This is a genomic window from Nitrosospira briensis, from assembly GCF_900115125.1.
Lineage (GTDB): Bacteria > Pseudomonadota > Gammaproteobacteria > Burkholderiales > Nitrosomonadaceae > Nitrosospira > Nitrosospira briensis_A.
In genome coordinates this window covers 57,672-115,342 of the sequence record NZ_FOVJ01000002.1, presented here as the reverse complement: position 1 = coordinate 115,342, position 57,671 = coordinate 57,672, and the positions used below count along the sequence as shown (strand labels likewise).

The window sequence follows — 57,671 nt, the reverse complement described above, 5'->3', positions numbered from 1 at the left end:
GCTGCGGCGCCCCGTTCGTTGATCAACGCTGGCTCGGCGGTATGCTCACCAATTTCAAGACGATAAAGTTGTCCGTTAAACGCCTCCACGATATGGAAACGATGACCGAGGACGGGACGCTCGACAAGCTTTCCAAGAAGGAAGCGCTGGATATCCAGCGCGAACTGGAAAAACTCAACCGCAGCCTGGGTGGTATCAAGGATATGAAAGGCCTTCCCGACGCCATGTTCGTGATTGATGTCGGTTACCAGAAAGGCGCAATTACCGAGGCAAAGAAACTTGGCATTCCGATAGTAGGGGTGGTAGATACCAACCACAGCCCTGAAGGTCTGGACTATGTCATCCCCGGCAATGACGATTCCAGTCAGGCGATACGCTTATATGCGCGCGGCGTCGCCGATGCGATCCTGGAGGGGCGTAACCAGGCTGTCCAGGATATCGTCAAGAACGAGTTTGCGGAGATGGATGAGGCAGTAGCCGCGGAATAAGGTCAGGTTGGCCATGGGGAACCATGGCGGGGTGCTTCCGCAGAGCAGCGTCAGCCGCGTGATATGATCACGCGGCTTTTTAACAAAATATATGGAGTGAATATGGCGGATATCACCGCACAAAGGGTTAAGGAATTGCGCGACATGACCGGACTGGGCATGATGGAATGCAAGAAAGCGTTGACCGAAACCGGCGGGGACATCAAGGCAGCGGAGGACCTGCTGCGTATCAAGAGTGGCGCCAAGGCGAGCAAGGCGGCGGGGCGTGTCGCGTCGGAAGGGATGGTGGCTGCGTATATTGCGCGTGATGGAAAGAGTGGCGCGCTGGTGGAAGTCAATTGCGAAACCGATTTTGTCGCAAGGAACGAAGACTTCATCAAATTTAGCCGGGATCTCGCGCAGTTGGTGGCGACACAGGGCGTGACGGATATCGAAGCATTGGCGAGCGCCGAACTGCCGGGTGGAGAAAGCGTGGAGGAGTTCCGGAAGGCGCTGGTCATGAAGCTGGGTGAGAATATCAGCGTGCGCCGTTTCGCCCGTCATACGACGGAGGGGCGCCTGGCGTCATATCTTCATGGCGCCAAAATCGGCGTAATGGTCGATTACACAGGCGGCGACGATATGCTGGGCAAGGACTTGGCCATGCATATTGCGGCCAGCAAACCGCTTTGCGTGTCAAGCGAGCAGGTGTCGCCCGAGTTGCTCGCGCGTGAACGGCAGATATATACGGCCCAGGCGACAGAAAGCGGCAAGCCCGCCGATATCGTTGCAAGAATGGTTGATGGACGGATTGCCAAATACCTTGCAGAAGTGACGCTCCTCGGTCAACCATTCGTCAAGAATCCGGACGAGACCGTGGAAAAGCTGCTTGTGTCAAAGTCTGCCAAGGTCAATGCGTTTACCTTGTTCGTTGTTGGAGAGGGGATCGAAAAGAAAACTGGCGATTTTGCTGCTGAAGTAATGGCGCAGGTGAACCAGGCGAAAGAAGACAAAACACCGCAGGCAAATTAGAATCATTCATGACGACCGCCGCTTATAAGCGTATTCTCCTGAAGCTCTCCGGCGAGGCTCTCATGGGTGATGACAGCTACGGCATAAATCGCGTGGTAATGGAGAGAATCGTTGCTGAAATCGCCGAGGTGAGCCGGTTGGGGGTTCAAGTGGCGGTAGTGATAGGCGGCGGCAACATTTTTCGGGGCATGACGTCCGCTGAAGATGGGATGGACCGCGCAACCGCGGATTATATGGGAATGCTGGCGACCGTCATGAATGCCCTGGCGCTGCAGGACGCCATGCGCCGCGGGGGATTGGTGAGCCGGGTGCAGTCGGCGTTGCGCGTTGATCAGGTAGTGGAACCTTACATTCGCGGTAAGGCAATACGTTATCTGGAGGAGGGTAAGGTAGTGATTTTCGCCGCCGGCACCGGCAATCCCTTTTTCACTACCGATACGGCCGCTGCATTGCGTGGAAGGGAGATGAACGTGGATATCGTACTCAAGGCCACCAAGGTGGATGGGGTATATTCGACGGATCCCAAGAAGAACCCCGGTGCCATACGCTACGAGAAGCTGTCATTCGACGCGGCCATTGCCCAGAATCTCAAGGTTATGGATGCTACGGCCCTGACACTTTGCCGCGACCACAAGCTACTGCTCAACGTGTTCAGTATCTTCAAGCCCGGCGCACTAAGACGGGTAGTGCTGGGCGAGAATGAAGGTACGCTGGTACAAGTTTGAATTGTTCGCCATTCTGAAGAAAATATCATGATCGCCGACATAAAAAAATCCGCTGAACAAAAGATGCAGAAAAGCCTGGAGGCACTGAAGCTGGATCTGGGCAAGGTACGGACCGGCCGCGCTCACACGGGTTTGCTGGATCACATTACAGTCGACTATTATGGTGCGCCCACACTCATCAGTCAGGTGGCAAGCGTCAACCTGGCGGATGCGCGTACCATTACCGTTGCGCCCTGGGAAAAAAAGATGCTGAGCGCGATCGAGAAAGCTATCCGTAGTTCCGACCTGGGCCTGAACCCTGTCACTGTAGGTGAGTTGATTCGCATACCGATGCCGGCCCTTACCGAGGAGCGTCGCCGTGACCTTACCAAGATCGTAAAGCATGAGGGTGAAAACGCACGGGTGGCGATGCGAAATATCCGCCGTGATGCAAATACCCAGCTGAAGGATTTGCTCAAGGAAAAAAAGATCGCCGAGGATGAGGAACGCCGCGGACAGGATGAGATCCAGAAACTTACCGACCGCCATATCGCGGAAATCGACAAGCTCCTGCAAATCAAGGAAGCCGAGCTGATGGCGATCTGAGGCGGCAAACCATAAGGCCACGCCATGACATTGCGGGGCAGGCAATTGATTTAAACATTGCCGGATTTTTAGAAGTCACCTTAACTCAATAGTTCTCCATGTCTGTCATCTCCAGTTCAACACGGGAAATACCTGAAACGGGCATGATCCCGCAGCATATTGCGATCATCATGGATGGCAATGGGCGCTGGGCGAAAAACCGCTTCATGCCGCGGATGGCCGGGCATAAACGTGGTGTGGAGACAGTACGTACCGCAATCAAGGCTTGCATCGAGCGCGGCGTGGAATACCTCACCTTGTTTGCTTTCAGCAGCGAGAATTGGCGCCGGCCAACGGATGAAGTCGCATTCCTGATGCAGCTTTTCATCAACGTGCTGGAGCAGGAGGTTACCAAGCTGCATGAGAACGGCATTTGCTTCAAGGTAATTGGGGATCTATCGAAATTCGATTCGAAAATAGTCGAGTTCATTCGCAATGGCGAGGCGCTTACAGCGGCAAATACCCGCTTCACGCTTACCATCGCAGCCAATTACGGAGGACGCTGGGATATCATGCAGGCGGTTCGCAAAATGCTGGAGCAACATCCGCAATTAGCGAACTGTTTTGACGAGAGCGACCTGATGCCGCATTTTGCCTTGAACTACGCGCCGGAACCCGATCTGTTTATCCGTACCGGCGGTGAAAAGCGCATCAGCAACTTTTTATTGTGGCAACTGGCATACACCGAACTGTATTTCACCGATACGCTCTGGCCGGATTTCGATGCTCGTGCACTGGATCTTGCCATTCAGTCCTATCAACAACGCGAGCGCCGGTTTGGGCGCACCAGCGAGCAGATTCAAGCGAGATCATCTGCTCATGGAGGAAGAGAGGTTGCCGTAAAAAAAACGGCGTAGCCTCTGCGCCTCTCCAATCTGGGTTGCTTCTTTCCTACGTTACCAGTCATGCTCAGGGCCCGGATTTTTACCGCCGTCATCATGCTATTCGTATTTTTGGCGGCATTATTTTACCTGTCATCCATTTTCTGGATGGTGTTGCTGCTTGCCTTGACCGCCACAGGCATATGGGAATGGAGCAGGCTTGCAAAATTTTCTCTGACTGGCTCCATCGCTTATCTTTTATTCACGGTGATTCTGACCGGAGAACTGTTGTTCGTGCTGAACGATATGGTTCTGGCTGATCCGCATACCATGTCTTTTTTCTGGTTTTACATGGCGTCGGCAGCGTTCTGGGCTCTATTCGTTCCATTCTTTCTGACGTCCAAACGTCGGATCAAGAACCCCCCCGCACTGGCGCTGGCTGGCTGGCTGCTGCTGTTGCCTACCTGTTTGGCTTTATACCAGTTACGCGCCATCGATCCATTCCTCCTGCTCGGGTTCATGTCCGCCGTCTGGATATCCGATACCGCTGCCTATTTTAGCGGCCGTGCTTGGGGAAAACATAAGCTCGCGCCGGGAATCAGCCCGGGAAAAACGTGGGAAGGCGTCGTGGGAGCGCTGGCGGCGGTTTTTATTTATGCACTCATTTGGAATTACAGCACCGAAGATGAATCTCGCATCAAGTTGCTGATACCACTATTGGTGCTTCTTGCCGGCATGGGGATTATCGGGGATTTGTTCGAGTCGCTGATGAAGCGACATGCGGGAGTCAAGGATAGCGGGAATATTTTGCCCGGCCACGGTGGTATACTTGACCGTATTGATGCACTGACTTCAACCCTGCCCATCGCCATTTTGTCACTCCTACTGTTACAGACTTGATTATGATAGCTGTTCGTCATCTCACCATACTGGGCTCTACCGGCAGTATCGGTGTAAGTACGCTGGATGTGGTTGCTCGTCATCCTGACCGGTTTCGCGTCGTCGCGCTGACGGCCAATAAGGGCGTCAAAAAAATTCTGGAGCAATGCCGCCGCTTCGAGCCGCGTTATGCGGTGTTACTTGACGAAGCAAGCGCTGAATGGCTGCGGGTGGAAGTTCGCGCAGCGGGGCTCGCAACCGAAGTGCTGTCAGGTGTCGAGTCGCTGGAAAAAGTGGCGTCGCTAGAAGATGTCGATACGGTAATGGCGGCTATCGTTGGCGCCGCCGGCATACGCCCTACCTTTGCGGCCGCTCGTGCGGGCAAGCAGGTGCTGCTCGCCAATAAGGAAACCATGGTCATGGCCGGGCGTATTTTCATGGATGTCGTCAAGGAAAATCATGCCACTCTGCTCCCGATCGACAGCGAACATAACGCGATCTTTCAATCACTGCCGCACCATTTCAACGGCGACCTCGGCGCGGTGGGAGTGCGGCGCATCCTGTTGACCGCGTCAGGCGGGCCATTCCGCCAATTACCCCTGAGTTCGCTGGAACACGTGACGCCGGGACAGGCTTGCGCACATCCCAACTGGGTAATGGGGCAAAAAATCTCCGTCGATTCCGCCACCATGATGAACAAGGGTTTGGAAGTCATTGAAGCGCACTGGCTGTTTGAAGCTCCACCGGAGCAAATCCAGGTGGTGATCCATCCACAAAGCATAATACATTCAATGGTCGAGTATGTGGATGGCTCGGTGCTGGCGCAACTTGGCAATCCCGACATGCGTACCCCCATTGCGCATGCCCTGGGTTTCCCGGAGCGCATTGAAACGGGCGTTGCGCCTCTGGATATGTTCAAAGTGGCAAGGCTGGATTTCGAGGCGCCTGACTTCAGGCGCTTTCCATGTTTGAGGCTTGCCTATCAGGCGCTGGCAACGGGGGGAAGCGCTCCCGCAATACTCAATGCCGCCAACGAAGTCGCTGTAGAGTCTTTCCTCAAGTGCCAAATGCCTTTTACCGCAATCCCGGCCATGATTGAAGAAGTCATGCAGACGGTCGGCCGCAAGGATATCGCAACACTTAATGATGTGCTGGCCGCAGACAGCTTGGCGCGTGAAGCCGCTCGGGAGTGGCTGACGTGCCTGGCATGAAACGCCGGGAATATTGGCCTTCGGAATGGGCCACGCAACACGGGGTTATCCATTCTTACGGACGAAAATTCCTCGTTACGCGTATCGAGCAGGACATAAGCCCACGCCCGAACTTGAAAACCTGATAGCTGGAGTTCCCATCCCAATATGTCACTGGGGCGCCGCGATAGTATGGAACTTCGCCATGGTTCGCCTCCTGCACAACACCCTTAACAAAACCAGGGGCGAAAGGTGAGCCAGCAGCGTGTATCCGGCATTTCCGCCCACTCCAGTCAGTCTGGCCGATTCGCCAAAAGGAAAGCCATTTCAGGTATAAGTGGGCTTACTCGTGCAGCATTCGGCGCCGGCAGGATCATTCATTCCCGGTATGGCGGCTTCCATCCCGTTTTTCTGAGGACGGAAAACTATTTCTTCCAGCTATTGCCTCCGCTTGAGGCGCTTCCCTTCGTAGTTTCTCCCTTTACCTTTTCTCTGCGCTGCAGAGGCGGGCGCCCGATCGTATGACATTTTTATCTACCATTATTGCTTTCGTTGCCGCCTTGGGGTTGCTGATCGTATTTCATGAATTCGGCCATTTTCTGGTGGCGCGCTGGTGTGGGGTAAAGGTGCTGCGCTTTTCGATCGGCTTCGGCCAGCCTTTGTTGCGAAAGCGCTGGGGAAAGGATCAAACGGAATGGGTGATCGCTGCCTTTCCTCTCGGCGGCTACGTAAAGATGCTCGACGAGCGCGAGGGCAGTGTAGCACCCGAGGAGCTATCGCGTTCATTCAACCGCAAACCCGTTGCACGCCGGTTCGCCATCGTCGCTGCAGGCCCGATCGCCAATTTTCTGCTGGCAATCGTGCTTTACTGGCTGCTATTCATACTTGGCGTTACTACGATGAAACCGGTCGTGGGGACCGCAGTTCCTGCAACGGCGGCTGCGTTCGCGGGTTTCGAGAGGGGCGATACCATCACAAGAATTGATAACGAACCCGTCGCCACCTGGCAGGATGCCCGCTGGCTGCTGTTGTCGCACGCGGTGGAAAGATCACCCGCGGTGGCGGTGGAAACCGTGGATGCGAGCGGACTAACCACTCTGCGGAAAATGGATTTAAGTGGCGTCAGCGCAGATGATCTGGACGGAGATTTCCTGAAGAAGATCGGCTTGACCACTTTTCAGCCGGCAGTGAAACCCGTCATTTCGAGCGTGGCGCCCGACAGCTCGGGTAGTCGCGCCGGCTTGCTGACGGGTGATGAAATTCTGACAGTAAACGGTAGCAAAATCGCACTTTGGGAAGATCTTGTAGAAAAGATAAGAACCAGTCCGGGAACGCGGCTCATGCTGGAAGTCCGCCGTGCCGGCCAGGTCATGGGCGTAGAAGTGATTCCCGATACCGTTTCCGAAGGCGGAAAAAAAATCGGCAAAATCGGAATTGGACCGCAAATCGATCATGATGAACTGGAAAAACTTTTGGTGGAAGTCAGTTACCCGGCTGGCACAGCCATAGTCAAGGCAATAGGCAAGACCTGGGAAACATCAGTATTCACATTGAAAATGCTGGGGAAAATGGTAGTGGGGGAAGTGTCGTGGAAGAATGTGAGCGGACCTATTACAATCGCCGATTACGCGGGAAAGTCGGCTCAAATGGGCCTTTCACCTTACCTTGGCTTTCTCGCGCTCATCAGCATCAGTTTGGGCGTCCTCAACCTGTTACCTATTCCCGTACTGGATGGAGGGCATTTAATGTATTATGTAATCGAGATCCTCAGGGGCAGGCCGCTATCCCCCGAAGCCATCGAAACGGGGCAACGGGTGGGGATGATGCTCTTGTTTGCCCTGATGGCTTTTGCCATATACAACGATATCAGCCGGTTTATCCCCAGTTAAAGTATGAAAGTCAAGCATCTCGTCGCGCTTGTTTCTGTCTTTTGCGCTTCGGTTTCATGGGCGCGCGAGCCATTCGTAGTCAAGGACATTCGGGTTGAAGGCATACAACGGACCGAGGCGGGGACAGTATTCAGTTATTTGCCCGTGAAGGTCGGCGACACGCTCGACGATGAAAAGGCCGCAGCCGCCATCAAGGTGCTTTATGCCACCGGTTTTTTCAAGGACGTGCGGCTGGAGTCGGAAGACGGAGTGCTGATCGTAGTGGTGGAGGAACGTCCCGCCATTGCGCAAATCAACATTATTGGCGCCAAGGAATTCGAGAAGGATAAATTGAAAGAAGGCCTGAAACAGGCGGGTTTGGCGGAGTCGCGCATCTTTGATCGCTCCACGCTGGAAAAAGCCGAACAGGAGTTGAAGCAGCAGTACATCAGCCGTGGCAAATACGCGGTAAAAATCACCACTACCACCACGCCACTCGACCGTAATCGCGTGGGAATCACTTTTCACGTGGATGAAGGCAAGACCGCCAAGATTCGCAAGATCAACATCGTCGGTAATAAGGCGTTCAAGGAAAAGGAACTGCTGAGCACTTTCTCACTGAGAACACCTGGCTTGCTTACCTGGTTCACGAAAGAGGATCAGTATTCAAAGCAGAAGCTTTCCGGCGATCTTGAGTCACTGCGGTCGTATTATCTCAATCGTGGTTACCTCGAATTCAGCATTGAATCCACTCAGGTGTCCATTACCCCGGACATGCAGGATATTTATATCACCGTAAATATCGCCGAGGGACCGGAGTACAAGGTTTCCGAAATAAAACTTGCCGGCGAAATGCTGGTGCCGGAAGATGAATTGCGCTCACTTATAAAGCTTGCCCCCGGCGAAGTGTTTTCCCGCGAGCGCCTGACCGAATCAGTCAAGCTCATTACCGACCGCCTGGGCGATGACGGCTATGCGTTTGCCAACGTCAATGCCTCCCCGCAACTGGACAAGGAGAAGCAGCAGGTAGCATTTACCTTTTTTGTAGACCCGGGACGGCGGGTATATGTAAGACGTATCAACATAACAGGCAACAGCCGAACCCGGGACGAAGTAATACGCAGGGAAATGCGTCAATTCGAAGGGAGCTGGTATTCGACCAGCAAAATCAATCGCTCCAAGGTGCGGGTGGACAGATTGAATTACTTTACCGCTGTCAATCTTGAAACGCCGGCGGTCCCGGGGACTACCGATCAGGTTGACGTAAACGTAGAGGTTAAGGAAAAGCCCACCGGCGCGGTGATGTTCGGAGCCGGGTATTCCAACATGGAAGGGCTGATACTCAGCGGCTCCATTGCCCAGGACAACATATTCGGTACCGGCAAGCTGGTCAATCTCATGATAAACACCGGTCGCGTCAACAAGACATACTCGCTATCCTATACCGATCCTTATTTTACCCGCGACGGTGTAACCGCCGGTTTCGATCTTTATAAGCGCGTTCTCAACACAAGCACGCTGTCTTCAGTCATGAACTTCAATACCGATACCACAGGCGCTGGAATCCGGGCAGGCATTCCGCTCAACGAGAATGACAGTATCATGACCGGCCTGGGGATAGAAAATACGGTGATCGATCTAGGCCCCAACAGTCCGCAGCGCAACATTGATTTTGTGGAAAAGTTCGGCCGAAGCACCATAAACATACCGGTAACCGTCAGCTGGCGGCGTGATGGACGCGATAGCGCTATATGGACGACATCAGGCACCACGCAACGGGTATTTGCCGAGGCAGGCCTGCCGGGCGGAGACCTCACTTATTACAAAGTGAATTACGATCTCAAATGGTATTATCCCATCTCTGAGCTATTTACCCTTCTGCTGCATGGGGACGTAGGTTACGGCGACGGTTACGCCGGGAAAGATCTCCCCTTCTTCAAGAATTTCTTTGCGGGTGGCAATACTTCGGTTCGCGGCTACAATATCAGTTCCCTGGGTCCACGCGACGCGAACAATAGAGCGCTGGGGGGTAACACCCGAGTAGTAGGAAATGCGGAGATAATGTTTCCAATGCCGGGCATGAGAAATGACCGCACAGTACGCCTGAGTGCTTTTATCGATGGCGGCACGGTCTATGGTAGCGGCGGGGTCAGACCGGAGCAGGAAGGCCTGCGCTATTCCGCGGGTATTGCGGTTATGTGGATTTCACCGATGGGCCCCCTTAAAGTCAGCGTCGCGCAGCCGATTAACAATCAACCGGGTGATAACTTGCAGCGATTCCAGTTTCAATTTGGACAACAGTTCTAAATTAAATAAAATTTGGAGATAAAAATTGAAGCACAAGGTTCTATTGCGAGCTTTGATGGTAGCGGCCTCAGTGATTTTCGTATCTGCTTGGGGAGCTGCCGAGGCCGTGGCGGATGATATTAAAGTGGGGGTCGTTGATACGGAAAGAATTCTCGCTGAATCCGCACCCGCGGTGAGAGCGCTCAAAAAGATAGAAAAGGAATTCTTGCCGCGGGACCAGGAAATAAAAAGGATGGCCCTGGAGGCAAAGGAGCTTCAGGATCTTCTGGAAAAAGAAGGGAAGAGCATGCCGGAAGCGGATCGACGCAGCAAGGAGCGCGATCTTGCCGCGCTCAATCGGGAGTTTCAGCGTGCTCAACGTCAGATGCGCGAAGACCTGAGTCTGCGTCAGAATGACGAAGTTGCTACACTCCAGTTGACGGCCAGCAAGGCTATTCAAATCATCGCGGAAGCAGAGAAGTATGATCTTGTTTTGCCCTTGCGCGATCTCGTTTACCGTAGTCCGCGCATCGACATTACGGAAAAGGTAATCAAGGCGCTGGCCGACAAATAGCAGCGGGAACGCCGTGCCGCCCATATGGAAGCGGCAATCCTGTCTATCATCGTTATCGAGAATTTGGGAAAGATTGCACCATGGATATCCATGAAGTTCTGAAATACCTTCCTCATCGTTACCCTTTTTTGCTGGTGGACCGGGTTCTGAGTTGTGAACCGGGAAAGACCATTTCCGCACTCAAGAACGTGACCATCAACGAGCCCTTCTTTTCCGGCCACTTCCCGCATCATCCAGTCATGCCGGGAGTGCTGATAATCGAAGCGCTGGCACAAGCTGCCGCACTTCTTACGCTCAAGACCGCGAATCTTCAAACCGACGAAAATTCCGTTTACTACTTCGTTGGTATAGATCGCGCCCGCTTCAAGAAGCCCGTTCTGCCAGGTGACCAACTGATACTCAGGGCAACAATCCTTAGGGAGCGCATCGGAATCTGGAAATATTCCGTCAAGGCAGAAGTGGATGGGCGTGTCGTTACCGAGGCCGAGTTGATGTGCACCATACGGTCTAAAGAGTAGCGCGGAAGATTTCCGCTATGGATACCGAAAAGTGGAACCGTAGAAGTGCCAGGGATTGAGTCTCACTGGGTCTGCGGTGTCGACGAGTCCGGCAGGGGGCCGTTGGCGGGGCCGGTGTTTGCAGCTTGCGTGATACTCGATCCAGCCTATCAGATCGAGGGTCTTGCAGACTCGAAAACGCTCAGCGAACAAAAACGCGACAGTCTCACCCTTGCCATTAAAGCGCATTCCATAGCCTGGGCTGTTGGTTTCGCATCGGTCAAGGAGATTGACCGGCTGAATATTCTACAGGCGAGCTTGCTCGCGATGAAGCGCGCTGTACAGAGCCTGTCGTTCATTCCAGGGAGGGTGCTGGTGGACGGAAATCATGGTCCCCGCCTGAGTTGCCCCGTGACCACCATCGTCAGGGGAGATAGCCTGGTGCCGGAAATCTCGGCTGCTTCCATCCTGGCAAAGACTGCGCGTGATGCCCAGATGGTGGCGTTGCACCGGCGGTTTCCGCATTATGGCTTCGACCGGCATAAAGGGTATTCCACCGAGCAGCACATTGCAGCATTACGGATTCATGGGGTTTCGGCGGTGCATCGCCGCAGTTTTGCGCCAGTCAGGGAATTGATGGCAGGCTGTAAAATTTACGAAACCGCTGAATAAGCCTGGTGCACGCGACGCCCCGTATTCGCTCCGGAGTTTCTCAAAAAGGAACTTTATTTCATTTCGTTACTACTAATGCAATAATGATTCGTCTCCCGTTGCTGATAGAATTTAAATGGCGGGTTGGGGGGTTTAGCGGTTTCCCTGAACGAGAGGGTTCGTGATGCTCATCTATTGCGGAAGCTTAACTTACAGTTTGAATTATTATTATGCGAATTGAAAAGGATACAGTCGTTTCACTGAACTATGAGCTGTCTGACCTGACCGGGAAAGTGATGGAAAAACCCAGCGAACCGGTCAGTTACCTGCACGGCGGTTACGATGGGATCTTCCCCATGGTGGAAGAAAAATTGCATAGCCAGGAGGTGGGTTATAGTTGCTCGGTCCTGATGGAACCAGAAAATACTTTTGGTGAATACGACAGCCAATTGGTGAGGGTAGAGCCTCGCGCTCTTTTTCCAGACGATGTGACGGTCGGAATGCAGTTTGAAGGAGGCGAAGAAGGTTCCGATGACGCCATGATCTATACGGTAACAGATATTGCCGAAGACAAGGTGGTGGTGGACGGCAACCATCCGTTGGCCGGGGTGACCTTGCGTTTCGATTGCACGGTTACCGAGGTCCGCCCGGCGACCGCCGAGGAACTGTCGCACGGTCATGTCCATGGCGCTCATGGACATGAGCACTGACAGAAGACCGTTTTTGGCTGGGGGTCTGCCTGAAAAAACGGGTGTGCAATCAATCAAGGGATAAGCCAATTTCGCTCCTGGCCGTGGCTATTCTTTCTCTGCTGCCTTTTTCAGCGCATAGAGTTCCTCCAGTGCCTGCCTGGGGCTCAACTCGTCTGGCACGATAGCGCGTAGGGACACAAGGACGGGATGTTCCTCCGGCGGAGAGGCGTCCACAGTAGGGAGAGGATCGGAGAATAGATCCCGTTGCGATCGGGCACCAGCCGTTTCCTGTTCGAGTTTCACCAGATATTTTCTCGCGGTCTTGATAACGGGCTCCGGAACGCCCGCCAGCGCAGCGACTTGCAGGCCGTAGCTTTGACTCGCCGGTCCGTCATTGACGGCATGCAGGAATACGATATGGTGCCTGTGTTCCACCGCCCGCAGATGCACATTGGCGGCTTGCGCGAATTCCTCGGCAAGTCTCGTCAGTTCGAAATAATGAGTCGCGAATAAGGTATAGCTGCGGTTCTTTTCCAGGAGATACCGGGAAATCGCGAACGCCAGTGCCAGTCCGTCGAAGGTGGAAGTTCCCCGTCCTACTTCATCCATCAATACCAGGCTTTGCGGCGTGGCATTATGCAGGATATTGGCAGCCTCGGTCATTTCCATCATGAAAGTCGACCGTCCGCCAGCCAGGTCATCGGATGCGCCGATGCGAGTAAAAATCTGATCGAGTGGTCCGAAGCGAGCGCTTTTTGCGGGTACGAAGCTGCCGCAATGAGCGAGCAATGCAATCAGCGCGGCTTGCCGCATATAGGTGGATTTCCCCCCCATATTGGGGCCGGTTATGATCAGCATCTGGCGTCTGGCAGAGCTGTTGCCGCCGAGCCGTAGATCATTGGCCATGAAGTTCTCCACCTGCTTTTCCACAACCGGGTGACGGCCGGCCTCAATATCGATAGTGGCCTCATCGCTAAAGGCCGGCATAACGTAATCGAGTGCAAGTGCGCGTTCGGCAAAGGTTGCCAATACATCCAGTTCGGCGACACTCTGAGCGATTTCCTGCAAATGTCCAATGTAGGGCAAAAGCATGTCCAGCAGTTCATCGTATAGCCACTTCTCCCTGGCAAGCGCGCGATCCTGCGCTGAAAGCGCTTTCTCTTCGAACGCTTTGAGTTCCGGCGTGATGTAGCGCTCGGCATTCTTCAGTGTCTGTCGCCTGCGGTAATCCTCGGGTATCTTCTCGCTGTGCGTATGCGTCACTTCAATATAAAAACCGTGGAGCCGGTTATATTCCACTTTGAGGTTTGCGATGCCGGTGCGCGCTTTTTCTCTTGCTTCCAGTTGCAGCAGAAATTCGCCACAATTGTTCTGTATGGCGCGCAGTTCATCCAGATCGGCATCATAGCCGTCAGCTATCACGCCCCCCGTCCGCAGCGCCGCTTCCGGTTCTTCCCGGAGCGATTCTTCCAGAAGCGCGACAAGGGCCGCATCGGGCGTCATGGATTGCGTCAGCGCGACAATAAGCCTGCTGGTGTACCCGTCAGGCGTCGCAATTGCAGCAGCGGCAGCGGCGGCAGTGATAGCTTGAATAGCTTGGGGAAGCCGTTTCAGGCTATCGCGTAGTCCCGATAAATCCCGCGGACGCGCCGTTTTCAGCGCGATACGAGTAGTAATGCGCTCGATGTCCACCACACGCTTGAGACAGTCGCGCACTGAAAGATAAGGTCCTGTTCCGGCATCTCCAATCAGGTACGACACCCCTTCAAGCCGGTCCTGGACCAGGGCGGTGTTTCTCAGCGGATGGTGCAACCAGTGCCGCAACAGGCGGCTGCCCATGTTGGTCGAGCACGAATCGAGCAGAGACAGCAGTGTCGGCGATGTATCGCCAAGTATGGTTTCGGAAATCTCCAGGTTGCGGCGGGTGGCGGCATCCATTCGCAGATAGCTCCCCTCCCGCTCCACCCGCAGCACCTTGACATGGGCGATACCTGTACCTTGCGTCAGGCGGGCGTAATCCAGGAGTGCGCTCGCTGCACCAAGTGACGAATACAGGCCGTCGCAACCGAAACCGGAGAGATCATGGGTTCCAAATTGGCGGGAAAGATTGGAAACAGCGGCTTCGGCATCAAACTGCCAGGCCGGTAGACGTTTTAGACATAATTTTCTTTGCGCAACCATGTTGTTGAGCGCAGCGGAATCCAGCGAATCCGGCAAAAGAATTTCCGCGGGCTTCAGGCGTTCGAGTTCGGCTGCCAGATTGGGGAGTGAAGTCTCCATCACGTTGAATTGCCCGGCTGCCAGGTTGAGCCACGCCAATCCCAGCGTCGATTCGTGCACGAACACGGCAAGCAAAACACTTTCGCGTTTTTCTTCCAGCAGCGCTGCATCGGTCAGCGTGCCCGGCGTGATAATGCGTGTGACCTCGCGCTCTACCGGCCCCTTCGCCGTGGCGGGATCCCCGGTCTGCTCACAGATCACCACCGATTCACCCAGCCGGACGAGTTTCGAAAGATACTGTTCGGCGGAATGATAAGGCACGCCTGCCATCCTGATCGGCTCTCCCGCTGAAGTGCCGCGCCGGGTCAGCGTGATATCAAGAAGCCTTGCCGCTTTTTCCGCATCTTCGAAGAACAGCTCGTAAAAGTCACCCATGCGGTAGAACATCAGCATGCCGGGATGCTGCGCCTTGATGCGGAGATATTGCTGCATCATGGGGGTGTGCTTAGTCAACTCTTCAACCTCGGTAGTTGGACGGGGTGGAGTGTGCGTTTTTTGGGGTGCAGGGCAAGGCGCACCGACGCGGAAGGGCGCGACCGCGCAGGGCGGAGCAGTGCCTTCCGGAGGAAGGTGCGACCCCGCAGCGGGATGCAAGGCGCCACAAAAGAACTTGGGAGCTTGTTCGCGGCATCCCCGGCGCTGCCCGATCCCCGCTTCACGGGGCCCCTCGTGCAACGCTTTGGGGCGCCACCGCGCAGGGCGGAGCAGTGCCTTCCGGAGGAAGGTGCGACCCCGCAGCGGGAGGCAGGCGCCACAAACGAACTTGGGAGCTCGTTCGCGGCATCCCCGGCGCTGCCCGATCCCTGCTTCGCAGGGCCCCGCGTGCAACGCTTCGAGGTGCCCCATTCCAAGGAGTTGCAACGCAGCCATGTGCCGCAGAAACTGCATAATCCGCCCCGTGGCGAACTCACCAAAAAGGTGAATGCCATGTGATACAACAAGTATTTGCAGATCATAACGCTAGACTGAAAAATAAGTGGGCAACTACCGGATTTAGGTTCAAGTCGCATAGCTGCAATTTGCTGCGATGATGCTCTTGTCAGTCGCGCCCAGGTTATTCATGCTCCGGATCACGCTTACACCTTCAGCTTCTCGGGATCGAACAGCAGTGAACAGATGCAATGGCCGGCGGAGAAGATATGGCGGGACAGTTCCTTGACAGCCGAGGCTACTCATCCTTGAGTGAGATCGGCTTGCCAGGGGCCTGTTCCAGATCATGCAATTTTTTGGCCGTCAATAATATACTCGCCTATCAATTGGAATTCGGTTCAGGCTGGATTCAACCTTTAGGGTATTGTTGCCTCCAAAAATCCGGAATATCCGCCCGGTACCGCCGCATCACCAGGTTTGCCGCAAGTCCGGTCCATCCGGTTTGGTGGGCGGCGCCCAGTCCCTGACCGGTCTCGCCATGAAAAAACTCGTGGAATAGCAGCAGGTCGCGCCAGTGAGGATCGGCCTGATGTGGGCTGTTTTCAGGGAAGGCCGGGATCAGGCCCGATTCATCGGGGCGGAAAATATCCGCAAGCCGGTCCGCCAGCATGTTAGCGGCATACTTTAGGTTAATTTCGTAGCCGTTCAGGCACGGCGCAGGAAAAGTAAAAGCGTCGCCCAGGTAACGGTGCATTTTTTCGACTGCCTGAACCAGCAGATAATTGGTCGGCATCCATACCGGTCCCCGCCAGTTGGAATTGCCGCCGAAAAGTCCGGACTCGGATTCGCCTGGGACATAGCGAATGACGGCCTCGCCGAGGCCAGGGATATGGCCCAGATGCCGTTCGATCGCGTGGCGCTTTGAAACGCTCCGCACGCCGTACGGTGAGAAGAATTCTTCTTCATCAAAAATGCGCGGCAACATTTTCACGAACATGGAAGGGGTTACCAGCGATAACAAGTGCTCGCCGCGCTCATTAGTATCTACCGGGCATGCGCAAATGGCGCTTCCGTCGAACATGCCACCCTTGTGTTCCCACAGCAAGGCGTTAAAGCGCTTCCGGTTTGCGAGCAAGCGCGCATCCACGACCTCGCACGCAAATAGCGGAATGATGCCCACCCAGGAAAAAACGTCGATACGGTGCACACGGCCATCCGGTTCAACCACCAGATCCTTGAAGAAGCCATCGACGTTGTCCCAGAGGGATACCCCCGCGCCGGTATGCCCGGCAATAGTATTCGCAATGGCCAGGAACTGGCTGTAGGACTGGATAGCGATGTTTTCATAGGCGGGATCGTCAACGGCGATTTCCAGTGCGATCACTGTCAGTTGCAGGGAAAACATTGCCATCCAGCCGGTCGCATCGGCCTGCTTTAGCGTATAGCCTGGGTCAAGCGGCTCGGAGCGATCGTACACGGATATATTGTCCATTCCAAGAAAGCCACCTTCGAATACATTCATGCCGGTGGCGTCCTTGAGGTTGATCCACCAAGTGTGATTCAGCAGCAATTTGTGCAGCACCCGTTTGAGAAAACCGATATCGCCCCGGCCGCGTTGGACGCGCTCGGCTCGAAACACCTTGAGGGCGCCCATGGCGTGTACCGGTGGATTCACGTCGCTGAACGCCCATTCATAGGCAGGAATCTGTCCGTTGGGGTGCAGATAGTTTTCATTCAATAGCAGCTCGACCTGCTCCTTGGCGAAATCCACGTCGATGAGCGCTAGCGGTACGCAATGGAAAGCGAGGTCCCAAGCCGCAAACCAGGGATACTCCCAGGCATCCGGCATGGAGATGACATGGTTCGCCTTGAGGTGGCGCCAGTTGTGGTTGCGTCCATGCCTCCTCGAAGGGGGCGGCGTTGCCTGGTCGCCTTTCAGCCAGTCGGAAACATCATAGTGAAAGAACTGCTTGTTCCATATCATGCCTGCCAATGCTTGGCGCAGGATACGTTTATCCTGAACGGCGGCTTCGGGGAGCAAGGTCCTGAAAAAAGCATCAGCTTCTGCGCGACGCTGGGCAAAAACTTGATCTTGACAGGCAAATGGCTGAGGCAGGGGTGCGGCCGATAGCACCAGTTCGATCATTTGGGACTCGCCTGCCTCAATAGTGAGTTTGTGAGCCGCTCCAAATTTGGTTCCCTGCCGGGCGGGATTTACTGCCTCATGTTCGCTGTCCACCAGGTAGCGATGAAATGCATCTTTGACATAAGGCCCGGCATTGGGCACGCCCCATAAGCGGGAGTTGTTGGTCTCATTTTCGGTATAGAGGAGGACGGCCTGCTGCCGCCCGTAGAGATTATAATTTCCCAGCGCTGGATGCTCTGCCATTAACGCCCATGCAGCGCCCTCAGGCGCCGCCGTGGCGTGCAATACCGGTTTCACTTCACCTTTTTCCAGCCACGACCAATAGTTTCGGAACCAGAGCTGCGGCAGCAACCATAGGGTGGCTTCGGCTTGTCCGCGATTGCTGGCGAGTATGCGGATGTGCAATTCGTCAGGTGACGCCTTCGCGTAGAATACTTCCACATCCCAATAGCACCTATCGGTGAAAGCGCCGCTATCAATGAGTTCAAAAGGAGGGTCCTTGCGGGAACGGCGTGCGTTTTCCTCTGTTAATCGAGTATAAGGGAACGGAGACTGGGGATATTTGTAGAGGTAGTGGAGCCAGGAATGCGAAGGCGTCGCGTCAACGTAGAAGTAGCATTCTTTTACATCTTCCCCCCTGTTGCCCTGGTTTCCGGTAAGGCCGAAAGCGCGCTCCTTGAGAATGGCATCCTTGCCGTTCCAGAGCGCCAGCCCGAAACAGAGGTGCTGTGCCTCGTCCGAAATCCCGCCGAGGCCATCCTCATTCCAGCGATAGGCACGGGAACGGGACTGCTCGTGATCAAAGTATTCCCAGGCAGTGCCGTCCGGACTATAGTCTTCGCGAACCGTGCCCCAGGCACGCTCGGACAGATAGGGTCCCCACAAGCGCCAGGGTTCTCTGCCTTGCCGCTGGTTTTCCAGCCGCTGCCGTTCGGCGTCCGGTTGAATGGCCATTGACGTTACTCCTCTTGTTTATCGGTGCTTTCTGTCGCCACAGCTCGGGCTCGCTCCAGTTTGACCCAGGCTTCCAGTACACAGGCGACGCTCCACGCCTGTGATGGTGCGCCCCGTGGTGCATGAGGCGGTTCGCCGTCGAAAATTTCCGATATTGTTCCGAGCCCCGCATCCAGCAGGTGATCACGAATAGGGGCGAGACGGGATTGCGCCAGCTCGGCATTACCGGTAACCCGGTATTCCGCCAATGCATATTGGGGCAACAGCCAACTCCATACCGGTCCCTGATGATACGCGGAATCTCGCTCCCATACGCCGCCTTGATAATGGCCCCGGTAAGCAAAATGTTCCGGCGCCAGTGAGCGTAAGCCGTAAGAAGTAAGGAGGTGCCGCTTCACTTCGGCAACCACCTGTGCCTGAGCCTCGGGTGAGAGCGGAGAATAGCGCAGGGTCACAGCGAGGATTTGATTCGGACGCACGCTCTCGTCGTTGCCTTCCGGCCCATCCAGCACATCATATAGACCGCCAGCGGCTTTCAGGAAACGGGTAAATCCGGCATGGGTCCGTTTGGCAAGCGTTTCAAATATTTCAGGGTCTTTTTCCAGCAAACGGCTGAACTTCGCCATGCATTCGAGCGCGTTGAACCATAGCGCATTGATCTCGACTGGTTTGCCTTGCCGGGGAGTAACTACCCAGCCGCCCAGCTTGGCGTCCATCCAGGTCAGTTGCACGCCGGGCTCCCCCGCACGTAACAAGCCGTCATTGGGATCAGCGCACATACCATGACGTGTACCGCGCACATGCCAGTCTATCATTTCGCAGAGCAAGGGGTAAATTTCCCGAAGTGCTGCCGTATCATGGCTGGCTGCGATGTAGGCCATCCAGGCCTCGAAATACCAGAGGGCGCCATCGGCGGTATTGTATTGCGGCTGCCCGCCATCATCCGGGAACATATTGGGCAGCATGCCGCGATCAACAAAACCCGCAAAGGCGGCGAGGATATTACGGGCCGAGGCGTAACGCCCTGTGGTCAGCGTCAGCCCGGGCAGCGCAATCATCGTATCGCGTCCCCAGTCGCCAAACCATGGATACCCCGCAATAATCGATTCCCCTCGCTCTGCGTGCCGATCAGGTTCTTCCGTTCCTTCCTTTCTTTCCTTTGCCGGTACAGGCCGAACTATTGGAAAGCTATCTGCGGCTATCACCAATTGGTGAACCCAGCCTGGGGCATCACAAAGCTCCTGCGTCCATTGTGTGGCCATCATCAGCCCTGCAGTGTCATGGGCGCGACGTCGATCCAGCATTTCAGTGCAACTTGGCCGAAAACCATCCTCGGAGCCAGCCTTCGTTGTAGCGATCACGCCGTTCCATTCAGCTCCCAACGGTAAGCGCATGTGCGCCGCGCAGAGATGGGAGTCGCGATCCGGCAGCCCTCGCTCGCGTTCCCTGGGCAAGTCAAAATCAACAATCCATTGGCGTTTACGGAAGAGTTGTCCGTCATGAGTATGAAAATGCAGTGCGCGGCCACCGCCGTGCGTAATGCTTATATGATTTTCGCCGCCTTCGATCTCCGGGGCGAATTCCCATTGATGGGTTTCTCCATGATGGCTGCGGCAATTCACCAGGAGATCGACGCCGAGGTGAACGGGGCGTTCCACGGCGTGCGCTAGACGCCAGGCGACACAGACCGTCTCTTGCTTTGGTTCCAGGCAGATGCATTGCTCCACAACCAGGTCGCCGATTGCAAACCGCCAGACCGGCATGCTGCCATCCAGCCGGAACGATTCAATGTGTATGAGCCCCTGGGGTTCGATTGCGCCGCTGCCCCAGCAATTGGTGAATAGCGGCCACTTGCGCCCTTGATCGTGCAGGGTGGCGTCCGCCTTGGCAAAGACGAGAAGGCGCCCCAGCGGGGGGTGCGCCGGGGTAATGAGAAGACCGTGGTAACGGCGTGTCAGACATTGAGCAATCGTACCGCCAGCATATCCACCGAGACCGTTTCCCATCCACCACTCGCGTCGCCTGGCTTGCTCCAGATCACAGCAGATTGCACGGCCGAAGCGGACAAAATCCGGCGGCTTCATTTGCTATCTCAAATGCGCGGCTGGCCGGGCCTTTTTCATCAATGCCATTAGCCCGTCTTTAATTCCGGCGTCAGATGCGGCGCGATAACCTGCAACAGTTGGCCGAAGATCCTCGGGTTGCCCGCAACTACGTTACCGCTCTGCAGATACGTGGCGTTGCCTTCGATGTCGCCTACCAGTCCGCCTGCTTCGGTGATGAGGAGGCAACCCGCGGCCATATCCCAAGGGGACAGCCCGAACTCCCAGAATCCGTCGTAACGTCCAGCCGCCACAAAGGCCAGGTCCAGTGCGGCGGAACCGGGGCGGCGGATGCCGGCGGTTCTGGGCATGAGGTCCTTGAACATGGCCAGATAGGCTTCGGCATGCGTGAATTCACGAAACGGAAAGCCGGTCCCGATCAGGCAATCGGCGAGCTTGGCACGCTTGCTTACCCGTAGGCGATGATCATTCAGATAAGCGCCCCGGCCGCGGCTGGCGGTGAATAATTCATTGGCGGAGGGGTCGTATACCACAGCCTGGGACAGGATGCCCTTATGCATCAGTCCGATGGATACCGAGTAATGCGGAAAGCCATGCAGGAAATTGGTTGTGCCGTCGAGCGGGTCGATTATCCATTGATACTCGGACTTGGCCGGATCACCTTGAGCGCCGCTTTCTTCTGCTAGAATGGAATGGCTGGGGTAGGCATCCAGCAGCGTCTCGATGATGGCTTCTTCCGCCGCGCCATCCACTTCACTGACAAAGTCACTGTGCGCCTTGCGCGAAACGTGCAGCAAGTCGAGGTTCTGCGCAGCACGATTGATGATACCGCCGGCGCGGCGCGCGGCTTTTACCGCAATGGTAAGCATGGGTTGCATTGTTTGGGATTCGGAAGTGAGAGGACTGTGAATTTTAATATGAATCCTGCCCATCCGCTTGATAATGTCCGCGTGGTGCTAAGCCACACCAGCCACCCCGGTAATATAGGCGCCGCGGCGCGGGCTATGAAAACGATGGGGCTGAAATCACTTTGCCTCGTGAATCCCAAATCTTTTCCCGACAAGGAAGCGGAGAGGCGTGCTGCCGGGGCTTGGGACATCCTGACCGGGGCCATGGTTTGCGCAGACCTTGGCGAGGCGTTGAGCGGTACGATTCTGGCAGCCGCTATCACTGCCCGCCCACGCGATCTTTCGCATCAGGTTTTTGATGCGCGACGGGGAGCAATTGAGTTGCTCGGCTATGCGCGGCAAAACCCGGTTGCGCTGGTTTTCGGCACGGAAATGTCCGGGCTCACTACGTTGGAAGTGAGCAAGTGCCAGATGGTCGTGCATATTCCCGCAAATCCGGAGTATTCCTCTTTGAATCTTGCCAGCGCTGTGCAATTGCTGGCCTATGAATTACGCATGGCGGCGGAACCCGGGTCTTTTTCATCAGCGATCGGCATGACCAGCGTGGCGGCACGTTTCGAGGAAATCGAATTACTCTTCCATCATCTCGAACGTGTGGCGATCAGTAGCGGCTTCCTTGATCCGCAGGAGCCGAAACGGCTGATGCAGCGGATTCGGCGGCTGTTTGCACGTGCTCGCCTGGAAAAGGAAGAAGTAAATATATTACGCGGGATTCTCGGCGCTTGTGAAAAACGGATGAATACGCGCGGCGTCATTTCTACAGACGATCCGGCCATGCCTGACAAATAGCGAATAAACCAGGGAAGCACTGACAATAGTCAATCCAGGGCGATTGGCACCCCAAGACCTGAACAAAATAGTTGACCTCGGTAAGGGGGCTTCATATACTTGACCAACGTTGTCGGGTATTAACAAGCCTCTGGATAAGTCCACCGGTTTTGGCGGAAAAGAAGCATGCCGGTTTTAGGGGATGGGATGCCAGGAGGGCCTATTGAAAGTTCCTTGCACCGGCAATTTAGCAGACATTAATCCTGGTTATGAATTTTATTGGAGCAAAAAATGCGATTAACGACTAAGGGACGTTTCGCGGTTACCGCGATGATTGATCTTGCATTGCATAGCGGAGAAGGGCCGGTTACGCTGGCCGGAATCAGTGAACGGCAGAAAATTTCACTATCCTATCTCGAACAATTGTTCGGAAAATTACGGCGTAATAAATTGGTCGGCAGCGTGCGCGGTCCGGGTGGCGGTTACCATCTGACAAAACCAATGAGCGAAGTGTCGGTGGTCGATATCATTTTCGCCGTGGATGAGCCAATTGATGCCACACAATGCGGGGGCAAGGAGAATTGCTACAATGATCAGCGGTGCATGACCCATAACTTGTGGGCCAATCTTAATGTCAAGATACGGGATTATCTGGCGCTGGTTACGCTGGAGCAACTGGTATCGAACCCGAAAGTCAAAGATATTTCCGTATTGCAGGATATGAGGGCGTGCAAGCCGTCGCGGGAAAGCATTCTGGCTTGAGTGCGGAGCGCCATCGAACCGAATGAGTGCATTCAAACCCAAGGCGCCGGGTAGTGGCGTCAGCCGGGAGGGAATTGTGTCTTACGCTTATTTCGACCACAACGCCACCACCGCGGTTGACAATGCGGTGCTGGACGCCATGTTGCCGTATTTTCAAAAAGATTATGGCAATCCTTCCAGCCGCCACGGCCCGGGCCTGGCTGCCCGGCGTGCGGTGAACCAGGCCCGTGAGCAGGTGGCCGCCTCGGTCGGAGTGCAACCGGGGCAAGTAATTTTTACCAGTGGAGGGTCGGAAGCCAATAATCTGTTTATCCAGGGCGCAGCAGGCTATCTGAAGCCGACGCAAATAGTCGTAAGCTCGGTTGAGCATCCCTGCGTGATGCGGGCTGCTCAGGCATTGACGAGGAATTCGCGTGGGAGCTGGAATTTGCGGCAATTGGCGGTCGATAAATTGGGGCGCGTCGACGTCGCCGACGTAGACGAAGCGATGTTGGAACACCACTCGGGCTTGGTATCGGTAATGCTCGCCAATAATGAGACCGGCGTCATTCAGGATGTGGCCGGGATAGCAGCGAAAGCCCGGGCATACGGCGCGTGGGTGCATACTGATGCGGTGCAGGCATTCGGCAAAATTCCAGTGGATTTTGCGTCCCTCAATGTACATGCGTTGACGTTGTCGGGCCACAAGGTTCATGGTCCCAAGGGCGCAGCCGCGCTCATTATGGATAAGCGGCTATTGCTCAAGCCGCTTATTTACGGGGGCGGGCATGAGAACGGATTACGCTCCGGCACGGAAAACGTTCCCGCCATCGTGGGGCTGGGGGTGGCTTGTGGCCTGGTCAAAATACGGATAGCGGAAAGGACTGCTCGCATTTCCGCCATGCGTGCTCAGTTGGAGCAAGGGTTGATGGGGATGGGCGCGGTCATTTTCGGCTTGGGCGCCTCCCGATTGCCCAATACCTGCTACTTCGCTTTGCCCGGCATTGAGGGAGACACGCTCGTGGTTCGTCTCGACAAGGCAGGCTTCGCGGTTGCCAGCGGCGCCGCATGCTCCAGTGTGAACCCTGGGCGAAGCCACGTACTGGAAGCGATGGGAGTAGACGCAGCGCTGACGCGCTGCGCCGTTCGGGTAAGCCTGGGTGACGAGAACTCGCCGTTACAGGTTGAGAATTTTCTTGGTGCCTTGAGCCGGATTGCGGAGGAATTGACGCGAATGAACACGGTCCTGATCTGAGCGCTGGATCAATTATGCATCCGCCGGCGGATGATAAAACGCCATAGCGCAATCGTTATCAGGGAAGGATGTGCTGCCAGTACTGGATAAGGGTCAAATCCTGAAATACCATGGTTGCCGAATGTTGAATAATCTTATTCGTTACCTTGACAATTATGGTTATACTTCTGATTTTATCCGGAGGGAATCGGTGTCACCCCGATTCTCGTAAACACTAATTAACCGTGTCATTTCGCTTATTACCTCGATCGTGAGACATAATTATTCTACAGCGTTGCTGTTATTGATCTGCGTAGCGCTTCTCCCCGCTTGCGCCACCACCCGTTCGCAAGACAAGAGCACGGAATCGTTCGATCCCATCGATCCCTACGAAAACATTAACCGGAAGTTTTATGTATTTACCGATGTGGTTGACCGGAAAATCATGGAGCCGATTGCTGATGCCTATATCGACTATATACCGGGCCGCATGCAGCGTTCCATCGGGCATTTCTTTGACAATCTCCAGTATCCGAACGTCATTCTGAATGATTTTCTGCAAGGTAAGGTACGTCAGGGGTTTCGGGACAGCCTTCGTTTTGTCATCAACTCGACCATAGGAGGAGCGGGACTCTTCGATATGGCTTCACCCATGGGTTTACCGCAGCACGACGAGGATTTCGGGCAAACGCTGGGCGTTTGGGGGGTTGATGCCAAGACCTATCTGTTTGTACCGCTGCTCGGACCCAGCAGTAACCGCGATATATCTGGCATACCTGTCACTGCCGTCACCAACGTCCTTTTCTGGACCGGCATTTTTGTGATTGGCGCACCTGTCACCGTGCCTCTTAGTGCTCTTGGCGCCGTTGACAAACGAGCGAGGTTATCAGGTCCTATGCGCATTCGCGACCAGGCTGCGCTGGAGCCATACCTGTTTGTCCGCGATGCCTACCTCCAGCAGCGCAAGCACGTGATCTATGACGGAGATCCGCCACCGGAAGTTTACGATCAACTCATAGAGGATGAACCCATCGAGAACGAGTCTCCGACTAAGTCCACGAATTGATGGTATTCGTTCGGTGAAGTTTCCATCAGTAGCTACCTGAAACGGGTTGCGTTCGGTACCGCGGATACCCCGGCTTCCCAGACTGGGGCTTTCGCGTCTCTTATCATCCGGATGGGAATATAAATAACATGAGCGAATTCGACTCACGGGTTGTGCTCACCGTTCCTCCGGCAGGCCTCGTCCGCCTTACTCATATTATCTATTTATTGCATGGTTTCAGTATCCTGATGGGGGTCCTGGGGCCGGCGCTCATCATTACAACATTTCTCACTGGTTGGCCTTCGATCATCGCCGTGATCATCAACTACGTGAAACGGAACGATGTGCGGGGCACGTATCTCGACTCCCATTTCAGCTGGCAAATACGCACATTCTGGTACACGCTGCTTTGGCTGGTGATTGCAGCAATGCTCTTCGCGACCGTCATCGGTATTATATTCGCGTATATCCTTGCTGTAGGTACGGGCATTTGGGTGATCTATCGAATCATGCGCGGCTGGATGGCGCTCAACGAGCATAACCCTATGCCTGTCTGAGTCCGCATTCGCCCAGATCACGATCTTATGCTCCGGTAATATACCTCTTCCTGCTAGCCAGGCTGCGTTCCAGTCTCGGTTCCTGCTGAAATCCTCGTGGACGGCTTGTTCCCACGCCGTCTACCCCCTCTTCATTGACCTGCGCCGTTGCGGGGGTTTTGCCCTATGTGGGCCGCCGCACAGAGCAAGACCTCCTTATGGACTAGCATTCTTCATCCTTGAGCAGGAGTGCAAGGAAAGCTTGAGCCCGCCCAAGGCATCCTGTCCGGGGTCTGAACAAGAGCGGCGGCAAGTATATGAGTTTGCCTTGCGCTCGGTGCCATTGATGCTTCGAGTACATCTTTTTTCAAGCTACAAACCGATTGAGAGTCGACATGCCTCCACCTCATAGTCCTAAGCAAAACAGGATATTGGCAGCATTGCCTCTCGCGGATTACACGCGGTTATTACCTCTTCTTGAATTTGTAGAGATGCCCGCTGGCCATGTAATTTACGAACCGGGCCGGCCCATGAGGCATTTGTATTTCCCCACGACCTCTATTATCGCGCGCTTGTACGAGACGGAAAGCGGGGCTTGCACACAGACGGGGATCGTAGGCAATGAGGGGGTGGCCTCCATTTCTGTTATTTTCGGCGAGGAGAACAGTATCGCCCGCGTAATAGTACAGAGCACAGGCGATGCCTATCGTATTAAAGCGGATTTATTAAAAAAAGAATTTGAATCGGGAGGAGAGTTACAACATCTTCTCTTGCGTTTTGCACACGCGCTGATGGTTCAAACGGAGCAGATTGCGGTTTCCAACCGATACCATACGGTGGATCAACAGCTGAGCTATCTTCTTTTGATGAGCCTGGATCGTCTGCCGGGTAACGAGCTTCACATTACGCATGAACAGGTGGGAATCATGCTGGGAGTGCGGCGTGAAAGCGTCACCGTAGCGGCACATAAGCTGCAAATGACCGGCGCAATCCGTTGCAGGCGCGGCCACCTTGCCGTAGTTGACCGCCAGCAGTTGGAGGCCAGCGCAGGTGAAAACTATAAAGTCGTAAAAAAAGAGTATGACCGCCTGCTGGAGGTTTATCGTTCGGCCACTGCAAGTTCTTCCGAGCCTCCCGCAAGACAATTCAAGAGGTTTTTTCAGCCAGCGAGGTGAGTCGTGAGCGCGACGAACGTGAAAGCGACTGGATTGGCGAGGGCCCGGTTGCGCGCAAAGTGGAGCGAAGAAGTCCGTTTCCCCGGAATAAGGCCCGGAGCGGAAGATTAACGTCCTACTGTGCGCTTTCGAACAGACTGATTCCCCAATTAATGAAAGAATTGCTGGTAGCGGTTTCTTTTTGTCCAGAATGGCCGAGATGGCTGGCTGGTTTTGTGGGACATCCGAGAAGAAGCGGGGATCGGGGGTAAAGGCCTGCCCTTATTCCGGGGTTAAAAAAATGGAGACCTGACATGAAAAAAGTAAACTTCCTGGTACTGGCGATGGGAGTGGTTGGCTTAAGCACGGGAATGGCGAGCGCACTTGGCCAAACCGGCAACGATATGCGTCCGGCAAGAGGCCAATCAGGCGACGCTGTTCTTGATGCTCAGACGACTCGGGAGACTCCTGTGACTCGACCGGAGCAGCAAAAGAACGAGCATGACCGTTCCGGTGTTTTTGCCGCCCCAAATGCCATGCCTTCTTCCCCTGTTTTCGAAAATCAGCCCGACAAGGGAAAGATACCGGGCTTTGATTTTTATCGTGATCCGCTGAATGCTAAAAAGCCGATGCAGACTTTCGAGGAGACCATGAAAGCGGACGTGGCCGATCGCCCCAGGGTCACCAGAACTCAGCGCGAGTTGCTCATGAGACGCTATGACTTGACCCCGCGGCTGGATCGCGAAGCGAAGATGTCCCGTGGCAAGCCCTTGGCGGTAGGACCTACCGCCCGCTTGCCGGCAGGGGCAAGCTGGCAAAAACTGGCCAGTATGTCCCCATCCGAAATACGGAGCAAAAACATATTTCCGTATCCAGCCTTGCCTCATCCGAAGCAGTCCACCGGGGGACAGGTCTTTCCTCAGGTTCAAATAGATATGTTTCCTCGGCTGGAACGATTTGACGTGGAATTTGATTTGCCGGACGCATTTCTACCGGAATTTCCTCCAGCAATTTTCCTTCAGAACCGGCCTGAACTGGGGGACGTTTCTCGCGGAGAGGTAGTATCGATCAACAACTTCTATCGCCTCTTCAAAGATATTCTGACACCCGTACAGCTTAACGGCCTCCAGATGTTACTCAGTCCCCTTCCTCAGGAAGAGTTCAACCCGACCGATGACCGCAAAAGCACCCAGCCCAGCTTGGGCGTGACTTGCTTTGACTGTCATGTGAACGGACATACTACCGCGCAATTTCATCTCAGCCCGGATATCAGACCTCAGGAAAGGCGTTTTCGACTGGACACAGTAAGCCTGCGCGGGCTTTTCAATCAGCAAATCCACGGCTCCAAACGCAGCTTGCGCTCTGTGGAGGATTTCACCGAGTTCGAGTTTCGTACCGCTTATTTTAATGGTGATCCGATTCACGCCATGAAAAAGGGGTTCCCGGTTATTGATCGGATTCACGTAAGCCATATGGCGCAGCTTCAGAACATGCTGGATTTTCCTCCCGCACCCAAACTGGATACGCAGGGCAGGCTCGACACGGCTAAGGCAAGCGCGAAGGAGCTCCGTGGCGAGAAGGTGTTTTTCGGGAAGGGCCAGTGTGCGAGCTGTCATCAGCCGCCTGCTTTCCTCGATCATCAGATGCACGACCTGAAGCTCGAACGTTTTCTCAACGAACCCGGGGATGGGCCAATCAAGACTTTCACATTGCGTGGCATCAAGGACAGCCCTCCCTATCTGCACGATGGCCGCTTGCTGACTCTGGAAGACACCGTTGAATTCTTCAATCTTGTGTTGCAACTCAAGCTCACGGACGAGGAGAAGTCGGATCTGGTAGCGTATATGCGGCAACTATAGTCCGTGCTTGTCAGTCGGCCTTGCGAGAAGCGGGGTAGAGTTTGAAATTATTCGAATGGAACATCCTTGGGTTTCCACGGTTTGGTTCCAATTATTAATGTAAGGCGGATTATCAGGGGGAGAGTAATCATGAGCATTTCCACCGCACCTGTAACTGTAAACCGAAAAGATGTACTTTCACTGAACGGCGCGTCCTCGATACGCAAGTCCACAAGAGCAGTGCGCAAGGCGGTATTCCCCGTAGCCGGACTGGGAACGCGCTTTCTGCCGGCGACGAAGGCGGTGGCCAAAGAAATGCTGCCCATTGTGGACCGGCCGCTGATCCAGTATGCCGTGGATGAAGCGGCGGCGGCAGGTATTGAAGAAATCATTTTTGTAACGCATCGCAGCAAGCGGGCAATCGAAGATCACTTGCACAGGGCAGTGGAACTGGAAAACGAGTTGGCGACGCAGGGGAAGCATGCCTCTCTGAAGATGTTGCGGCAACTGACCCCAAGCGGCATCCATTTCAGCTTTGTTCGCCAGGAGGAGCCGAGAGGATTAGGCCATGCCATATATTGCGCGCGTCATCTGATAGGCAACGAACCCTTCGCTGTGCTGCTTCCGGATGACCTGATTGACGGGGAGCCCCCGGTGCTGGCACAAATGATTTCGCAGTATGAACAGACGCCCGGGAGCCTCCTCGCTGTCCGGCAGGTATCCAGGGAAGAAACACGACGTTATGGTATCGTGGACGCATTAAAGGAGGATTCGGAAAACCGTGTTACGAAAATTCGGGGTGTAGTGGAAAAGCCGTCCCCCGAAGCAGCGCCATCAACCATGGCAATCGTGGGCCGCTATATTCTTTCACCCGCCATTTTCGAATGCATTGAAAATCTCGATCCCGGAACAGGAGGAGAAATTCAGCTCACAGACGGGATTGCTCGACTCCTTAAACTCGAATCCGTGATGGCGTACCGCTACGAGGGCAAGCATTATGATTGCGGCAGCAAGGCGGGTTTCCTGGAGGCGACGGTAGCTTACGGTTTGCAACATCCAGAGGTTGGCAAGGAATTCCGCGAGATATTAGTGCGAGTCGGACGCGGGCTTGCAGAAGAATCGCGTTATGCGCCGGGTCGGGAGGACGATAAGGCGGATGTCGAGGCGGTAATGCTGAAGAAGAGCGCCTTGGCCGGATAAACCCACCGCCGCGTTCTCGAACCTGTAATGCACATGTGAAGAGCGCTTCTCTCCCTAATAGGTGAGGGCCGTAGCATCGCTCCCGCGCTCTGACTAAGGCTCAGTCCGACGAAAAATCCGGCAAGAAGCTCAAGGAGCCGGCATGGGCCTGGCGTTCTGATCGCCGTCCTAATCGTTTAGCCGTCAATTTTCGTAGCCATCATTTCACCGAAGCGGACAGCTCGATTGGGTGCCCAAAGCGGGTTAAACAACACCCTGTTTTTCGGAAACAACATGATTACGGTGGAGCCGAGTTGGAAACGGCCCATTTCATCGCCTCTTTTGAGCACCACATCCTTTTCATCATACCGCCACTCGCGAGTCTCGCTGGCGGCCGTGGAACGCGGATTTACAACGCCATGCCATACAGTGGATACACTGCCTACGATGGTGGCACCGACGAGAGCCAGCACAAACATTCCGGCCTCTGATTCAAACACGCAAACCACTCGCTCGTTGCGGGCAAACAGGCCGGGGACACCGCGAACGGTCCTGGGGTTTACTGAAAACAAGGCGCCAGGAACATGAATCATGCGGGTCAGCCGGCCATCACACGGCATGTGAACCCGATGGTAGTCCTTTGGGCTTAAGTAAAGTGTTGCAAAATTCCCGCCCTGAAATTTTTCAGCCAGCGCGGTATCACCCCCCACCAATGCAACAGCGGAGTAATTGTGCCTTTTAGCCTGGAATATCTGATCGCCTGAAATGACGCCAAGCTGGCTAATGACGCCGTCGGCAGGGCAGTTATAATCTGCTTGAGCTATGGGCCGCGTTTCCAGACGCAAGGAACGGGTAAAAAAATCGTTAAAAGTTCGGTAGCTATGAATATCGGGGTTTGTGGCTTCGTCCATGTTTACGCCGTAATGCTCGACGAATTTCCGGATTATGAAGGTGGTGAGACGACCCGCTTCCGCATTTGCGATATGTCCCGCCAACACGGTCATAGCCTGCTTTGGCAGCAGATACTGAGGAAACACGGAAAAAGAAGCGGTTTGCACTCTGGAGCACCCGAAATAGAAAGTGGAAATTATAGTATGTCAGCTTGATTAAGTCTCGATAAAGCGATGAATATCTTTAGCGCTTCGCGCAAACTTCTCTTGAGCAAAAGCATTAAGGTAATTGATGTTGCAGAAGTTTATGTCTTCAAATAAAGATCCTTTGTCTCCTTCCTTTCGTAACGGCTTCCGTTCAACCTTGCGCCCCTGCCGCATCCGGTTCAAGCCTCATGTTGTCCAATAATTGCAGCCTTGTCTGTTCTTCCTGCTGCTGAAGCCTCCACATATAGGAATAGGCCCCATTTGCGGCGAGGAGTTCCCGGTGGTTACCTCGTTCGGCAATGCGGCCCTTGTCCATAACCAGAATCTGATCGGCATCTACTATGGTGGACAGGCGGTGGGCAATGGTCAGAGTGGTGCGATTGGTTGCAACGCGCTTCAGTTCCGCCTGAATGGATTTCTCTGATTTCGAATCCAGTGCCGAGGTAGCTTCGTCAAAGATAAGGATCGCAGGTTTTTTCAAAATCGCGCGCGCGATAGCCACACGCTGCTTTTCCCCCCCGGAAAGCTTTAATCCACGTTCCCCGACCGTGGTTTCGTACTTATCCGGCAGGCTCTCTACGAAGTCATGGATGTGCGCCGACCTGGCGGCTTCAAGCACCTCGTCGCGGCTTGCTTCCGGGCGGCCATAGGCGATATTGTAATAGATGCTGTCGTTGAACAAGACCGAGTCCTGAGGAACGATACCGACGGCTGCGCGCAGACTTTTCTGGGTCACGTCGCTAATGTTCTGGCCATTTATCAAAATGCGGCCAGAGCTGACATCGTAGAAGCGAAACAGCAGACGCGCCAGGGTCGATTTACCTGAGCCGCTATGTCCTACTACTGCTACGTTGCCACCGGCAGGGATGTCAAAGCTTACATCGAACAGGATCTGGCGATTGGGTTCATAGCTAAAATTCACGTCCTCAAAGCGAACCGCGGCGTTGCCGGGAATGAGGTCTGTTGCGCCCGGTTTATCTTTTATCTCCTCATGCTCCGCCAGCAAACCGAACATTTTTTCCATATCAGCCAGCGAGTGCTTGATTTCCCGGTAAACGAATCCGAGGAAATGCAAGGGCATATAAAGTTGCAGCATGAAAGTATTGACCAGCACGAGGTCGCCCAGCGACATGGTGCCTTTGATCACACCGTCAGCCGCGAGCCACAGTAATAACGTTACCCCTACCGCGATAATCGCGCTTTGCCCGGAGTTGAGCGCGGCCAGAGAGGTCTGGTTGCGCACTGCGGCAGTTTCCCATTTTTGCATATGCTCATCATAGCGCCGAGCTTCCCATGACTCATTGCCGAAGTATTTGACTGTCTCATAGTTCAAAAGACTGTCGATCGCCTGGGTGTTGGCTTTCGAGTCCATGTCATTCATGGTTCGGCGGAAAATCATGCGCCACTCGGTAACGATAAGTGTCAGCGCGATATAGGCGGCCAGCGTGACAAAGATGATTACCGAAAACCAGATGTCGTAACGGGAAATCAGGATTGCTGCTACCAGGCCGATTTCCAGCAAGGTCGGCAGGATGTTGAACAGCATGAAGTTAAGCAAGAAGGAAATACCGCGGGAACCACGCTCGATGTCGCGCGATACTCCGCCAGTCTGGCGTTGCAAGTGAAAGCGCAGCGATAAGGCGTGCAAATGACCAAATACCTTGATCGCCACTCTCCGGATTGCACGCTGCGTCACCTTCGCAAATACAGCGTCGCGCAATTCGCCGAACAGCGTGCTGCACATGCGTAATATGCCGTAACCGGCAAGGAGCAGAACGGGCAGAACCATCATGGCTCGCGGACGGTCGAGCGCGTCGATGATCTCTTTCAAAATCAGCGGTACCGTAACGTTGGCAAGTTTGGCCATAACCAGCAGTACCAGTGCCAGCACTACCCTGCCTTTGAATTCCCACAGATAGGGCAGCAGGGAGCGAATGGTCTGCCAGTCGTTACGATTAGCCGAAGGTTTTTCCAAGCGGGTAGGGCGCATCACTAGGTTCCTTCAGTCACTGTAGTGAAAGCAGTATAGCTTGCCGCTGCTGCGCAGCGTCGTTGCAAATCACTCTTGGCTACCAGATGGATTTTATTCGCCCGCAAAAAAAAGGGCGCCGGTTCGGGACGCCCATCAGAGGAAGATTTTAAAAGACCCGGATTAACAGAGCATAGCCTGTGCCGAATCCCAGGATGAATCAGGAAGGAATTTTTTGAAAAACTTTATCCCCTTGGTTTTGAGTAATTGATTACATCAGTTCGTTAATATCGCGTTCGCACCTTCGTCGCCATCCAGATCCACCGCGCCTTCCTTGAAAACGCGACTCGCACGAATATCCTCGGCCTCTATGGTCATCAGATCGGTTCGCGAAAGATTCTTCCTTGCTCCCTCGAACAAGCGGTTGGCCTGCCGCAGCCGCGCCCTGTCTAGAGCATTGCGAACCGAACGGGCATTGGCGAAATGCTCCATTTTCATCCTTAGCCGGATATATTCGCCAAAAGCCTTTTCACCCTCGGAACTAAAGCGGTAATTCTGCGCAGCCAGCATCAGTTTTGCTATCGCTACCAATTCATCGGCGCTATAGTCGGGAAAATCGATGTGATGGGCGATACGCGAACGCATGCCAGGATTGCTGCGGAAGAATTTTTCCATGCGGTCTTTGTAGCCCGCAAGGATAACAACCAGATCTTCCCGATTATTTTCCATCGTCTGCAGCAAGATTTCTATGGATTCCGCGCCGTAATCGCGTTCGTTCTCGGGCTTGTAGAGGTAATAGGCCTCATCGATGAAAAGCACGCCCCCCATCGCCTTCTTGAGCACCTCCTTGGTCTTGGGCGCGGTATGGCCGATATACTGACCCACCAGGTCGTCGCGTGTAACGGAGACAAGATGTCCTTCGCGCACGTAACCCAGACGGTGCAGAATCTCCGACATGCGTAGCGCTACCGTGGTCTTTCCCGTGCCCGGGTTGCCGGTGAAACTCATATGCAGACTCGGCGCTCCGGCGGTCAAATCCAGTTTCTTGCGCACACGATCGACCAGCAGCAGGGCCGCAGTCTCACGAATACGGGTTTTTACAGGTTTCAAGCCGATCAATTCCAGATCGAGCTTATCCAATACTTCCTTGATATTGGAAGCGCGAAATTCCGCGTCCAGATCAATTGAACCGTTATCGGAGGGGGTAAGTTCGTTCAGATTTTTTTTCACGTTTGATCCACACAATTAAGCACATCGTATTAAACGCGACATTGACTTTGTTTTGACTTGGCAGGCACGGAGACACAGGCTGTCCCGCAAGTTCAGGGTGGGACGCAGGCAGGTATGGCAGGTGTCATCACCGTTACTGCGCCCCTGATCGCTCCCCTCCCCGAGACGGGAAGGGGAAAGCGCCGGATTAATACCGTTCGGCTTCGGGTTTTTCAGTTGCGTAGGAATGAATGGTGTAACGAATGCTACGGCCTTCCACTTCCTGGCGCACCAGGCCAAAGCCTGGTTCTGTCTTCGGACGATTGACGATATACGACATTGTGGGGCTTTCCACGCCGCGCGTAGAGTTAAACGCGGTTACCCGAATGTAGTGATTGGGGTACGTTTTGCGGCAGTCATTGATCTCCGCCAGAATGCCGGCAGGGTCCTTCAAGTCAAACATCGGGTTTCCGAACATTTCCCAATAGGTATTGCGCGGGTGTGGGTCGTCGGTGTATTCGATACCGATAGCCCAGCCGTTCTTCAGCGCATACTTGATCTGCGCCGAGATTTGCTTGTCCGTCAGCGGGGGCAGAAAAGAGAACTGACCCTGCGTGACTTGATTTCCTATGTTGGTCATCATAATTACTTTCTCCTATTTGTTAGACGCTGGCCGTGGTGGATGGCACGAAGTCGGCAGTGTCCGTGGACTCATAATTGAAGGTGATATCCTTCCATGTTTCCAGCGCTTGTTTGAGCGGCGTGCACCACTTGGCAGCGTCCTCCAGAATCTTGGGGCCTTCCTTCACATAGTCGCGGCCTTCGTTGCGCGCCAATACCATTGCTTCCAGCGCAACACGATTGGCAACCGCACCGGCTTGTATGCCCATCGGATGACCGATGGTTCCGCCACCAAACTGCAGTATCACGTCTTCGCCGAGATAATCCAGCAACTGGTGCATCTGGCCGGCGTGAATGCCACCGGACGCAACCGGCATAACCTTGTTCAGCGAGGCCCAGTCCTGATCGAAGAACAGGCCAGTTTCAAGGCTTTGCGAAGTACGCGATTCACGCAGGGTATCGTAAAAGCCCTTGATCATGAGCGGATCGCCCTCGAGCTTGCCAACAACCGTGCCCGCGTGAATGTGATCCACGCCAGCCATCCGCATCCATTTGCAGATCACGCGGAAATTCATGCCGTGATTTTTCTGGCGCGAGTAGGTCGAGTTGCCGGCGCGGTGCAGGTGGAGAATCATGTCGTTCTTGCGCGCCCATTTTGCCATCGACTGAATCGCAGTGTAGCCGACCACCAGGTCGATCATGATGATCACGGAGCCAAGCGACTTGGCGAATTCAGCGCGCTCGTACATGTCTTCCATCGTGCCCGCGGTGACGTTCAGGTAGTGGCCTTTGACTTCACCGGTGGCAGCGGAAGCTTTGTTCACTGCTTCCATACAGTAAAGAAAACGGTCGCGCCAGTGCATGAAAGGTTGTGAATTGATGTTCTCGTCGTCTTTCATGAAGTCGAGGCCACCCTTGAGTCCTTCGTACACCACGCGACCATAATTGCGGCCGGAAAGCCCAAGTTTCGGCTTGGTTGTGGCGCCGAGCAATGGCCTGCCGAATTTGTCGAGGCGTTCGCGTTCCACTACAATACCGGTAGCGGGACCCTGGAAAGTCTTCAGGTATGCGACGGGGATGCGCATGTCTTCCAGGCGCAGCGCTTTCACGGCTTTGAAGCCAAACACGTTGCCGATGATGGAGGCAGTCAGGTTGGCAATGGAGCCTTCTTCGAACAAGTCGAGGTCATAGGCTATATAGGCGAAATATTGGGCTTCGTTCTTGGTGCCTGGGCCGGTGTTGGGCACCAGTTCCGAACGGTAGGCCTTGGCGCGGTAGAGTTCGCAGGCGGTCAGACGGTCCGTCCATACGACGGTCCAGGTTGCAGTGGAAGATTCCCCGGCGACAGCGGCGGCGGCTTCTTCATGATCCACCCCGGGCTGGGGGGTAATACGGAACAAGGCGATGACGTCCGTATCTTTGGGTACATAGTCGGAATCCCAGTAACCCATTTTCTTGTACGGAATTACGCCTGATTTGTAGCGTTCCTTGCCGGTTATTTCTTGACTCATGTCATTCTCCTCGAAAGGGTAGATAAAGGTACTACGAATTCTATTGTAATGGTTATTATTATAAATAACAGTCATGTGTTTTGATTGTTATTATAATATAATGCTTATACATGGATCAAAACCAATTCCGGCAATATCATGCTGCATGTCACGCTGAGACAACTGAAAGTTTTTGAATCAGTTGCCCGCCACCTGAGCTTCTCCCGCGCCGCGGAAGATCTCCACCTTACCCAGCCTGCCGTCTCCATGCAAATCAAGCAACTGGAAGACAGCGTCGATTTGCCCCTCTTCGAACAAATAGGCAAGAAAATCTATCTGACCGATGCCGGGCGCGAACTTTATCATTACAGCCGGGCAATTTCCGAACAATTGACGGATATGGAGTTGGCGCTTGACGAGTTGAAAGGTCTGGAGCGCGGCAAGCTCAATATTTCGGTGGTAAGTACCGCCAACTATTTCGCCCCGCATTTGTTGGCCAAGTTCTGCCAGCGCTATAGTGGAATTACCGTAAGCCTGAATGTTTCCAATCGTGAAACCGTGCTGAAGCATCTGGCCGATAACGTGACAGACCTTGCCATCATGGGGCAGCCACCGGATGGCCTGGATATTGCCACTGAATCATTCATGGAAAACCCGCTGGTGGTCATTGCTCCGCCCAGCCACCCTTTATGCAGGGTCCGCAGGATTCCTGTAAAAAGGCTGGAGCAGGAAACCTTTCTGCTGCGGGAACCCGGCTCGGGGACGCGCAGCGCAATGGAGCGTTTTTTTGCCGAACATCGAATCTCCATCAGCAAGGGCATGGAAGCCGATACGAATGAAGCGATCAAACAAGCGGTCCAGGCGGGAATGGGGCTGGCGATCATGTCACTGCATACGGCGGAGCTGGAGCTGGAGACCAAACGGCTCAGGATTCTGGATGTGCAGGACTTTCCCATCATGCGCCATTGGCATGTGGTGCATCGGAAAAATAAACGTCTTTCAAGCGTGGCACAAGCATTCAGGGAATTCCTGTTGAAAGAAGCTCATGAACTCGTGGCGCACGTCGCAAGGGTGGACAATTGAAATTTGAACAGTGCCGCACAACCCGCGTGGCGATGTGATGACGGAGTATAAGTAAAAAGATGCGGGACAGAGATGCTGTTTATCTCTTCGCAGGCCTTGCGATATCCCTGCTCAGGCCTCTTCCGTCACTGTCAAGGATGAGGTGTCTCGTTCGAGTCCTCAACACGTAAATGCTTCGCCCGCCGCTTTAATTTTCCAATCACCACGAAAAAAAGCGGTACAAAAAAAATTGCCAGAAACGTGGCAGCCAGCATTCCCCCAAATACCCCCGTCCCGATGGAATTCCGGCTCGCGGCGCCGGCGCCGGTAGCCACCACAAGTGGGAATACCCCGAGAATGAATGCCAGGGACGTCATCACGATGGGTCGAAAGCGGAGGCGTGCCGCCTCGAGCGCGGCCTCGGTTAACGGTACACCCGCAGCGTATCGTTGATTGGCGAACTCGACGATCAGGATTGCGTTTTTGGCGGCCAGTCCGATCAGCGTCACCAGTCCGATCTGAAAATAAATATCATTGGTCAGCCCGCGCGCCCATATGGCAAGCAAAGCGCCCAGAACCCCAAAGGGTATGGAAAGGATGACGGCAAAAGGTATGGACCAGCTTTCGTATAGGGCGGCCAGTACCAGAAAGACCATGAGCAGCGCAAAGGCAAACACCAGGACCGACTGCCCTCCCGCCTTGCGTTCCTGAAACGATATGCCGCTCCAGTCGATTTCGTAGCCCCGGGGAGTCAGGACTTCAGCGGCTATCTGCTCCAGTGCCTCAAGCGCCTGGCCTGAGCTATATCCGGGAGCGGCGCCGCCCAGCACGAGTGCGGTATTGAAACCGTTGAAATGCGTGACGGGGTCGGGCCCGCTGGTAAATTCCGTGGTGACGACCGAATCCAGTGGGATCATCGTATGTTCTGCGCCGCTCCGAGCCCGCACATATATCTTGCTGATGTCGCTGGGGTTGGATCTGTACTCCGGCATTGCCTCTGTTTGCACGCGATAGATGCGTCCGAATTTTACAAAATCGTTCACGTACAGATTCCCGAAATAAGCCTGCATGGTGTCAAAGACTTCAGAAATCGGCACACCGAGCGCTTTGGCGCGTTCGCGGTCAACCGTCGCATACAGGCGGGGGGCGCTTACGCGAAAATTGGTGCCGGCAGCTGCGATCGCGGGGTGTTCCATGGCCTTGGTTACGAATTCCTGGGCGGCCTCGGCGAACTCGGCGAAATCGCCGCCGCCGGGATCTTGCAATTGAAGGGAAAAACCACCCGTGGAGCCGAGACCCCTGATAGAAGGGGCATTGAATGCAAGGATAAGGGCCTCGGGAATTTTCGCGAACTCCTCAAAAGCTGCCGCGATAAGACCAGGGACCTGCTGGTCCGCATCCGTGCGAGTGTCCCAATGATGCAACGGCACGAACATCGTCGCTTGGTTCGTGCCCCGGGTTCCGAAGACAAAATTTTGCCCAGCCAGAGCGTCTGTCGAATGGACCGCCGGAATTGCTTGGAAATAATTCTCTATTTTACTCAGCACCTCGATCGTTCTTGCCTTGGAAGCGCCATCCGGCAGCTGGACAACGGTAATAAAATAACCCTGATCTTCTTCCGGAAGGAAGCTGTCCGGGATGGTTTTGAAAAGGCCAAGGATGACGAATATCAGCATTCCGAAGATGACCAGAGTAATCGCCGATCGTTTCAGGATGATTCCGACAGCTCCGGCATAACGGGCCTGCATCCAGTCAAACGACCGGTTAAACATCTTCCAGAATCCCTTGGGCTCGCCGTGTTCCGGCTTGAGAACAAGCGCACAGAGAGCAGGGCTGAGGGTAAGCGCCACGAATCCCGAAATAGCGACAGACAGGGCTATGGTGATCGCAAATTGCTTGTACAGTTCTCCGGTGATTCCTCCCAAAAAGGCGACCGGCACAAACACGGCAGCAAGCACAAGGACGATCGCCACCACTGGCCCGGCCACCTCATCCATGGCCTTCTTCGCTGCGTCCCTGGGTGAAAGGCCCCCCTTGGTCATGTGCCGCTCAACATTCTCCACCACGACGATTGCATCGTCCACCACGATGCCAATCGCGAGGACCATGCCGAACAGGGTCAGGGTATTGATTGAAAACCCCAGCGCTTCCATGCCTGCGAGTGTTCCAATGAGTGAAATAGGGACGGCGACGGCGGGAATGAGCGTCGCACGCCAGCTTTGTAAAAAAACAAACACGACCAGGATGACAAGAAGCGTTGCCTCAACAAGCGTCTTCATGACCTCCTTGATAGAGACATCGATGAATGTGGTCGTGTCATAGGGGATGTCGTAGGAGACGCCGGTTGGAAAACTCCCGGCAAGTCTGTCCATTTCCTGGCGGACCCTTTGAACCGTATCAAGCGCATTGGCTCCGGGCGAAAGAAAGGTCAATAGAAACGTATTCGGCTTTCCGTTCCATCGTCCTTCAAGATCGTAGGACTGGGCCCCCAGTTCCACGCGCGCGACATCCCGCATGCGCACCATGGACCCATCCGGATAAGCACGCACGATCATATCCTCGAATTCCTTGACCTCGCTCATCCGGCCACGCGTGATAACCGGAATGGTGAGTTCCGTACCGTGGGGCGTCGGTTCGCGGCCTACCCTGCCGGCTGGAAAATCCCGGTTCTGCTCGCGAACCACGGCTGCAATTTCGGTCGGCGTAATGTCGAGCTGTGCCATACGGACAGGATCGAGGATCAACCGCATGGAATAGTTTTGAGCGCCAAAGATGATGGCGTCTCCAACACCGGGAAGACGCTTGATGCTGTCAAGGATTCGAAGCACGGCGTAGTTCGAGAGATAAACCGTATCATGCCGGGGATCGGTAGAGCTCAGCGCAATGACCGCCAGCATATCCGGCGACATTTTTTTCACAGTTACGCCTTGGCGAATGACTTCGTCAGGCAATTGAGGTTCGGCAAGACGTTGCCGGTTCTGCGCCTGGACCTGCGCAATATCCACATCGGTTCCGATTTCAAACGTGAGCCTCATCGTCATGTGCCCATCGTTCGTACTTGTGGAGTCGTAGTACAGGAGGTTATCGATGCCGGGAAGCTGGACCTCTATCGGACGTGCGACTGCTTCCGCGACAACTTCTGCGCTGGCACCGGGATAGTCCGCTTCAATCTGCACCATTGGCGGCGTGATTTGCGGAAATTGTGCAATCGGCAGGTTCTTTAAAGAGACCAGGCCGACCACCACAATTACGATCGACAGGACAGACGCAAAAATTGGGCGATCGATAAAAAAATGGGAATTCATGGCGCCTTCCGCGTCATTTTTTCCGCCGCGGGACTATCCGGGGAAGCAGTCTCCTCATTCTGAAATGGAACAGCATTGACTTGAACGCCTGGTTGAATCCGGTGAAAACCTTCCACGACTATCCGCTCTCCCGGATGAAGGCCATCTTCGATCAGCCACTCCTTCTCATGCCACGTGCTGGCCCGAATCGGACGGAGTTCCGCTTTGTCCTCCTTGTCGACCACATAGACAAATGATCCCTTGGGTCCCTGTTGAACAGCCCGTTGAGGGATGAGGATGGCGGCAGTCCGGATGTAGCCTTTGAGACGAACCTTTACGAACTGTCCAGGGTAAAAATAGGATTTCCCGGGAGAAAAACCCCCTTCCGGATTGGGAAATGTAAACCGCGCCTGTAACATGCCCGTCTCGGACCGCAAGGTGACATCGGCAAAATCCAGTATTCCTTCCTCTGGATATACAGTCCCATCCGAGAAGGTCATCACCCCATGCAGTTGAAAAATATCCGGCCTCTGCACCCTATGCTCGGCGAGTTCCCGCCGCCGCCGGAGGAGGTAGCTTTCGGGAACATTCACGTTTACATACATCGGATCGAGTTGATCGATGGTGGTCAAAAGGGTTGTCTGGGCCGAGACGAGGCGCCCCTCGTAAAAATGGCTGCGGCCGATCCGGCCATTCACGGGCGCGGTGATCAGCGTATTGTCCAGATCAAATTTTGCCTTGACCAGTTCGCTTTGCGCAGCTTCGAGCGTAGCTTTCGCTCCCATCATTTCGGCCACGGCGTCATCAACATTTTTCTGGCTTACGGCCTGTTCCTCGAGAAGAGGTTTTACGCGTGCCAGTTCCTGTTCCGCCTGGACAAGCCTCGCCTGAGCCTGGGCAACTCTGGCCTTGCCACTGAGATAGACGGCTTTGAATGGCACAGGATCGATGAGGTACAGTCGGTCGTTTTTTTTGACGTTTCGACCTTCCGTAAAAAAAACTTCCTTGATGATCCCGGTCACCTGCGGGCGAATTTCCACAGGGCGAAACGCCTCCGTTTGTCCGATAAACTCCGGCTCATCCGGTACCGTTTTAGCGGTTACCGTAACGACTTCCACTTGAGGGGCGGGCGGAGGCGGAGGGGGCGCCTTTTCGGCGCAAGCGGCAAGCAGAATCACGAACAGGCCAGCGCCTGTATGGGCCATGCCTGTGCCATTTCGAATGGCTGACCTTATTGACCGCTTGACTGACGGATTCATATCCTCGGCTCTCGGTTATCCTGCGGGAAGGGAGTATCGGGTATGAAGATTATCCCACCTGGTGTTCAGGGATGATCAGACGATTCCGGGTATTGATTATACCGGCGTCCATCCCCCGCCCAGCGCTTTATAAAGCTGTACGACTGACACAAGATGCAGCCGGCGGGTCGCAGTAAGCGCGAATTCGGCATCGAACAGAGTGCGCTTGGCAAGAAGCACGTCCACGTAGCTCGTAATGCCTCCCTTGTAGCGCAGGTCGGCCACATGTAATGCCGAGCGCAAGGCCTCGACCTGCTCCTCTTGCGCCTTGCGTTGCGCATCAAAGGTACGAACAGCCACGAGAGCGTCCTCAACCTCCTTGAACGCAACCAGGATAGTTTGCTCGTATTGCGCCAATACCTGCCTTGCCTGAGCCTCTACCGCCCGCTGGTCGAATCCCAGGCTCTGTGCGTTCAGCAATGGACCCGCCAGACCAAGCCCGCCCACCCCGAACTCACTGCCGGAGAGCAGCAGTTTTGACAGTGCAGGGCTGGCCACACCCAGAAAACCCGTGATCGTTAGCCTGGGAAAGCGCGCCGCCTTGGTCATCCCGATTCTGGCCGTCGCCGCAGCGAGTGTTTGTTCAGCCTGCAGAATGTCGGGGCGCCGTTGCAGCAGTTCGGAAGGAAGGCCCGCCGGCACCACGGGCGGCATTAGCTGCTCGGTCAGCGCATGGCCTCGCGCGATCGGCACCGGGTTCTTCCCGAGTAGCACGCTCAGCTCATTTTCCTTCTGGACCATCTGCCGTTCGAGTTCCTGGACTCTCGTTGCCGCATTGGCCCGTTCCGCATCGAATTGATCCAGATCGAGACGGGAAATCAACCCGCCCCGTAGTTGCGCGCGTGCGATGGCCACTGATTCTTCCCAAGATGACAGGGCATATCTAGCGATATTCAACTGCATGTCGAATTGCAAAAGATCGAAATAAGACTGCGCTACCGAACTCACCAGTGTGAGCACTACTGCCCTGCGATTTTCCTCGCGGGCCATCAGATCAGCGCGGGCGGCCTCATTGGAGCGGCGAATCCTGCCCCATATGTCCAGTTCCCAGTTCAGAGTGCCCTGACCAAAATAACTGTAAGGCGTAGGAAATCCGCGGATAAGGAACCCGCCTAGCGTACCAAACGCCGGTGCGTTGACATTCGCATCCAGTTTGGGAAGGAAGTCGAAGCGCGCCGTGGCGGCGCGTGCCTCAAGCTCTTCAACACTTGCCACCGCTTGCTTGAGATCCTTGTTTTCAAGCAATGCCTGCTTGATAAGCCGTTGAAGTTCTTCGTCCTGGAGGAGTTCCCACCAGGGAAGATTGGCAATGGACTGTCCTTCCACTTCCGCCATGCGAAATCTTTCGGATGTGTCGACAGGCGGACGGGAATAGTCGGGACCCATTGCACAGGATGCCAGAAACAGGCTGGAAAAAAGCAATGGCAGCCATATCCGCGAGCTGCGCGCTTTCTTATTTAATGGCGCGGCCTTCATGTTGTTCCCTCTTGCAAAGTTCCGGCCGGTTTTTCCGTGCGCTCACGGCTGAGCCAAGTGAAAAACAGCGGGATAAAGATGGTGGCGACAAAAGTTGCAAGCAACATTCCGCCCAGCACGCCGGTGCCCATGGATTGGCGAGCGGCAGCTCCCGCTCCAGTCGCAAACACCAGGGGGAGGATACCCAGAACAAAAGCCATGGAGGTCATTACAATAGGGCGGAAACGCAGTCGGGCAGCCTCGAGGGCGGCCTGTGCCACAGGCATGCCTTCTTTCAGCTTCTGGCTGGCAAATTCCACGATTAAAATGGCATTTTTCGCCGCCAGCCCTATCAAGGTGATCAAGCCCACCTGAAAGTAGATATCGTTCGGCATGCCACGGATAAGCACGGCGAGCAGCGCGCCAACGAGCGCAAAGGGCACAGCCATGATCACGGCTAGCGGCAGTCCCCAGGTTTCGAATTGCGCAGCCAGAATGAGAAACACCATGATGATGGCGAAGCTGAAAGCAAGGATTGCAGCGGAACCCGTTCTTTTTTCCTGGAAGGCCTGTGCTGTCCAGGCGATCTGATAATTGTCCGGCAGGGTTTCCGCGGCAATCTGTTCCACCAGTTCGATCGCATCACCAGAGCTTACTCCGGGTGCACCGCCCCCCATTACCTTGGCGGAAAGCAGACCGTTGTAGCGTTCCAGTTGCTCCGCGCCCACTACCGTACTGATTTTGCTCAATGCAGACATAGGTACCATTGCGCCAGATTGGGAACGTACATAAACTTTGCCCAGGTCCTCCGGATTCATGCGATATTGTGGTTCTGCCTGCAGTTGCACCCGGTAGGTTCGTCCCGCCTTGTTGAAGTCATTGACGTAAAGCGAACCCATCGTACTTTGCAGGGTCGCGTAAACGTCGGCAACGCGCACCCCCTGTGAAATCGCCTTTGCTTCATCCACTTCAATAAAAAATTGTGGCACTGTAGGCCGGAAAAAGGTAGCAATTCCAGCCAGCCGGGGCTCCTGGTTCAATGCATCGATGAGATTGTTCACAACACCGGCCAAGCGCACGGGATCTGAACTGCCTCGGCTCTGCACGTAGACTTCAAAACCTCCTGCCGTGCCGAGACCACGAATCGCAGGCGGATTAAACGCTATCGCAATGCCGTCTGACTGCTGCATCCCGATTCCCATCAGTTTGTTGACGATATCCTCTGCCGTGGCTGTGCGCTCGGACCAATCCTTGAATGGCACAAACATCGTGGCGGCGCTGGTTTTATTTCCTCCGCCAATCAAGTCGAAGCCGTTGACCACGAATTGATGGGATACCGCGGGATCTTCGGCAATGGCAGCCCGTACGGCTTCCGACGTTTTCGTCGTTCGAGCCAGTGTCGCCCCATCCGGCAGAATCGTCGCAGCCACTACATAACCCTGGTCTTCAGGGGGCACAAAGCTGTCCGGGACGATTTTGAGCAGATACACCGCGGTCACGATGATACCAGTGAACACAAACGTTCCGATTACCTTATGGCTCAAGGTCGTGCTCACCATGCGAATGTAGAAGTTTGTGACATGACTGAATCCGCGGTTGAATGCACGGAAGAACGCGGACTCGCCATGCGTATGCTTTAGCAGGATAGCGCATAGTGCGGGCGTCAAGGTCAGCGCCACTATTCCGGAAATGGTAACAGCCACTGCGACTGTGACGGCGAACTGACGGTATAGCTCTCCGGCGATTCCTCCCATGAATGCAACGGGCACAAATACGGCGCAAAGTACCAGCACAATAGCAACGACTGCCCTCGCAACCTGCTCCATGGAGCGGATAGCGGCATTCAGGGGCGAAAGTTTTTCCTCGTCCATCAAACGTTCGATATTCTCCAGCACCACAATCGCGTCATCCACCACGATGCCGATGGACAGTACCATGGCAAACAGCGTCAGCGTGTTGATCGAGAAGCCAAACAGCCAGAGGCCTGCAAAGGTGCCGATCAGGGAGATGGGCACCGCAATGATGGGGATCAGGGTCGCTCGCCAGCTTTGCAAAAAAATATATACGACCAGTATCACCAGGATCATTGCCTCGCCCAGCGTTTTTACCACTTCCCACATCGAAGCCTTGACGAATAGACTGGTATCGTAAGGTACGACATAATCCATGCCTTCCGGAAAGCGCTTCTTCAACTCGTCCATCTTTTCTACAAGTGCGTTTTTGGTATCGAGCGCATTCGCACCCGGTTGCAAAAAGATGGGGATTCCCGCCCCGGGCTTGCCATTCAGTGTCGTACGCACGTCGTAGCTTAACGCGCCCAACTCTATTCTCGCCACATCCTTGAGATAGAGAACGCCCTCGGGCCCGTCGGCACGCAATATGATATTTCCGAATTGCTCAGGTTCCAGCAACCGGCCCTTTGCATTGACCGTGTAAACCAGTTGCTGGTCGGGCGGCGCCGGTTCCTGACCTATTTTACCGGCGGCATATTGCGCGTTTTGTGCGCGGATGGCGGCGGCAATATCTGTTGTGGCCACACCCAGCTGTGCCATGCGGTCTGGACGCAACCAGATGCGCATGGAATAATCCTGGCCGCCGAAAACGATCGCATCACCTACGCCCTTAGTGCGTTTCAGCTCGTCCAGAACATTGAGCGTGGCGTAATTGCTCAGATAAAGAGGATCATACTTTCCTTCCTCCCTGGATATGAGCATGAAGACCATCAGGATGTCGTTGGATCGCTTTTCTATTCTCAGACCCGTCTGCCGGACTTCTTCCGGCAGGCGTGGCAACGCGATATTCACGCGGTTACTTGTATTGAACGTTGCCTGGTCGATATCGGTCCCGACGTCGAAGGTTGCAGTAATAGTCAGCGTGCCGCTGGAGTCGGCGCTGGAGCTGAAGTAAAGAAGATTATCGACGCCGCTCAACTGCTCTTCAATTGGCGCCGCAACCGTTTTTGCCAGTGTATCCGCGCTTGCGCCTGGAAATGTAGCGGTTATCAGGACTGTGGGCGGGGCAATCTGTGGATACTGGGCGATGGGCAATTGCATCGCCGCAGCCAGTCCGGCCAGGACGATGATGATGGATATGACGGATGCAAAAATCGGGCGGGTAATAAAGAACCTGGTCATCGTGACTCCGCTTACGTTTGCTTGTCGGTGGGCTGGGCGGAGAGGGCAGGTGCTTCTTCAGGCGCATGCGGCGACACAAGCGCGCCCGGCCGGAGCTTGATAATGTTATCGACAATAACCCTCTCACCCGCCTTGAGTCCATCGAGAATGACCCAGTCTTTCCCTATCCAGTTGCCCGCCACGACTGGTCGTATTGTTGCTTCGTTTTTGTCATTGACAACATATACCGTCTTGCCCAGATCGGAAGTCTGTACGGCAACCTGCGGGACGAGAAAAACGCCGTCGCGCTCGCCGGTAACGACACGCGCCCGTACGAACTGCCCGGGCAGCAGGCGCCGCTCGCTGTTGTCGAAGGTAGCGCGCAATTGCTGCGTACCCAATTCCGGGTCGATCCGGCTGGCTGCAAAATTCAGTTCGCCTTTTTTCTCGTACTCCGTGCCGTCCCACAGAATCAGCGTCACTTGTTGTACCCTGTTTTCGGTAAGGGGGCCACCAATACGCGCCAGTTCGTTGTCGGAAAGGCTGAAGCTTACCCATATGGGCGATAGCTGGACGATCGTCGTCAGCAAACTGTTATTGGCCTCGACCAGCGCTCCTTCGGAAAACTGACGGCGGCCGGAAATGCCCGTTACCGGCGCCACTACCTTGGTATAGGAGAGGTTGAGCTCGGCATCTTTTACGCGCACTTCTGCCTGCTGCAGGGCCGCGCTCGCGATTGCGTGGTCGGAGACTGCGTTATCGTACTCGCGCTGGCTGACCGCCTGCGTTTCCAGCAGATCGCGCAAGCGGTTTTCTTCGCGTTTGGCCTGTATCACCCGGGCTTTCTGTTCGGCCAGTTGCGCTTTTGCTTGCGCGAGAGCATTTTGATAGGGCACGGGATCAATCAGGAACATCGGTTGGCCAGCCTTCACCTCGCTCCCCTCTTCGTACAGGCGCGAGAGCAGGATGCCGCCAACACGAGGGCGTATTTCCACCTCTTTGGCGCCCTCGGTCTGGGCAACGGCTTCGGCACTGATGGGCACGGTGGTGGGTTGCACTTCGATCACGCTGACGGGAAGCGCCATCGCAGGCTGAGGCTGATCCGCAGTCTGACCGTTTTTGCCGCAGCCACCCAAGGCAATAATTGCAGCAAAGCTTATAATCAGCGCGGGCAGTGTCCTGGAATAGAAACGCGCCAACAGGCCGCCACAGTTATTTTTATAGTGTCCGGCAGCAGACATTGTCAACTCCATGCTGATAAGTGAAAAGAGAAAAACTTGCATACATTCGTGTATGTATGTAATTATATATCAAAGAGCGTAAAGAATTAAAATTTACGAAACTTATGGAACGGTTCGAAAAACAAAGGAAAATGCGGAACGGACCCGCCGACGCCTTATTGAAGCGGCGCGCGAGGTGTTTCTCATGCGGGGGGTGGGCCGTACAACGATGGAACACATTGCCATCCAGGCCGGTGTTACGCGTGGTGCGATCTATTGGCACTTCAGCAATAAAATCGATTTGTTTCAGGCGATGCGTGAACAGGTATTCCTGCCGCTTATCGATCGCATGGATGATACGCTGCTGATCGAAGGCTCGGAAGATGCGCTGACCTGTATAGAAAATTTCTTGTGCGGCACCATTCAGGTGTTGATCGACAGTATCGAAACCCGGCAGGTCTACGAGATCATGATGATCAAGTGCGAATACGTGGATGAATTCGCGACGATCTTGCAACAGGTGCTATCCAACTGTTCCCGTATTGCAGAAAAACTGCAGCTGGTCTATGAACGTGCCAAATTGCAAGAGCAATTGCATGCTTCTCACGACGCTACCCAATTGGCAATGGATACGCATCTCTTCTTTATCGGCCTGTTGCACATGTGGGTGAAAGATACGCGCGGCGACCAGTTTCGCTGGCAGGCCATTGAATTGGTAAAAGCCCACATGAGTTTGCGCCGCCGCGCTTGATCGTAACAGCCCATTCCGCTTGGTTTAAGGCTTTACGCCCACCTTCCGTCCACATTGCTGGCTTCCAGGCTACTGGAGGACCTGCGGCGGTCTAAGAATCGTGTTGAGGCGTTTGTTTTTCCGCGCGCCTGGAACGTTCTGCCCGGATGCCGCTGCTGAACGGGCGCCGCATGAGCGAGCAGCAAGCCGCGTCCCGTACCCCGTCTTACGTGACATGAACTGTCATAGTTGACTAAATCAATCAGGTATCTTATAGTTGACTAAATCAGTCATGTATTGACTGATATTGACTTAATGAATTTATGAGCGATATCTCTATTTCATCGAATGGAAAGCTAAGAGGAGTTTATCATGAGGCTGACGACGAAAGGACGGTTTGCGGTAACGGCGCTGTTGGATCTTGCCATGCAGCACAGCACCAGCCCGGTGACGCTCGCGGAAATTAGCCAGCGCCAGCAAATTTCGCTATCTTATCTTGAGCAATTGTTCGCCAAGTTGCGGCAACGGGGGCTCGTAGATAGCGTTCGAGGTCCGGGAGGAGGCTACTGTCTTGCTAAAGACATGGCACACGTGTCTATTGCCGAGATTATCCTGGCTGTTGATGAGCCAATCGATTCAACCCAGTGCAACGGAAAGGAAAATTGCCACAACGACAAGAAATGCATGACGCATGATTTGTGGGTGAAACTTAACGACCTTATTTTCGACCATCTTGGCGCGGTAACGTTGAAGCAGCTGGTTGATGAACAGAAGGTAAGAAGTGATGAGCAGAAGGTAAGAGAGAATGGCGTAGTGCAGATGCTTGACATGCGCAAGGTCATGCCTGAAAAAGCTGTCCCGGAACGTGAACGCGCCTTGTTTTCGGCTTGACCCCAATCGCGAAACGCTCCACGTCTATCCCGGGCAGGAATAATCGCGAACGATGATTGGAGAATGGCAATGGCAATAACATTAACCGAAAACGCAGCAAAACAGATCCGGAAGCAGCTCGCGAAGCGCGGCAAGGGACTGGCGCTGCGCATCGGCGTTAAAAAGGTAGGCTGCTCGGGGTTTGCGTACACATTCGATTACGCTGACGAAGTTCGCGCAGGCGATCAGATGTTCGAGTCTTATAACGCCAATGTGGTGGTTGATGCCGGCAGTCTGTCGTATGTGAATGGCTCACGCATCGATTTTGTCAGGGAAGGGCTCAACGAGTCCTTCAAATTCGAGAATCCCAACGTCGACAACACCTGCGGCTGCGGTGAAAGCTTCAGCTTGAAAGAACCAGCCGGAGCTTAGCCATGCAAGACTGGAAGGTAGCAAAAAAACAGGAACAAAGGCGAGTAAGGATCAGCGATTCGCAGAGATGATCTTCGGCGTTAACGATATTGGAGCAGCTTATGAGTGCAGTATTACAAAATCTGGTCAATCAGCCTTATAAACACGGTTTCGTCACCGAAATCGAGTCGGATATTGCGCCAAAAGGGCTTAACGAAGATATCATCCAGCTCATTTCCACGAAAAAGGATGAGCCCGCCTGGTTGCTCGAGTTTCGGCTCAAAGCCTACGAGCAATGGCTGAAGATGGAGGAACCGAAGTGGCCGAACGTCAAGTATCCGAAGATTGATTTTCAGGCCATAAGCTATTATGCCGCGCCGAAGCCGAAAAAGAAGCTGAGCAGCATGGATGAGGTCGATCCCGAGTTGCTGCGCACCTTCGAGAAACTCGGTGTGCCCATGCATGAGCGGGCGGCGCTTGCCGGCGTGGCGGTTGACGTCATTTTCGACAGCGTGTCGGTTGCTACGACATATAAGCAGAAGCTTGCCGAGGTGGGTATTATTTTCTGTTCGATTTCGGAAGCCGTTCATAAGTATCCGGATCTGGTGAAGCAGTATCTCGGCACGGTGGTGCCGATCGGCGACAATTATTACGCCGCGCTCAACTCCGCGGTTTTCACGGATGGCACGTTCTGTTTCATTCCAAAGGGCGTCAAATGTCCGATGGACCTGTCCACCTACTTTCGCATCAACACGGAGGAATCGGGACAGTTCGAGCGTACTCTGATCATCGGGGAGGAAGGGTCGTCGGTCTCGTATCTCGAAGGCTGCACCGCACCCAAGTTCGACACCAACCAATTGCACGCAGCCGTGGTCGAGCTCGTGGCCCTGGACAATGCGGACATCAAGTACTCGACGGTGCAGAACTGGTATGCGGGGGATGAGAATGGGCTTGGCGGAATCTACAATTTCGTTACCAAGCGCGGCTTGGCCAAAGGCGTGAATTCACGCATTTCATGGACCCAGGTCGAGACGGGTTCGGCAATTACGTGGAAATATCCTTCATGCATCTTGCAGGGCGAAAACTCGGTTGGGGAATTCTATTCGGTAGCGGTCACCAATCATTACCAGCAGGCGGATACCGGCACCAAAATGGTCCACATCGGAAAAAATACGCGCAGCACCATCGTGAGCAAAGGCATTTCGGCCGGGCATTCCAATAACAGCTACCGCGGACTGGTGCGGATTGCGCCTACCGCGGCCGGGGCACGCAATTATTCGCAATGTGATTCGATGTTGATCGGAGATCAATGCGGTGCCCACACCTTTCCTTACATACAGGTTCGCAACCAGCAGGCGAAGGTCGAGCATGAAGCATCAACATCGAAGATTGGTGAGGATCAATTATTTTATTTTGCCCAGCGCGGCATAGGCAATGAGGAAGCGGTATCGATGATAATTAATGGGTTCTGCAAGGACGTGTTTCAGCAACTGCCTATGGAGTTCGCGGTCGAAGCGACAAAACTGCTTGAATTCAAGCTTGAAGGGAGTGTCGGATGATTCATCAGGACAGCAGAAAGCTGCTCGAAATACGTGGCTTGCGGGCAACTGTAAGCGGCATCGAAATACTCAAGGGCATTGACCTGACGGTTAGAAGCGGTGAAATACACGCGATCATGGGAACGAACGGTTCTGGCAAAAGCACGCTCGCAAAAGTGCTCGCCGGCCATAACGCTTACACGGTAACGGCTGGTTCAGTCGTGTTCGAAGGCAACGATCTGCTTGGTCTCGAGCCCGAAGAGCGCGCGCGTGCCGGCGTATTTCTCGCTTTTCAGTATCCCATAGAAATACCAGGCGTCTCGAATAGTCATTTCCTGCGCCTTGCATACAATACCGTACAGGCACAGCGAGGCAAGGACGAACTTGATCCGCTCGAGTTTGAGGATTTCGTGCGCGAGAAGATGAAACTGCTGGACATGAATCCGGATTTTCTGGATCGCGGCGTGAACGAAGGTTTTTCGGGCGGCGAGAAGAAGCGGAATGAAATATTGCAGATGGCGCTGCTTGAGCCGCGGCTGGCCATTCTCGACGAGACGGACTCCGGCCTTGACATCGACGCGCTCAGAATTGTTACAACTGGCGTAAACAAGCTCGCGACCAGGGACAATGCAATCATATTGGTGACGCACTATCAGCGCATGCTTAATTATATTGTGCCCGATTATGTGCACGTGATGCAGGGGGGGCGGATTATCAAGACTGGCGGCAAAGAACTTGCGCTCGATCTCGAAACGCGGGGCTACGATTGGGTTGGCGCTGAGCGACGTTCCGCGATCGGAGCTTGAGCATGAGCATGGTTACCGGCAACAGCTATCTCGATAGCCTGCTTCAGGGGCAGCCACAACTGCCGCCAAGTCCTCTGGCATGGTTTAATCAGTTGCGCGCAAGCGCCGTTGACCGTGTCGGCACGCTGAAGCTCCCAACCACGCGCGATGAGGATTGGCGCTTTACCGATATTACGCCGCTCGCCAAGCTCTCGTTTCAGCCTGCACGCGTGATATCGACACTGCAAGCCACGGACCTGGAACGTTTTTATCTGGACGAGGCGGCCATCCGGCTCGTATTCGTCGACGGAACTTACATGCCGCAATTTTCCACCCAGCAGGGCAAAGCGGGGGAATCCGGGTTGATAATCACGGATCTTTCGGCTGCTGTCCCGAGGCATGCGGCAGCCATAGAGCCGCATCTCGGTCGTCACGCCGGGTTTGAGGATAATCTGTTCGCCGCGCTCAATACTGCATTCCTGCAACATGGGGCGGTAATCGTTGCGCCGCGAAATGCGGCGGTCGAGGCGCCCGTACATGTGTTGTCCGTTTCTACTCAACCGGGAGCGGCAAGCCATCCCCGTTGCCTTCTGATTGCCGAATCAGGCAGTGCGGTAACAATTGTGGAGGATTACGTTACGCTAGGGCAAGAAGGGGAAGAAGCCTATGTCACCAATGCGGTAACCGAGATCGTGCTGAAAGATAATGCTCAGGTTGATCATGTCCGGATCCAGCGCGATAGTACGCAGGCTTTTCATATTGGGAACTGTGCAGTATCGCTCGCTCGTGCAAGCCGCTACCGATCAGTCAGCGTCGCGCTTGGCGCACGGATTTCACGCTATGATCTGAATGTGCTGCTCGCAGACGAAGGCGCCGAATGCACGGTTGATGGACTGGCATTGATAAGCGGACGGCAACTTGCCGATACCCATACCTGCATAGATCATGCGCGGCCCAGCTGTACAAGCCGGCAGGCACACAAATGTATCGTGGATGGCGCCGGGCACGCGGTATTCAATGGCAAGATCGTAGTCCGTGCGGGAGCCCAGCACACCGATTCCGCACAGTCAAACCGCAGCCTGTTGCTGAACGCGAAGGCGCGCGTCGACACCAAGCCTCAGCTGGAAATATTTGCGGATGATGTAAAGTGCGCGCACGGCGCAACCGTTGGTCAACTCGATAACGAGGAACTGTTTTATCTCGAGAGCCGCGGGTTATCCGGCTTGGCCGCGCGCAATCTGCTGACTTATGCATTCGGTGCTGAAATTATCGACCGCATTCCGGTCGCGTCGCTCAAGCACCGGCTTGAGCAGACTGTGCTCGAACAGACTAAAAGAAACTGACAATGAAGATCATAGATTCCACTTTAAGACCGCAATTCACTTCGACATTCGATGTCGAGCGTATACGCGCCGAGTTTCCGATCCTCAAGCTCCGGATCGACGACAAGCCATTGGTTTACTTGGATAATGCCGCATCGAGTCAGATGCCACAGCCCGTAATCGACCGCCTCGTTCGTTATCAGACGAGCCAGCATGCCAATATAAATCGCGGCGTGCATTATTTATCGGAAACGGCCACGGCAGAATACGAGGAATCACGCCGCAAGCTGCAGCGTTTTATCAATGCGCGCGAAGATAGGGAAGTTATCTTCACCAGCGGCACCACGGATTCGATTAATCTCGTAATGCACGGATACGGCCGCAAATTCATAGGCTCGGGTGACGAAATCATTCTGACCACGCTTGAGCATCACTCCAATATTGTTCCATGGCAAATGCTCGCGGAAGAAAAGGGTGCGACGATACGCGTCGTGCCCATCAATGACGCGGGCGAGCTTCTTGTCGATGAGTATGAGAGCCTTTTTACCGACCGTACGAAATTTGTTGGTGTGCTGCATGTGTCGAACGCGCTGGGCACGATTAATCCAGTCAAACAAATGATCGCGTTCGCCCATGCGCGCGGAGTACCCGTGCTGGTTGATGGCGCTCAGGCCGCGCCGCACATGAATGTGGACGTGCAGGATCTCGACTGCGATTTCTATGCTTTTTCAGGTCACAAGATGTGCGGCCCGACAGGCATAGGCATCCTTTACGGCAAGGCAGAGTTGCTTGAGCGCATGCAGCCGTTCAAAGGCGGCGGCGATATGATTTTGTCCGTGACATTTGAAAGAACGACCTATAATTCCATTCCGCACAAATTTGAGGCCGGTACGCCGCCAATTGCGCCTGCGGTCGGACTCGGCGCCGCAGTCGATTATTTATCCGGGATCGGGATGGATGCAATCGCCGCGTATGAGCTTCAACTCCTCAACTATGCAACGGAGCAAATGCGCGATTTGCCGGACGTGCGTATTATCGGCACCGCTGCTGCGAAAACCGCCGTGTTGTCCTTTGAGGTCAAAGGTGTGCACCCGCACGATATCGGAACGCTTCTGAATCACGAAGGGGTTGCAGTTCGAACCGGTCATCATTGCGTGCAGCCCGTGATGCTGCGCCTTAAGGTGCCTGCAACTACGCGCGCCTCATTTGCGTTTTATAATACGATGTCCGAGGTAGACGCGTTTATCGCGGGCATCAGAACTGTGCAAAAGATTTTTACCTGATGAATAGCAAATCGCTTTATCAAGAAGTCATTCTTGATCACAACAAGAAACCCCGCAACTACGGCACCCTTGATAAGGCAAGCCATCATGCGGTGGGTCATAACCCCCTGTGCGGCGATCACCTCGACATAGCGCTCAATCTCGAAGGCGAACTCATCGATCGAATCGCGTTTCATGGCGAGTCGTGCGCGATCTGCAAGGCGTCCGCCTCAATGATGACCACTGTTGTGAAAGGCAAGACTCGTGAGGACGCCGAAACCTTGATCAAGGAATTCCGCGATATGGCTACCGGCGCGCTCAATCTTGATGCCGAGCATCATTTGGGGCGGCTCACAGTGTTCGCCGGGGTACGCGACCTGCCTACGCGAGTGAAGTGCGCCATTCTGCCGTGGCATACATTGCATGCTGCGCTCAATTCTGTTACCACTACCTCGACTGAAGCCGAGGATGATCCGATGCATGCCGCCATTGGCGATGCGTGAAAGGAGCAGGAAATGCCGAAAATAGCTGAAATAGAAGGCACGCCTAATCGCAATGCCCTGAAATTCGTTCTGAAGGAGCCGTTGACCTGGGGCGTGACACGCTCGTATGACAATGCCGAGCAGGCACAGGATGATCCGCTTGCCGCAGCGCTGTTCGATATTGATCATGTGACCAATGTATTTTACGTCGATCGCTGGATAACGGTCACGCAGGATGGAGGCGCGGACTGGCAGGACCTGGCACGCGAAGTAGCCGACCCGATACGCGCCGCGCCAGCGGCGGATGCACACTCAGCCGCTACCGTTGCAACCGCAACCGCTGAAATTGCGGGGCTGAGCCCCGAGGATCGGCAACGCCTCGAAATCATCAACTCCTTGCTTGACGAGGAAGTGCGTCCCTATCTCCAGAACGACGGTGGCGATCTCCATGTACTCGGCCTGGAAGGAAACAGGCTCAGCGTTCACTACCAGGGGGCCTGCGGGACGTGCCCAAGCTCAATCTCGGGCACGCTGAGGGGTATCCAGAATATGTTGAGGTCGATCGAACCCGATCTCGAGGTTATTGCTGTATAAGCATCAGATTATTTTCCGTCCTGCGTATTCAAGGCCATGACACCCCGACAGGATTTATGGACTTGATCTTTTGCGAGCCCCATGCTCCGTAGAGTATTGTTCATTCCCCATTGATCGGTCATCGTATACTCGTTTGTCCGCATTGCGATGATGATTTTCGGACCCATAATGAAACCATTTGGCACTCCCTGCGCAATAATTCCATGCTCTGGATAAAATCGCTGCACATCATTTTCGTGGTGACCTGGTTCGCTGGATTATTTTATTTGCCGCGCCTGTTTGTCTATCATGCGATGTGTGAAGACCAGCCGGGTATCGAGCGTTTCAAGATAATGGAGCGAAAGCTCTACTATGGGATCATGGCGCCGAGCTTGGTCCTGACCGTCGTCTTCGGCCTATGGCTCTGGCTAGGGTATGGTATTTCTGGCGGCTGGTTGCATGCCAAGCTGGCACTGGTGGTGATGCTGATCGCTTATCACCTGTATTGTGGGAGGCTGCTGGCAGACTTCAAGCATGATCGCAACCGGCGCGGCCATGTTTATTATCGCTGGTTCAATGAAGTTCCGGTGTTGATCCTGATTGGCGTGGTGATACTCGTGGTAGTGAAACCCTGGTAGTGAAATCAGAGTATTGGAACTGTAAGAGCCGCTTTCCTTTTCATCCAGCCAGGCTAAATAAAATTGCAGTCCAAATCAGAAAAAACGACGTTGCGCGAACACGTGGAAACGCGAACAATTACGGTCAATTTCACCTCTGTACCGGATGAGCGTAATTACCCGATACATATCGGCAACGGGGTCCTATCGCAGTCCGACCTTATTTTGAGCCATTTGCCGAAGAAGCGGGTAGCGATTGTAACCAATACGATTGTGGCGCCCTTGTATCTGGAGAAGCTTTCCGCCATGCTGGAGGGCCAGGGCGTGGCGCCGGTCCCCATCATTCTTCCAGATGGCGAGAAGTACAAGAATTGGGAAACGCTGAATCTCATTTTTGATGCGCTTCTTGCTCAGCGCTGTGAACGCAGTACCCCCATCGTCGCGCTTGGCGGTGGAGTGGTGGGCGACCTTACAGGATTCGCCGCTGCGACTTATCTGCGAGGCGTACCCTTTATTCAAATTCCAACCACGCTTCTGGCACAGGTTGACTCTTCCGTAGGGGGAAAAACGGGCATAAACCATCCTCTTGGCAAAAACATGATCGGCGCTTTTTATCAGCCACGGGTGGTTCTGGCAGACACGGCTACGCTGGATACCTTGCCGGAGAGAGAGTTGCGCGCCGGTGTCGCCGAGATCATCAAGTATGGCCTTATCCGCGATTCCATTTTTCTGGAATGGCTGGAAGTGAATATGGCGAAGCTTCTTGCCAGGGATGCGACGGTACTGATCGAAGCAGTACGTCGGAGTTGTATGCACAAGGCGGAAATTGTTGAGGCTGACGAGCGTGAAAGTGGAGTCCGAGCACTGCTGAACCTTGGACATACATTCGGCCATGCTATCGAAAATGCGATGGGCTACGGCAAGTGGCTTCACGGAGAGGCGGTGGCGGCGGGTACGATGCTGGCGGCTGAATTGTCGCAGCGTTTGCATATGATGGGCAAAGATGACGTCGAGCGGATTCGGAAACTCTACCTGCGGGCCGGACTTCCCACAGTTGCCCCGAACCTTGGTACCAAAAAATACTTGCACTTGATGGGGCTGGACAAGAAAGTGGAGGGTGGAAAGCTGCGCTTCGTTTTGCTTAAACGAATCGGCGAAGCGGTGGTTCGCTCGGATGTGCCCGCAGAAATGCTCGCCCGAACACTGGTGGAATGCACCCACGATGCATGAGTTGGCGCCAT

49 protein-coding genes (2 of these 49 cut by a window edge) are annotated in these 57,671 nt (G+C 54.5%); 35 read left to right on the top strand and 14 right to left on the bottom strand.

Annotated elements, in window-relative coordinates; genetic code table 11:
- The 13 genes from rpsB to BMZ14_RS05835 all read left to right on the top strand — a co-directional run.
- Positions 1 to 488, top strand: partial view of a 30S ribosomal protein S2 gene (rpsB, locus tag BMZ14_RS05900; protein WP_074795782.1) — the 3' portion only. Its footprint begins 253 nt before the window's first position; the window shows 488 of its 741 coding nt (coding positions 254–741); its start codon lies beyond the left edge, outside the window; the stop codon is at positions 486 to 488.
- Positions 489 to 590: 102 nt separating this feature from the next.
- Complete coding sequence (tsf, locus tag BMZ14_RS05895) at positions 591 to 1,499, top strand: translation elongation factor Ts (RefSeq protein ID WP_074796484.1); 909 nt, start codon at positions 591 to 593, stop codon at positions 1,497 to 1,499.
- Positions 1,500 to 1,507: 8 nt separating this feature from the next.
- On the top strand, positions 1,508 to 2,224 hold the full coding sequence (gene pyrH, locus BMZ14_RS05890; protein WP_074795780.1) for a UMP kinase: 717 nt from the start codon (positions 1,508 to 1,510) through the stop codon (positions 2,222 to 2,224).
- A gap of 27 nt (positions 2,225 to 2,251) precedes the next feature.
- Positions 2,252 to 2,809, top strand: a complete 558-nt coding sequence (gene frr / locus BMZ14_RS05885; protein ID WP_074795778.1) for a ribosome recycling factor — start codon at positions 2,252 to 2,254, stop codon at positions 2,807 to 2,809.
- Positions 2,810 to 2,907: 98 nt separating this feature from the next.
- On the top strand, positions 2,908 to 3,705 hold the full coding sequence (gene uppS, locus BMZ14_RS05880) for a polyprenyl diphosphate synthase (protein ID WP_074795776.1): 798 nt from the start codon (positions 2,908 to 2,910) through the stop codon (positions 3,703 to 3,705).
- Positions 3,706 to 3,753: 48 nt separating this feature from the next.
- Entirely contained in the window at positions 3,754 to 4,569 is an 816-nt protein-coding gene (locus BMZ14_RS05875; RefSeq protein ID WP_074795774.1) for a phosphatidate cytidylyltransferase, read from the top strand.
- 2 nt (positions 4,570 to 4,571) lie between these two features.
- Complete coding sequence (ispC, locus tag BMZ14_RS05870) at positions 4,572 to 5,759, top strand: 1-deoxy-D-xylulose-5-phosphate reductoisomerase (RefSeq protein ID WP_074795772.1); 1,188 nt, start codon at positions 4,572 to 4,574, stop codon at positions 5,757 to 5,759.
- A gap of 500 nt (positions 5,760 to 6,259) precedes the next feature.
- Positions 6,260 to 7,627: an RIP metalloprotease RseP gene (gene rseP, locus BMZ14_RS05860; RefSeq protein ID WP_074795768.1), complete on the top strand. Its 1,368-nt coding sequence runs from the start codon at positions 6,260 to 6,262 to the stop codon at positions 7,625 to 7,627.
- Positions 7,628 to 7,630: 3 nt separating this feature from the next.
- On the top strand, positions 7,631 to 9,913 hold the full coding sequence (gene bamA, locus BMZ14_RS05855; RefSeq protein WP_074795766.1) for an outer membrane protein assembly factor BamA: 2,283 nt from the start codon (positions 7,631 to 7,633) through the stop codon (positions 9,911 to 9,913).
- A gap of 25 nt (positions 9,914 to 9,938) precedes the next feature.
- Positions 9,939 to 10,466, top strand: coding sequence for an OmpH/Skp family outer membrane protein (locus BMZ14_RS05850; RefSeq protein WP_083396679.1), 528 nt, complete (start codon positions 9,939 to 9,941; stop codon positions 10,464 to 10,466).
- A gap of 80 nt (positions 10,467 to 10,546) precedes the next feature.
- Positions 10,547 to 10,984, top strand: a complete 438-nt coding sequence (gene fabZ / locus BMZ14_RS05845) for a 3-hydroxyacyl-ACP dehydratase FabZ (protein ID WP_074795764.1) — start codon at positions 10,547 to 10,549, stop codon at positions 10,982 to 10,984.
- Positions 10,985 to 11,029: 45 nt separating this feature from the next.
- The gene (rnhB, locus tag BMZ14_RS05840; RefSeq protein ID WP_083396678.1) at positions 11,030 to 11,635 is read left to right on the top strand and encodes a ribonuclease HII; all 606 of its coding nucleotides are present in this window, start codon (positions 11,030 to 11,032) and stop codon (positions 11,633 to 11,635) included.
- A gap of 209 nt (positions 11,636 to 11,844) precedes the next feature.
- Positions 11,845 to 12,324: an FKBP-type peptidyl-prolyl cis-trans isomerase gene (locus tag BMZ14_RS05835; RefSeq protein WP_074795760.1), complete on the top strand. Its 480-nt coding sequence runs from the start codon at positions 11,845 to 11,847 to the stop codon at positions 12,322 to 12,324.
- Between the two features lie 87 nt (positions 12,325 to 12,411).
- Here BMZ14_RS05835 and mutS read toward each other — a convergent pair whose 3' ends face one another.
- Positions 12,412 to 15,021 (bottom strand): DNA mismatch repair protein MutS, encoded by a 2,610-nt coding sequence (mutS, locus tag BMZ14_RS05830; protein ID WP_074795758.1) that lies wholly within the window; start codon positions 15,019 to 15,021, stop codon positions 12,412 to 12,414.
- A 135-nt stretch (positions 15,022 to 15,156) separates the two neighbouring features.
- Here mutS and BMZ14_RS15050 point away from each other — a divergent pair, with 135 nt between their 5' ends.
- Entirely contained in the window at positions 15,157 to 15,519 is a 363-nt protein-coding gene (locus tag BMZ14_RS15050; protein WP_218144987.1) for a hypothetical protein, read from the top strand.
- A gap of 346 nt (positions 15,520 to 15,865) precedes the next feature.
- Here the strand turns inward: BMZ14_RS15050 and BMZ14_RS05820 are convergent, their stop codons facing one another.
- Genes BMZ14_RS05820 through BMZ14_RS05810 form a run of 3 tightly spaced genes read right to left on the bottom strand, consistent with a single transcriptional unit; the run spans position 15,866 to position 21,497 of the window.
- A complete protein-coding gene (locus BMZ14_RS05820) occupies positions 15,866 to 18,556 on the bottom strand; it encodes an MGH1-like glycoside hydrolase domain-containing protein (RefSeq protein WP_074795754.1) in 2,691 nt (896 codons plus the stop codon).
- A gap of 5 nt (positions 18,557 to 18,561) precedes the next feature.
- Complete coding sequence (locus BMZ14_RS05815; protein ID WP_074795752.1) at positions 18,562 to 20,640, bottom strand: amylo-alpha-1,6-glucosidase; 2,079 nt, start codon at positions 20,638 to 20,640, stop codon at positions 18,562 to 18,564.
- Positions 20,641 to 20,687: 47 nt separating this feature from the next.
- Positions 20,688 to 21,497, bottom strand: a complete 810-nt coding sequence (locus tag BMZ14_RS05810; RefSeq protein ID WP_074795750.1) for an inositol monophosphatase family protein — start codon at positions 21,495 to 21,497, stop codon at positions 20,688 to 20,690.
- Between the two features lie 39 nt (positions 21,498 to 21,536).
- Between BMZ14_RS05810 and BMZ14_RS05805 the strand changes: the two genes are divergently transcribed.
- The 8 genes from BMZ14_RS05805 to galU all read left to right on the top strand — a co-directional run bounded on the left by BMZ14_RS05805 (position 21,537) and on the right by galU (position 30,043).
- On the top strand, positions 21,537 to 22,316 hold the full coding sequence (locus BMZ14_RS05805; protein ID WP_074795748.1) for an RNA methyltransferase: 780 nt from the start codon (positions 21,537 to 21,539) through the stop codon (positions 22,314 to 22,316).
- A gap of 270 nt (positions 22,317 to 22,586) precedes the next feature.
- Positions 22,587 to 23,057, top strand: coding sequence for a Fe-S cluster assembly transcriptional regulator IscR (iscR, locus tag BMZ14_RS05800; protein ID WP_074795746.1), 471 nt, complete (start codon positions 22,587 to 22,589; stop codon positions 23,055 to 23,057).
- Between the two features lie 22 nt (positions 23,058 to 23,079).
- Entirely contained in the window at positions 23,080 to 24,291 is a 1,212-nt protein-coding gene (locus BMZ14_RS05795; RefSeq protein WP_083396677.1) for a cysteine desulfurase family protein, read from the top strand.
- Positions 24,292 to 24,541: 250 nt separating this feature from the next.
- Complete coding sequence (locus BMZ14_RS05790) at positions 24,542 to 25,336, top strand: MlaA family lipoprotein (protein WP_083396676.1); 795 nt, start codon at positions 24,542 to 24,544, stop codon at positions 25,334 to 25,336.
- A 128-nt stretch (positions 25,337 to 25,464) separates the two neighbouring features.
- Positions 25,465 to 25,872, top strand: a complete 408-nt coding sequence (locus BMZ14_RS05785; RefSeq protein WP_074795744.1) for a DUF4870 family protein — start codon at positions 25,465 to 25,467, stop codon at positions 25,870 to 25,872.
- A 410-nt stretch (positions 25,873 to 26,282) separates the two neighbouring features.
- Positions 26,283 to 27,026, top strand: a complete 744-nt coding sequence (locus BMZ14_RS05780) for a Crp/Fnr family transcriptional regulator (protein ID WP_371265602.1) — start codon at positions 26,283 to 26,285, stop codon at positions 27,024 to 27,026.
- A 293-nt stretch (positions 27,027 to 27,319) separates the two neighbouring features.
- Positions 27,320 to 28,864 carry a cytochrome B6 gene (locus BMZ14_RS05775; RefSeq protein ID WP_074795741.1) on the top strand — a complete coding sequence of 515 codons (1,545 nt, stop codon included), beginning with the start codon at positions 27,320 to 27,322 and terminating at the stop codon, positions 28,862 to 28,864.
- A 129-nt stretch (positions 28,865 to 28,993) separates the two neighbouring features.
- A complete protein-coding gene (gene galU / locus BMZ14_RS05770) occupies positions 28,994 to 30,043 on the top strand; it encodes a UTP--glucose-1-phosphate uridylyltransferase GalU (protein WP_074795739.1) in 1,050 nt (349 codons plus the stop codon).
- Positions 30,044 to 30,219: 176 nt separating this feature from the next.
- Here galU and asd read toward each other — a convergent pair whose 3' ends face one another.
- From asd to BMZ14_RS05745, 5 genes are all read right to left on the bottom strand, one after another.
- Positions 30,220 to 31,080: an archaetidylserine decarboxylase gene (asd, locus tag BMZ14_RS05765; protein ID WP_256208435.1), complete on the bottom strand. Its 861-nt coding sequence runs from the start codon at positions 31,078 to 31,080 to the stop codon at positions 30,220 to 30,222.
- Positions 31,081 to 31,270: 190 nt separating this feature from the next.
- Positions 31,271 to 33,109: an ABCB family ABC transporter ATP-binding protein/permease gene (locus BMZ14_RS05760; RefSeq protein ID WP_074795735.1), complete on the bottom strand. Its 1,839-nt coding sequence runs from the start codon at positions 33,107 to 33,109 to the stop codon at positions 31,271 to 31,273.
- A gap of 255 nt (positions 33,110 to 33,364) precedes the next feature.
- A complete protein-coding gene (gene cbbX, locus BMZ14_RS05755; protein ID WP_143071911.1) occupies positions 33,365 to 34,318 on the bottom strand; it encodes a CbbX protein in 954 nt (317 codons plus the stop codon).
- 187 nt (positions 34,319 to 34,505) lie between these two features.
- Positions 34,506 to 34,940 carry a ribulose bisphosphate carboxylase small subunit gene (locus tag BMZ14_RS05750; protein WP_074795731.1) on the bottom strand — a complete coding sequence of 145 codons (435 nt, stop codon included), beginning with the start codon at positions 34,938 to 34,940 and terminating at the stop codon, positions 34,506 to 34,508.
- 19 nt (positions 34,941 to 34,959) lie between these two features.
- Positions 34,960 to 36,429, bottom strand: coding sequence for a ribulose-bisphosphate carboxylase large subunit (locus BMZ14_RS05745; RefSeq protein ID WP_074795729.1), 1,470 nt, complete (start codon positions 36,427 to 36,429; stop codon positions 34,960 to 34,962).
- A gap of 138 nt (positions 36,430 to 36,567) precedes the next feature.
- Here BMZ14_RS05745 and BMZ14_RS05740 point away from each other — a divergent pair, with 138 nt between their 5' ends.
- Positions 36,568 to 37,491, top strand: coding sequence for a LysR family transcriptional regulator (locus tag BMZ14_RS05740; protein WP_143071910.1), 924 nt, complete (start codon positions 36,568 to 36,570; stop codon positions 37,489 to 37,491).
- 131 nt (positions 37,492 to 37,622) lie between these two features.
- On the opposite strand, the gene BMZ14_RS05735 is transcribed toward BMZ14_RS05740, so the two are convergent.
- The 5 genes from BMZ14_RS05735 to BMZ14_RS05715 form a co-directional block, all read right to left on the bottom strand.
- Positions 37,623 to 40,775: a multidrug efflux RND transporter permease subunit gene (locus BMZ14_RS05735; protein WP_074795727.1), complete on the bottom strand. Its 3,153-nt coding sequence runs from the start codon at positions 40,773 to 40,775 to the stop codon at positions 37,623 to 37,625.
- On the bottom strand, positions 40,772 to 41,959 hold the full coding sequence (locus BMZ14_RS05730) for an efflux RND transporter periplasmic adaptor subunit (protein WP_074795725.1): 1,188 nt from the start codon (positions 41,957 to 41,959) through the stop codon (positions 40,772 to 40,774). Before BMZ14_RS05730 ends, BMZ14_RS05735 begins: the two co-directional genes overlap by 4 nt.
- Before the next feature lie 150 nt (positions 41,960 to 42,109).
- Positions 42,110 to 43,528: an efflux transporter outer membrane subunit gene (locus BMZ14_RS05725; RefSeq protein WP_074795723.1), complete on the bottom strand. Its 1,419-nt coding sequence runs from the start codon at positions 43,526 to 43,528 to the stop codon at positions 42,110 to 42,112.
- Entirely contained in the window at positions 43,525 to 46,641 is a 3,117-nt protein-coding gene (locus tag BMZ14_RS05720) for an efflux RND transporter permease subunit (protein ID WP_074795721.1), read from the bottom strand. The genes BMZ14_RS05725 and BMZ14_RS05720 overlap by 4 nt, the downstream gene beginning before the upstream one ends.
- A gap of 11 nt (positions 46,642 to 46,652) precedes the next feature.
- The gene (locus BMZ14_RS05715; RefSeq protein WP_074795719.1) at positions 46,653 to 47,861 is read right to left on the bottom strand and encodes an efflux RND transporter periplasmic adaptor subunit; all 1,209 of its coding nucleotides are present in this window, start codon (positions 47,859 to 47,861) and stop codon (positions 46,653 to 46,655) included.
- Positions 47,862 to 47,952: 91 nt separating this feature from the next.
- On the opposite strand from BMZ14_RS05715, the gene BMZ14_RS05710 reads away from it, so the two are divergent.
- From BMZ14_RS05710 to BMZ14_RS05650, 12 genes are all read left to right on the top strand, one after another.
- Positions 47,953 to 48,591: a TetR family transcriptional regulator gene (locus BMZ14_RS05710; protein WP_074795717.1), complete on the top strand. Its 639-nt coding sequence runs from the start codon at positions 47,953 to 47,955 to the stop codon at positions 48,589 to 48,591.
- A 351-nt stretch (positions 48,592 to 48,942) separates the two neighbouring features.
- Positions 48,943 to 49,461: a Fe-S cluster assembly transcriptional regulator IscR gene (gene iscR, locus BMZ14_RS05705; protein WP_074795715.1), complete on the top strand. Its 519-nt coding sequence runs from the start codon at positions 48,943 to 48,945 to the stop codon at positions 49,459 to 49,461.
- 69 nt (positions 49,462 to 49,530) lie between these two features.
- Complete coding sequence (locus BMZ14_RS05700; protein WP_074795713.1) at positions 49,531 to 49,872, top strand: HesB/IscA family protein; 342 nt, start codon at positions 49,531 to 49,533, stop codon at positions 49,870 to 49,872.
- Positions 49,873 to 49,973: 101 nt separating this feature from the next.
- On the top strand, positions 49,974 to 51,410 hold the full coding sequence (gene sufB, locus BMZ14_RS05695; protein ID WP_074795711.1) for a Fe-S cluster assembly protein SufB: 1,437 nt from the start codon (positions 49,974 to 49,976) through the stop codon (positions 51,408 to 51,410).
- A complete protein-coding gene (gene sufC / locus BMZ14_RS05690) occupies positions 51,407 to 52,195 on the top strand; it encodes a Fe-S cluster assembly ATPase SufC (protein ID WP_074795709.1) in 789 nt (262 codons plus the stop codon). The genes sufB and sufC overlap by 4 nt, the downstream gene beginning before the upstream one ends.
- Before the next feature lie 2 nt (positions 52,196 to 52,197).
- Positions 52,198 to 53,517, top strand: coding sequence for a Fe-S cluster assembly protein SufD (sufD, locus tag BMZ14_RS05685; protein ID WP_074795707.1), 1,320 nt, complete (start codon positions 52,198 to 52,200; stop codon positions 53,515 to 53,517).
- 2 nt (positions 53,518 to 53,519) lie between these two features.
- Positions 53,520 to 54,779 (top strand): cysteine desulfurase, encoded by a 1,260-nt coding sequence (locus tag BMZ14_RS05680; RefSeq protein WP_074795705.1) that lies wholly within the window; start codon positions 53,520 to 53,522, stop codon positions 54,777 to 54,779.
- Entirely contained in the window at positions 54,779 to 55,261 is a 483-nt protein-coding gene (gene sufU, locus BMZ14_RS05675) for a Fe-S cluster assembly sulfur transfer protein SufU (protein WP_074795703.1), read from the top strand. The genes BMZ14_RS05680 and sufU overlap by 1 nt, the downstream gene beginning before the upstream one ends.
- Before the next feature lie 12 nt (positions 55,262 to 55,273).
- Entirely contained in the window at positions 55,274 to 55,834 is a 561-nt protein-coding gene (locus BMZ14_RS05670; protein ID WP_074795701.1) for a NifU family protein, read from the top strand.
- 203 nt (positions 55,835 to 56,037) lie between these two features.
- A complete protein-coding gene (gene hemJ, locus BMZ14_RS05660) occupies positions 56,038 to 56,451 on the top strand; it encodes a protoporphyrinogen oxidase HemJ (protein WP_074795697.1) in 414 nt (137 codons plus the stop codon).
- 102 nt (positions 56,452 to 56,553) lie between these two features.
- Positions 56,554 to 57,660: a 3-dehydroquinate synthase gene (aroB, locus tag BMZ14_RS05655; RefSeq protein WP_177186938.1), complete on the top strand. Its 1,107-nt coding sequence runs from the start codon at positions 56,554 to 56,556 to the stop codon at positions 57,658 to 57,660.
- Positions 57,653 to 57,671: the beginning of a deoxyguanosinetriphosphate triphosphohydrolase gene (locus BMZ14_RS05650; RefSeq protein ID WP_074795695.1), read on the top strand. The gene runs 1,103 nt beyond the window's last position; the window shows 19 of its 1,122 coding nt (coding positions 1–19); its start codon is at positions 57,653 to 57,655; its stop codon lies beyond the right edge, outside the window. Before aroB ends, BMZ14_RS05650 begins: the two co-directional genes overlap by 8 nt.

What these genes read in the sequence shown, in the direction of transcription:
- tsf (WP_074796484.1), top strand. Translation starts at nt 591, where the DNA reads ATGGCGGATATCACCGCACAAAGGGTTAAGGAATTGCGCGACATGACC.
- pyrH (WP_074795780.1), top strand. Translation starts at nt 1,508, where the DNA reads ATGACGACCGCCGCTTATAAGCGTATTCTCCTGAAGCTCTCCGGCGAG.
- frr (WP_074795778.1), top strand. Translation starts at nt 2,252, where the DNA reads ATGATCGCCGACATAAAAAAATCCGCTGAACAAAAGATGCAGAAAAGC.
- uppS (WP_074795776.1), top strand. Translation starts at nt 2,908, where the DNA reads ATGTCTGTCATCTCCAGTTCAACACGGGAAATACCTGAAACGGGCATG.
- BMZ14_RS05875 (WP_074795774.1), top strand. Translation starts at nt 3,754, where the DNA reads ATGCTCAGGGCCCGGATTTTTACCGCCGTCATCATGCTATTCGTATTT.
- ispC (WP_074795772.1), top strand. Translation starts at nt 4,572, where the DNA reads ATGATAGCTGTTCGTCATCTCACCATACTGGGCTCTACCGGCAGTATC.
- rseP (WP_074795768.1), top strand. Translation starts at nt 6,260, where the DNA reads ATGACATTTTTATCTACCATTATTGCTTTCGTTGCCGCCTTGGGGTTG.
- bamA (WP_074795766.1), top strand. Translation starts at nt 7,631, where the DNA reads ATGAAAGTCAAGCATCTCGTCGCGCTTGTTTCTGTCTTTTGCGCTTCG.
- fabZ (WP_074795764.1), top strand. Translation starts at nt 10,547, where the DNA reads ATGGATATCCATGAAGTTCTGAAATACCTTCCTCATCGTTACCCTTTT.
- BMZ14_RS05835 (WP_074795760.1), top strand. Translation starts at nt 11,845, where the DNA reads ATGCGAATTGAAAAGGATACAGTCGTTTCACTGAACTATGAGCTGTCT.
- mutS (WP_074795758.1), bottom strand. Translation starts at nt 15,021, where the DNA reads ATGATGCAGCAATATCTCCGCATCAAGGCGCAGCATCCCGGCATGCTG.
- BMZ14_RS05820 (WP_074795754.1), bottom strand. Translation starts at nt 18,556, where the DNA reads ATGGCCATTCAACCGGACGCCGAACGGCAGCGGCTGGAAAACCAGCGG.
- BMZ14_RS05815 (WP_074795752.1), bottom strand. Translation starts at nt 20,640, where the DNA reads ATGAAGCCGCCGGATTTTGTCCGCTTCGGCCGTGCAATCTGCTGTGAT.
- BMZ14_RS05810 (WP_074795750.1), bottom strand. Translation starts at nt 21,497, where the DNA reads ATGCAACCCATGCTTACCATTGCGGTAAAAGCCGCGCGCCGCGCCGGC.
- BMZ14_RS05805 (WP_074795748.1), top strand. Translation starts at nt 21,537, where the DNA reads ATGAATCCTGCCCATCCGCTTGATAATGTCCGCGTGGTGCTAAGCCAC.
- iscR (WP_074795746.1), top strand. Translation starts at nt 22,587, where the DNA reads ATGCGATTAACGACTAAGGGACGTTTCGCGGTTACCGCGATGATTGAT.
- BMZ14_RS05795 (WP_083396677.1), top strand. Translation starts at nt 23,080, where the DNA reads ATGAGTGCATTCAAACCCAAGGCGCCGGGTAGTGGCGTCAGCCGGGAG.
- BMZ14_RS05785 (WP_074795744.1), top strand. Translation starts at nt 25,465, where the DNA reads ATGAGCGAATTCGACTCACGGGTTGTGCTCACCGTTCCTCCGGCAGGC.
- BMZ14_RS05775 (WP_074795741.1), top strand. Translation starts at nt 27,320, where the DNA reads ATGAAAAAAGTAAACTTCCTGGTACTGGCGATGGGAGTGGTTGGCTTA.
- galU (WP_074795739.1), top strand. Translation starts at nt 28,994, where the DNA reads ATGAGCATTTCCACCGCACCTGTAACTGTAAACCGAAAAGATGTACTT.
- BMZ14_RS05760 (WP_074795735.1), bottom strand. Translation starts at nt 33,109, where the DNA reads ATGCGCCCTACCCGCTTGGAAAAACCTTCGGCTAATCGTAACGACTGG.
- BMZ14_RS05750 (WP_074795731.1), bottom strand. Translation starts at nt 34,940, where the DNA reads ATGATGACCAACATAGGAAATCAAGTCACGCAGGGTCAGTTCTCTTTT.
- BMZ14_RS05745 (WP_074795729.1), bottom strand. Translation starts at nt 36,429, where the DNA reads ATGAGTCAAGAAATAACCGGCAAGGAACGCTACAAATCAGGCGTAATT.
- BMZ14_RS05740 (WP_143071910.1), top strand. Translation starts at nt 36,568, where the DNA reads ATGCTGCATGTCACGCTGAGACAACTGAAAGTTTTTGAATCAGTTGCC.
- BMZ14_RS05735 (WP_074795727.1), bottom strand. Translation starts at nt 40,775, where the DNA reads ATGAATTCCCATTTTTTTATCGATCGCCCAATTTTTGCGTCTGTCCTG.
- BMZ14_RS05730 (WP_074795725.1), bottom strand. Translation starts at nt 41,959, where the DNA reads ATGGCCCATACAGGCGCTGGCCTGTTCGTGATTCTGCTTGCCGCTTGC.
- BMZ14_RS05725 (WP_074795723.1), bottom strand. Translation starts at nt 43,528, where the DNA reads ATGAAGGCCGCGCCATTAAATAAGAAAGCGCGCAGCTCGCGGATATGG.
- BMZ14_RS05720 (WP_074795721.1), bottom strand. Translation starts at nt 46,641, where the DNA reads ATGACCAGGTTCTTTATTACCCGCCCGATTTTTGCATCCGTCATATCC.
- BMZ14_RS05715 (WP_074795719.1), bottom strand. Translation starts at nt 47,861, where the DNA reads ATGTCTGCTGCCGGACACTATAAAAATAACTGTGGCGGCCTGTTGGCG.
- iscR (WP_074795715.1), top strand. Translation starts at nt 48,943, where the DNA reads ATGAGGCTGACGACGAAAGGACGGTTTGCGGTAACGGCGCTGTTGGAT.
- BMZ14_RS05700 (WP_074795713.1), top strand. Translation starts at nt 49,531, where the DNA reads ATGGCAATAACATTAACCGAAAACGCAGCAAAACAGATCCGGAAGCAG.
- sufB (WP_074795711.1), top strand. Translation starts at nt 49,974, where the DNA reads ATGAGTGCAGTATTACAAAATCTGGTCAATCAGCCTTATAAACACGGT.
- sufC (WP_074795709.1), top strand. Translation starts at nt 51,407, where the DNA reads ATGATTCATCAGGACAGCAGAAAGCTGCTCGAAATACGTGGCTTGCGG.
- sufD (WP_074795707.1), top strand. Translation starts at nt 52,198, where the DNA reads ATGAGCATGGTTACCGGCAACAGCTATCTCGATAGCCTGCTTCAGGGG.
- BMZ14_RS05680 (WP_074795705.1), top strand. Translation starts at nt 53,520, where the DNA reads ATGAAGATCATAGATTCCACTTTAAGACCGCAATTCACTTCGACATTC.
- sufU (WP_074795703.1), top strand. Translation starts at nt 54,779, where the DNA reads ATGAATAGCAAATCGCTTTATCAAGAAGTCATTCTTGATCACAACAAG.
- BMZ14_RS05670 (WP_074795701.1), top strand. Translation starts at nt 55,274, where the DNA reads ATGCCGAAAATAGCTGAAATAGAAGGCACGCCTAATCGCAATGCCCTG.
- hemJ (WP_074795697.1), top strand. Translation starts at nt 56,038, where the DNA reads ATGCTCTGGATAAAATCGCTGCACATCATTTTCGTGGTGACCTGGTTC.